Source organism: Solilutibacter silvestris (assembly GCF_002895945.1).
In the GTDB taxonomy this organism is placed as follows: domain Bacteria; phylum Pseudomonadota; class Gammaproteobacteria; order Xanthomonadales; family Xanthomonadaceae; genus Solilutibacter; species Solilutibacter silvestris.
Map to the genome: position 1 here is coordinate 77,501 of NZ_NPZB01000001.1, position 56,687 is coordinate 134,187.

Below are 56,687 nucleotides of genomic sequence, written 5' to 3' on the forward strand. Positions count from 1 at the left end.
ATGGACAGTTGCCACCGCCAGACGTCCGCACAAGTTTCCTGCGTACACCTTGTCATAGAACCGGTTGGGCCTCAGCGCCTTCCCCGTCTTGTCCCGTTCGCGTTTCGCTTCAGGGAGCCGACTACTATACAACGTTTTTCGCTACCGTCAACACCTTGCAGCGAACTTTTTTCTTTCGTTTCACTCCGAAACTTTCGCCGAAGTGAGCCGCATATCTTAGCTCGTTTTTCGCTACCGTCAACAACCTGCAGCGAAAATCTTGTTTCCTTCACTGCCAGCGTTTCCGCTGGAGTGAGCCGCCCATGATAGCGCGATTTCCGTGTCCGTCAACTGCTTTCTTCGTTTCCGAAGGCCGCTGCGTCTGGCCGGGCTGCGAATAATACCGAACGTGAATGGGGAGTCAAGCGTTTCCGGAAACATTTTTTCTTGACGCCTCCCCGGCAACCGGCAAGATGCACGGAATCCCCTCATTTCCGTGGTCAGAATCGATGCGCCAGTTCCGCCTTGCCCTGCTCGTCTCCCTGTCCCTGCTGGCTTCCGGCTGCGCCAATTCGGTGCAATCCACCGCCTGGGTGGAGCTGCAGGGCCACCGTTATGACGTGGAATTGGCCAAAACCGAGGATCAACGTGAACGCGGGCTGATGTTCCGCGACAGCATGACCGGGGACCACGGGATGCTGTTTATCCATGACCGCCAGGAACCTCAAGCCTATTGGATGAAAAACACCAAGATTCCGCTGGATATCCTCTATTTCGACAATGGCCTGAAGCTGGTGGCGCAGCAGCGCAATGTGCCGCCGTGCACCCTGGGCGACCAGTGCCCGCCCTATCCGAGCAATGTCCCGGCGCGCTACGTGCTGGAGCTGAACGCCGGCCAGGCCGACGCGATGAACCTGAAGGATGGCGCCGTGCTGGCGGTCAAGCCGGGCGCGATCGGCCAATAAGCGCCATCGCGAGCGCCGCAGGATCGGGGGATCAGATCTCGGTCATCTCGAAATCATCCTTGGTGACGCCGCAATCCGGGCACGTCCAGGTGTCCGGGATGTCTTCCCAGCGGGTGCCGGCGGCGAGGCCTTCTTCCGGCAATCCCAGCGCCTCGTCGTAGATGAAGCCGCAGACCACGCACATCCAGGTGCGGAAGGGGGTATCGGCGGCAACGGCAAGTTCGGACATGTCAGGCTGGATGCGGGAAGATGCGCCATTGTCCCATGCAGGCCAGCCATCATCCACGTGCCCCCTTCCTTGTCCCGACACAACGCCATGCCCGCACGCGGCCTGTACCTGATCACGCCGGAGGACGGCGACACGCTGCGGCTGGTCCAACGCGTGCGCGCGCTGCTGCAGTTCGCGGCGTTGCTGCAATACCGCGACAAGCTGGCCGATCCGGGATCGCGATTGGAACGCGCGCAGGCATTGCAGGCGTTGTGCGCCGAATTCCACGTGCCGTTGATCATCAATGACGATGTCGAGCTTGCGGCGGCGGTGACTGCAGCGGGCGTGCATTTGGGTGAAGACGATGGCGCGATCGCCACGGCGCGCGTTCGGCTCGGCAGCGACGCGATCATCGGCGCGAGTTGCTATGACAGTATCGAGTTGGCGCGCACCGCAGCGGCACAAGGCGCCGACTACATCGCATTCGGCGCGCTGTTTCCCTCATCCACCAAACCGCATGCACGCAAGGCGACACCGCAATTGTTCGCCGCAGCCGCGCCGCTGGGCGTGCCGCGAGTGGCGATCGGCGGCATCACCCCGGACAATGTGCGCATGGCTGTCGCAGCCGGCGCCGATCTGGTCGCGGTGATCAGCGGCGTGTTCGACGCGACTGACCCTGTTTCCGCAGCGCGCGCCTGCGCAGCTGCTTTTGACTGATCAATACGAGAGACCCATGGACACTTCCCGTTCGCACGACCTGTTCACCCGCGCCCAGGCGCTGATGCCCGGCGGGGTGAACTCGCCGGTGCGCGCGTTCAAGTCGGTGGGCGGCGAACCGTTCTTCACTCAGCGCGCCGATGGTGCTTATCTGTTTGACGTCGATGGCAACCGCTATATCGACTACGTCGGTTCGTGGGGCCCGATGATCGTCGGCCACAACCATCCGCAGGTGCTGGATGCGGTGATTGCCACGGCGCGCGATGGCTTGTCGTTCGGCACGCCGAATCCGCTGGAAGTGACGATGGCGGAGACGATCACGCGGCTGATCCCGAGCTGCGAGATGGTGCGGATGGTGAATTCCGGTACCGAAGCGACGCTGTCAGCGATCCGCCTGGCACGCGGCGCAACCGGGCGCGCGCGCATCGTCAAGTTCGAGGGCTGCTACCACGGCCACGGCGATTCCTTCCTGGTGAAGGCCGGCAGCGGCGCGCTGACCTTCGGCGTGCCGACCTCGCCGGGCGTGCCCAAGGCGCTGGCCGATCTCACCCTGACGCTGCCCTACAACGACATCGAGGCTGCGGAGAAACTGTTCGACGAACACGGCGACGACATCGCCGCGCTGATCATCGAGCCGGTGGTCGGCAATGCCAATTGCCTGCCGCCGCGCGCCGGTTTCCTGCAACAGTTGCGCGAGTTGTGCACGCAACACGGCGCGCTGCTGATCTTCGACGAAGTGATGACCGGCTTCCGCGTGGCACTGGGCGGCGCGCAGGCGCGCTACGGGGTGGCGCCCGATCTTTCCACCTTCGGCAAGGTGATCGGCGGTGGCATGCCGGTGGGCGCTTACGGCGGTCGCCGCGAGTTGATGCAGCAGATCGCACCGGCCGGCCCGATCTACCAGGCCGGCACGCTCAGCGGCAATCCGGTGGCGATGGCGGCGGGCCTGGCGATGCTCGATCTGGTGCAGGCACCGGGCTTTTACGACGCGCTGGAAGCGAAGACCAACGCCTTGTGCGACGGTCTGGAAGCAGCGGCGCGCGATGCCGGCGTGGCGTTCTCGACGCAACGTGTCGGTGGCATGTTCGGGCTGTTCTTCAGCGCGGAGAAAGTTGATACCTATGCACAGGCCGTGGCCTGCGACAGCGCGCGCTTCAATCGTTTCTTCCACGCGATGCTGGAACGCGGCGTGTTCCTGGCGCCATCGGCGTTCGAGGCCGGCTTCATGTCATCGGCGCATGCGCAGGCGGAAATCGATGCCACGGTCGCCGCTGCGCGCGAGGCCTTTGCGGAGATCGCCGCGGGATGATTGCACCAACCTGCGTCCTGTTCGATCTCGATCACACACTGACGGACTACGACCACGAGCGGCGCGTGCAGGTGCTGGCGCAGCGCATTGGTTTTTCGCCGGCAAGCGTCCATGCCGAGCTGTTCACCTCGGGGCTGGAACGCGAATCCGATCTTGGCCGCTTCGATCCACGGGAACATGCACGCGCGATCTCGCGTCGGCTCGGCGTCACGGTGACGCTGGACGATTGCATCGTCGCACGGGCGGCAGCGATGACACCCGATCCCGAGATGATCGCGCTGGTGCAGGAACTGTCCGGACGCGCGACGCTCGCCATCCTCACCAACAACGGATTGCTGGTGCGCGATCACTTCGCGGCGATCTGCCCGGAATTCGCCGGATTCTTTGGCGACCGCGTGTTCTGTTCGGCGCAGCTGAAACTCGCCAAACCCGATCCCGCGATCTTCCTCGCCTGCGCGGAACGTTTGGGAATCGCGCCGGAGTGCATTCTTTTCACCGATGACAAGGCCGCGAACGTCGATGGCGCGCGGGCCGCGGGCTTGCAGGGGCAGCACTTCCGCGATGCGGCGACGTTACGTGCCGCGCTGGTGGAGAACGGAGTGCTGCCCGCATAACGCGGCTGATCAGGCCGTAACGAACGCCTGCAAGGCACGCTCGAGCCGCGCCAAACCTTCGGCAACATCAGCATCACCGATGTTGAGCGCGGGCACGAAACGCAACACATCGGGACCGGCCTGCAGCAGCAGCAAGCCTTGTGCGGCGGCGAGATCGAGAATGTCTCCGGCCTTGCCTGCGTATTGCGGTTTCAGCACTGCGCCGAGCATCAGGCCGCGTCCGCGCACTTCGGAGAACACATCGAGTTTGGCGTTGGTCGCGGCAAGGCCATCGCGGATCGCCTGTGACTGGCGCGCGACATTGGCTTCGATCCGTGGCGACGACAACTCGCGCAAGGCCACGCGCGCGACCGCTGCCGACAGCGGATTGCCGCCGAAGGTGGTGCCGTGCGATCCGTATTGCAGCGTATCTGCCGCGCGCTCGCCGACCAGCAGCGCGCCGATGGGAATGCCGCCGCCGAGCGCCTTGGCCAGGGTGACGACATCGGGCACCACGCCATCCTGACGATGCGCGAACAGCGTGCCGGTGCGACCCATGCCGGCCTGGATTTCATCCAGCACCAGCAACGCGCCGTGGCGATCGCAGAGTTCGCGCACGCCGCGTAGGTAGCCATCGGCGGCCGGCATCACCCCGCCCTCGCCCTGCACCGGTTCGATCATCACCGCGCAGACATCGCCTGATGCCATCGCGGCGTCGAGCTGGGCGAGATCGTTGAAATCGACGTAACGGAAGCCACCCGGCAGTGGCTCGTAGCCTTCCTGGTATTTCGGTTGCGCGGTCGCGGTAACCGTGGCCAGCGTGCGACCGTGGAAACTGCCGCGACAGGTGACGATCACGCGTCGTTCCGGCGGCCGGCCCTGCGCCGCGGCGTGGCGACGCGCCAGCTTGATCGCGGCTTCGTTGGCTTCGGCGCCGGAATTGCAGAAGAACACCCGCTTGGCGAAACGCGAGGCTGCGACCAGTTCTTCGGCGAGACGCAGTGGCGGTTCGCTATGGAACACGTTGCTGGTATGCCAGAGCTTATGCGCCTGCGTGGTCAAGGCTTCAATCAGCGCCGGATGGGCGTGGCCGAGCCCGCACACGGCGATGCCGGCGGAGAAATCGATGTATTCGCGACCGTCGCTGTCCCACACGCGCGAACCCCGCCCGCGTTCCAGCACCATCCCGCGCTGGCGGTACACCGGCACGTAGTAATCGCGGCCGAGGGCGAGGAGATCCTGGGTATTGGTCATGTCTGTGTTCCGGATGAAGCAGATTCCTCGGCGCTGCCTCGGAATGACGAAAGAGGATTACCAGGTGCCGGCATTGGGCATCGATGCCCACGGTTCGGCGGGCGGAAGGTGGCCGTCCTGCAACAGTTCCACCGAAATCAGGTCGGGCGAGCGCACGAAGGCCATGTGGCCGTCGCGCGGGGGGCGGTGGATGGTGTAGCCCAGCGCCATCAGCCGCGCGCAGGTGGCATAGATGTCGTCGACGCGAAACGCGAGGTGGCCGAAATTGCGCGCGCTGCCGTAGTCCTCGGTGTTGCCGTTGGCATCGGGCCAGTTGTAGGTCAGTTCGATCTCGGCGTTCGGGGTTTCATCGGCGGCGAGGAAGACCAGTGTGTAGCGGCCTTTCTCGTTTTCCATGCGTCGCGTTTCGCGCAGGCCGATGCCTTCGCAGAAAAAACGCAGCGTGGCGTCGAGATCGCGTACGCGGATCATGGTGTGGAGGTATTTCATCGCTCAGGCATCCGGTTCGATCAGGGGTCGAGGAACAGATCGGGCAGCAGCGGCTTCGAGGGATCGACCGCGTACTGGCTGAAATCGGTGACGCCGGCTTCGCGCAGCACTTCTTCGTCGATGAAGAAGCGGCCATTGCTGGATTTGGCATCGCGCAACAACACCGCATGCACGGCGTCGGCGACGATCTCGGGTTTGCGGCAACGGTCAAGGTCGATGCCGGGGATCATGTTGAGTGCGTCGGTCGCTACGATTGTCTTCGGCCACAGCGCGTTCACCGCCACGCCCTGACGGCCAAACTCGCCGGCCAGTCCCAGGGTGACGAAGCTCATGCCCATCTTCGCCAGGGTGTAGGCGGTGTGCCCGGCCCACCACTTCGGTTCCAATGAAGGCGGCGGCGCCAGGGTGAGGATGTGCGGGTTCGGCGACTTCAGCAGTTCCGGCAGGCAGGCCTGCGCGCACAGGAAGCTGCCGCGCGAGTTGACGCCGGTCATCAGGTCGTAGCGCTTCATCGGCGTGTCGAGCACGCCCGCCAGCCAGATCGCGCTGGCATTGTTGACGAGGGTGTCGAGTCCGCCGAAGGCATCGACGGTGGCGGCGACCGCCGCCTTGACCTGGTCCTCTTCGCGGATGTCGCACTGGATCGCCAGCGCCTGGCCACCGGCGGCGCGCACTTCCTCGGCGACGCTGTGGATGGTGCCCGGCAGTTTCGGATTGGCGACACTGGACTTGGCGACGATGGCGATGTTGGCGCCGTCACGCGCGGCGCGCAGGGCGATGGCACGGCCGATGCCACGCGAGGCGCCGGTGATGAACAGGGTCTTGCCGCGCAGTGTGGCCATGGGTCGATGACTTCCAGAGAGATCGAACCGGAAGTCTAAGGCACATCGGTTACCAGGCGTGTCGGTCAGGTGTGGTCGCGCAGCACTTCGACGAAACGCCGCGGCGCGCCATCGAAGCCGCCGTTCGACATGAACACCACGTGGTCTCCGGCGTGCACGCGCTTGCGCAGTTCGGCGATCAGGGCATCGGCATCGGGTACGGCGATCGCCTCGCCGCGCAGCGCGCCGATCACTTTCACCGCGTCCCACGGCAGTTCGGGCCGCGCGAGGAAGACCACCGCGTCGGCGCCTTCCAGCGATGGCGCCAGTGCATCGGCGTGTGCGCCCAACCGCATCGAGTTGCTGCGCGGCTCCATCGCCACCACGATCCGCGCGTTGCCGACACGTGCGCGCAAGCCGGCCAGGGTGGTCATGATCGCAGTCGGGTGATGGGCGAAATCGTCGTAGACGGTGACGTCGCCGACGTCGCCGACCACTTCCAGTCGACGTTTGACGCTGCGGAAATTTGCCAGCGCCGGAATCACCGAGGCGACGTCGACACCCACCGCATGGCAGGCCGCCAGCGCCGCGAGTCCGTTCATCACGTTGTGGCGACCAAGCATCGGCCAGCGCACCGTTCCGACCACGGCGTCCTTGTGGATGACGTCGAACGCGCTGCCGTCGTTCTCGACCAAGCGCGCCGACCAATCGTAGCCGTCGCCGATGCCGAAAGTCTCGACCGGCGTCCAGCAGCCCATCTCCAGCACGCGCTTGAGGTTCTTGTCTTCGCCGTTGACGATCAGGCGGCCGTTGCCCGGCACCGTGCGTACAAGGTGGTGGAACTGGCGCTCGATCGCGGCAAGGTCGGGAAAGATGTCGGCGTGGTCGTATTCGAGGTTGTTGAGGATCGCGACCTGCGGCCGGTAGTGGACGAACTTGCTGCGCTTGTCGAAGAACGCGGTGTCGTATTCGTCGGCCTCGACCACGAATTCCTTGCCCGCGCCAATGCGCGCCGACACGCCGAAATCCTCGGCGACGCCGCCGATCAGGAAGCCCGGCGCGCGGCCGGCGGCTTCCAGCAGGAACGTGGCGATGGTGGTGGTGGTGGTCTTGCCGTGCGTTCCGGCAACCGCGATCGTGGTGCGCCCGGGCAGCACGTGGTCACGCAGCCATTCCGCGCCCGAGGTGTAGGGCAACGCGTGATCCAGCACATGCTCGACCGCGGGGTTGCCGCGCGACAGCGCATTGCCGATGACGATGGCATCGCAGTCGGGCGAGATGTTGTCCGCCGCGCAGCCTTGGCTGAGCTGGATGCCAAGTTTTTCCAGCTGGGTGGACATCGGCGGATACACCGCCTGATCGCTGCCTTCGACGGCGTGGCCGAGTTCGCGCGCGAGTGCGGCAACGCCGCCCATGAAGGTTCCGGCGATGCCGAGGATGTGCAGTTTCATGTTGCCTTCGGGATGACGATATTTCTCAACCAACCGCTTGACCGGCACCGAGCGATTCGATGATGCGGGCGAACACCTCGTTGAGGCTGCCGACGCCATCGACCGCACGCAGGATGTCGTGCTGACGGTAGTGATCGATCACCGGCGCGGTCTGGTCGGAATACACCTTGAGGCGCGTGCGCACCGATTCCGGGGTGTCGTCGGCGCGACCTTCGGCCTTGGCACGGCCGGCGATGCGTTCCACCAGCAATTCCGACGGCACTTCCAGCAGCACGGCGACATCGGCGGGTTGGCCGATCTTCGCCAGCAATGTGTCGAGTGCCTGCGCCTGCGCGCGGTTGCGCGGATAGCCGTCGAGGATGAAACCATTCGCGGTATCGGGGCGCGAGAAACGATCTTCCAGCATGCCGAGCAGGATGGCATCGCTGACCAGTTCGCCGCGCGCCATCACCACCGAAGCCTCCAGGCCCAGTTTGCTGCCGGCCGCCACCTCTGCCCGCAGCAGGTCGCCGGTGGAAATATGTGGCACCTGCAAGTGTTCCTTCAGGCGCACGGCCTGCGTGCCCTTGCCGGAGCCGGGAGGGCCAAGGAGAACCAGTCGCATGCTCACTCCATGTAAATACGGTTGTTCCCGGACGCTGGACTCCATCCGGACTCCGTGCCAGCTTAGCGCATCCCGCCCCAAATCCCAGCCAGGATCCCCCGCATGGCCCGCCCCAGTCCGTCCCAAGGCACCCTGCTCTACGCCCAATCCGGTGGCGTGACCGCAGTGATCAACACCACCGCTGCCGGCGTCATCAGCGAAGCACGCAGCCGCAAGGTCAAGGTGCTGGCCGCGCACAACGGCATCCTTGGCGCCTTGAACGACGATTTGTTCGATACCTCCGCGCTCACGCCAACACAACTGCGGATGCTGGCCCACACCCCGGGCGGCGCCTTCGGCAGTTGCCGGGTCAAGCTGAAATCGCTGGAAGAGGATCGCGCCCGCTACGAACAGTTGCTGGAGACGTTCCGCCGCCATGACGTGCGTTGGTTCCTCTACAACGGCGGCAACGATTCCGCCGATACCGCATTGAAGGTGTCGCAACTGGCGCAGGAATTCGATTACCCGCTGACCTGCATCGGCGTGCCCAAGACCGTCGATAATGATCTTGCCGTCACCGACTGCTGCCCCGGTTTCGGTTCCGCGGCGAAATACACCGCGGTGTCGGTGCGCGAATGCGCGCTCGACGTCGCCGCGATGGCCAAGACTTCGACCAAGGTCTTCGTGTACGAGGCGATGGGTCGCCACGCCGGCTGGCTGGCCGCAGCGGCGGGTCTCGCCGGGCGCACGGAAGATGAAGCGCCGCACATCATCCTGTTCCCGGAACGCGCCTACGACGAAGCCGCGTTCCTCGCGCGGGTGCAGGCGGTGGTCGATCGCGTCGGCTGGTGCGTGGTGGTGGCGAGCGAAGGCATCCGCGATGCCGAGAGCCGTTTCGTCGCCGACGCCGGGGCCTCCAAGGACGCCTTTGGGCATACCCAACTTGGCGGTGTCGCCGCGTATCTTGCCGGTCGCGTGCAGCAACAGCTCGGCATGAAGGTGCACTGGACACTGCCCGATTACCTGCAACGCTCGGCGCGCCACATCGCCTCGCAAACCGATTTCGAACAGGCGCGTGCGGTTGGACGCAAGGCAGTGCAATACGCATTGAAGGGCTTGAACGCGACGATGCCGGTGATCCGCCGCTTGTCCGATTCGCCGTATCGCTGGAAGATCGTGCCGGCGCCGTTGAGCGAGATCGCCAACGCCGAGAAGAAGATGCCGGCGGACTTCATCCGCGACGATGGTTACGGCATCACCGCGGAAGCGCGTCGCTACCTGCAACCGCTGATCCGCGGCGAAGCTTATCCGCCGTATGCGCGTGACGGGATGCCCAAATACCTGGATTTGCATATTTGACAGCTTGACGGCGCCCCTACCGACTCGGCTAGAGTCGGTGCGTTCTTCGGGGGGAAGAGGTCGATGTTGGGGATTCGGATCATTGCCTGCGCGTGCGTATTCGCGTGCGTGAATGCTGCTGCGCAAAGCGCATTTCCGGTGCAGGCCGCCGCCAATGCCAGCGGCGATGCTGCGATACGGATTCCATCGACAACCGCGCCACCTGCCGATGCAGCAGCAAATGCGCCACAGTCGCCCGTACCAACCAAGACGCCCGCGACACCTCCAGAACCAGTGGGCGCACCAGCGCCATCAGCGGCCCTGACATCGGTACCCGCAGAAAAGGCCGCACCGGCACCCTCAGGAGAATTCCTGGCAGCGGGATTGGCGATCCCCCTGGCCTCCGACAAGGAATGGTCTTCCGCAGTCCTCAAACCCGGGGATGCCGTCACCATGCATGTCAGCGAAGACGTGATGCTGGATGGACGCATCGTCATCCCTTCCGGAACCCCGGCCAGCGGTGAGGTCATCGATTCGCAATCCGGCGGCGCTGGCGGTGCACCCGGCAAGTTGTCGGTGTCCGCGCGCTCCATCCAATTGGGAGAGCGGGTGATTGCACTGCGCTCGCGACTGTCTGCCGGCAACGGTGTCGGCAAGGATCGTAGCAATGTCTCCATGGCGGTCAGCCTCGCCGTCGGCGTCTTCGGCTTGTTCGTCAATGGCGGCAGCGTCACGATTCCTGCCGGCACGCCGATGTCGGCGAAGCTCGCGCAGGACACGCCATTCGCATCCACCGATTCGCCCGTCACATCTCAACCGTAGAGGAAATTCACGAATGAAACGCACTCTCGCCGCACTGGCCGTCGCCCTCGTCTGCTCGCTCATCACGCTGCCGGTCATGGCACAGGGAGCCATCGCCATGCCGATGCAACAGGCAACAACGACCGACCAGGCAATGCCGGTGCAACAAGCACCGACGACCGCACTGCCGGCAGCCGCGCAAGTACCGACAGCAACACCTGCCCCGGCAACCGCGCAAGCACCGACAGCAACACCTGCCCCGGCAACCGCGCAAGCACCGATAGCAACACCTGCCCCGGCTGTCGCCAGCACTGAACCGCAAGGCCTCGTCGGCCCCGCTCCGGCGGACAAGGCCCAGATCGTGTTCTTCCGTCCTTCCGGGATGGGAGCGGCCATCAGTTTCAAGGTGCGCGAAGGCGAGCAGGAATTGGGCAAGTTGGGCAACCGCGACTATTTCATTGTCACTGTGGCACCGGGCAAACATTCCTACGTCGTACATTCCGAAGCAAAGGACACACTCAACATGGAAGCCGATGCCGGCGAGACCTATTACGTTCGGGGCTCCATGTCGATGGGCTTCATGGTCGGACATCCGCACCTTGCACAGTCCGACAAGGCGACATTCGACGGAATATCATCCAAGCTGAGCAAGACCAACTGATTCATTCGCAACACGGTGCGCATGCTGGCAGACTTCCGGCATGCGCACCCTGCAACTCAAGGTCAAGCCGAACGCCCGCACGCAGTCGCTGGTACAAGGCGATAACGGCGTGTGGCTGGCGCAACTGAAATCACTGCCAGTGGACGGCAAGGCCAATGCCGAGTTGATCGCGCTGCTGGCCGATCATTTCGATTGCCGCAAGGCCGACATCACCATCAAGGCCGGCGCAAGTGGACGGATGAAACTGGTGACGATCAGGGATTGATCGTCACTTGCACGCCTTGCCCTCGACATTGGTGGCGATGGCGTACTGCGGCAACTGGTCGGCACCGTGACTCTTCAGCGTGTCCTCCTTGCCACCGATGTAGACACGGGCACTCCCCTGGGCATCGAGCTTGGGCGGCACCGCCGTTGACGACGGCTTGCGCCAGATCCGCACCACCGCGACCTGCGTCGGGCATTCGGCGCTGTGCACTTCGATCTGGTCATTGAAGATCCAGCCGCCGGCCTTGGTCGGTTTCGCTTCGCCGGCATCGCGCAGGCGCACGCGGGGGTGGCAGGCCGGATTGGTGTTCACCACTTCCGACAGATAGGGCGATGCCGCCTTGCCGGTGAACTGGCCTTCGATGCGCGCGCAGGCTTCGGGGATGGTGCGCAAGGTGTGGCGCACGCCGATGGCCTGCGGCTTGCCGGGATCGCGGCGGATTTCCGGCGTTTCCGCGGCATGGAGGGTGAAACTGGCGACGCACAGCGCCGCGAAAACGATGAGATGGCGCATGACGATTTTCCATGGCTGCGTTGCGGTGATGGCAATCAGGCTGCCATGGACCACCTGAACGTTTTATTGCGCCACAACAAAGCCGGTCGCCGCGCTGTGCGATAGTCGATGCAGCTGCCGTTCATCTACCTACGTCATACCCACCCAACCTACGGGAGGCTTCATGCTGGAGCAGTACGGTCTTGTCCTGGCGCTGATCTGCGCCCTGATCGCCATCGGCTACGGACTCGTGTCCGCCGGCTGGATCAACCGGCAACCCGCCGGCAACGAACGCATGCAGGAAATCGCCCACGCCATCCAGGTCGGCGCGCGCGCCTATCTCAATCGTCAATACACCACCATCGCCATTGCCGGCGCGCTGCTGTTCTTCGTCATCGGCATGGCCTTGCATTGGCCGACCGCCTTCGGCTTCCTGATCGGCGCGGTGCTGTCGGGCGCGGCTGGCTACATTGGCATGAACATCTCGGTGCGCGCCAACGTGCGCACCGCGGAAGCCGCGAGATCCGGCATGGGGCCGGCGATGAACGTCGCCTTCCGCGGCGGTGCGATCACCGGCATGCTGGTGGTCGGACTCGGCCTGCTCGGCGTCGCCGGTTACTACTACGTGCTCACGCACATGGGCTATTCGCAGGAAGCCACGCTGCACGCGCTGATCGGCCTCGCCTTCGGCTCGTCGCTGATCTCGATCTTCGCGCGCCTCGGTGGCGGCATCTTTACCAAGGGCGCGGACGTCGGCGCCGATCTGGTCGGCAAGGTCGAAGCCGGCATCCCCGAGGATGATCCGCGCAACCCGGCGGTGATCGCCGACAACGTCGGCGACAACGTCGGCGACTGCGCAGGCATGGCCGCCGACCTGTTCGAGACCTACGCGGTCACCGTGATCGCGACGATGTTGCTGGGTGGCCTGATGGCGGCATCGCCGGGCGCCGATTTCGCCGGCAAGAACGCCGTGCTGTATCCGCTGGTGCTGGGCGGCGTCTCGATCATCGCATCGATCATCGGCACCTTCTTCGTCAAGGTCAGCGGCGACAAGCCCAACATCATGGGCGCGCTGTATCGCGGCGTGATCGTTTCGGCGGTGCTTGCGGCGCTCGCGTTCTACCCGATCACCAAGGCGTTGATGGGCGATACCGCCCACGGCGCGACGAACCTCTACATGTGCGCGCTGATCGGCCTGTTGCTGACCGGCGTGATCGTGTGGATCACCGAGTACTACACCGGCACGCAGTACAAGCCGGTGCAGCACGTGGCGCAGGCATCGACGACCGGACACGGCACCAACATCATCGCCGGCCTCGGCGTATCGATGAAGTCGACCGCGCTGCCGGTGATCGCGGTCTGCCTGGCGATCTGGCTGTCGTACAAGCACGGCGGTCTCTACGGCATCGCCATCGCCGCGACCTCGATGCTGTCGATGGCAGGGATGATCGTCGCGCTCGACGCCTACGGCCCGATCACCGACAACGCCGGTGGCATCGCCGAAATGGCGGAACTGCCGCCGGAAGTGCGCAACATCACCGATCCGCTCGACGCCGTCGGCAACACCACCAAGGCGGTGACCAAGGGTTACGCGATCGGTTCGGCCGCACTAGCCGCGCTGGTGCTGTTCGCCGATTACACCCACAACCTGCAGACGGTGCACCCGGGGATGACGTTCGCGTTCGATCTCTCCGATCACCGGGTGATCATCGGCCTGCTGATCGGCGGCCTGATTCCCTATCTGTTCGGCGCGATGGCGATGGAAGCGGTCGGCCGCGCCGCCGGTGCGGTGGTGGAGGAAGTGCGCCGCCAGTTCCGCGACATCAAGGGCATCATGACCGGCGAGGCCAAGCCGGACTACAGCAAGGCCGTCGACATGCTGACCAAGTCGGCGATCAAGGAGATGATCGTGCCGTCGTTGCTGCCGGTGGTGGTGCCGATCGTGGTCGGCATGCTGCTGGGGCCGGAAGCGCTGGGTGGATTGCTGATCGGCACCATCGTCACCGGCATCTTCGTCGCGATCTCGATGACCACCGGCGGCGGCGCCTGGGACAACGCCAAGAAGTACATCGAGGATGGACACTTCGGCGGCAAGGGTTCCGAAGCGCACAAGGCCGCGATCACCGGCGACACCGTCGGTGATCCCTACAAGGACACCGCCGGCCCGGCCGTCAATCCGCTGATCAAGATCATCAACATCGTCGCGTTGTTGCTGGTGCCGTTGCTGCCGGTCTCCGGCGGAACGCATGCGGCATCCTCCGGCTCGACTGCGATGACCGCGCCCTCCACTGATGCGGTCACCGTCTCCACCGGCCAGCCGGGTGAAGTCGCGGCCAATGTTGCGGCGGGCGGTGCGGCGGCGGCAATGGATCCGGCGCGCGATGCCGTGCTGTATTTCGACAGCGGATCGGCGGTTCTCACTGGCGAAGGCGATCAGGCCCTGACCGCGCTGGCACAGACCATGAAGGCGCACGCCGAAGTGCAGGCGACCATCAGCGGCTTCCACGATGCCAGTGGCAGCGCGGCAAAGAACGCCGAACTGGCCAAGCAACGTGCCGAAGCCGTGCGTGATGCACTGGTGGCGGATGGCGTGGACAGCGCGCGGGTGACCCTGGACAAGCCGGTGCAGACCGAAGGCGGTGGCGATCCGCGTGAAGCGCGGCGGGTGGAAGTGCACGTGCGCTGAGGAATTTCACGCACATCGATGCAATGACAGACCCCGGGCAACCGGGGTCTTCTTGTCGCACGGATCACTCAGCCCTGTTCGTCTAAGCGGGTTTGTGGATCAAGCAGCGTGGCGACCAACAGACCTGTCGCACCACCCAGCAATTGCGCCAGCACGAATCCACCGATGTCGTCGGGACGAATCCCGGCGAACGTCTGCGTGAGCGATCGCGCGATGGTGACCGCGGGATTCGCGAAGGATGTGCTGGCGGTGAACCAGTACGCCGCGAAGATGTAACTCGCCACCAATGCCGGCACCGCGGCCGGACGCCGCCTGATCCCGAGCAGGATGGTCAGGACCAGTCCGAAGGTCGCGACCGCTTCGCTCAACCATTGCGCTGCGCCAGTACGCACATGGGTTCCGGGCTGGATCAGCGCAAGACCGAACATCGCGTGCGCCAGCATCACGCCAATGATCGCTGCAACGATCTGGACGGCGATGTAGGCCACGGCCTCCATGGTCGAGATTTCGCCACGCATGCACATGAGCAAGGTGACCACGGGATTGAAGTGCGCGCCGGAAATGGGCCCCAGCACGACGATCAATACGTACAGGATTCCTGCGGTGGCACCTGCGTTCGCCAGCAATGCGATCGCCGCGTTTCCTTGCGACAGATTGACTGCCATGACCCCCGAACCGACCACGGTGGCCAGCAGCAACATCGTGCCGATGAACTCGGCCAACAACTTGCGACGCAACGTGATCACAACGTCGCCAGCAAGGCTTTGACGCGCGCCGAGATTTCATCGCGCACGGCGCGATAATCGGCATCGTCCATGTGCTTGGGATCCGGCAACGCCCAATCCTCGCGGCGTTTGGCCGGAACCCACGGACAGTTGTCGCCACAACCCATCGTCACCACGGCATCGAATTCGCCATCGATCTCGTCCAGCGATTTCGATGCGTGCCGGGACAAGTCGTAACCGATCTCGCCCATGAAGCGAATCGCCTTGGGATTGATCACGCCCGATGGCTTGGAGCCGGCACTGAGCGCCTCGACGCCATCGCCACCGTGGATGCGAGCGAACGCCTCCGCCATCTGGCTGCGATTGGAGTTCTCGACGCAGACGAACAGGACACGTTTCATGGGATCAGACTCATATCAAGTCAAGGCCAAGGATCAGCAGCAGCCGGACTGCGGCGCGCAACAGGACGTGGCCTGTTCCGGGCGCGGCTTCATCGATGACACATCGGGGCTGCAGACTGCGCCATCGGTCGCGCATGGGGCGTCGCCGGCGTGGTAGGTGGTGGCTTCGCCGAAGGTATGGAACGTCTCCCAGCGCGTGCCTTGCGGATCTTCCGTCCACAGCTTGTCCGACTGCGCGTAGCAGCAGATCGTGGCCTCTTCCGGTACACCGGTGCCGCCCGCGGCATCGAGACGCCGGCCGATCGTTGCCAAGGCCTCGGCGCTGTCGACCTGGAAGCCCAGGTGGTCGATGCCCTGCGCCCCGCCAGTGGTGGAGATTGCGAAATTCACCTGCGGATCCTCCAGCATCCACTTCGCGTAATCGGGCTTGAGCACGGCGGGCGGCGTCGCGAACAACTCGGAATAAAAGCGGATGCTGGCGGCAAGGTCGGCAACGTTGAGGTGCACATGAAAACGATTCACTTGGAAGCTCCTTTCCTGCTGGGTTTGCAAACAGACACGGGGCCGCATGCGCCGGAGCCGGCACAGCATTTTTCGGTGAGAAAGGCGATCAACGCGTTCATCTGCTTGTAGTCGGCGCTGACGCGGATCACCCGGCCTTCGCGCTGGTCATTCACGAGGCCAGCGGCGCGCAACACGTTGAGATGTGCGGTCAGGGTGGCGGCGGGCGTGTCCAGCCGTTCCCGCAACTCGCCGACGGCCAGCCCATCCGGCCCGGCCTGGACCAGCGCGCGGAATGCGGCCAGCCGTGTTTCATGGCTCAGGGCGTTGAGGGCGGAAACGGCGCTGGCGTTCTTCATATTTCCATTATTCTGGAAATATGGAAATTATGCAACTCCCCCGCGCGGCTAGCCCCAGCCGAACGAATCCATCGACAGCGTGCCGTGGGTCATTCCGCCTTCGATCAATGAAGCGACATCTGCATCATCACTGGCGCCCAACGCCACCAGCAGCGGCAGGAAATGTTCCTCCGTCGGATGCGCTCGCGTGGCATGCGGCGCACGCCGCCGATAGTCGAGCAGCCCTTCGACGTCGCGTTGCGCAACTGCGGCGCCCACCCACTCGACGAATGCCTGCGCGTATTCCGGATCGGAAAGGTGCTGGCGCAATTCGTACAAGTTGTGGGTGAGACTGCCGGAACCGATCACCAGCACGCCCTGTTCGCGCAACGGCGCCAGCGCGCGCCCAAGCCGCAACGCGCCTTCAGTATCGAGGTCATGCGGCATCGATACCTGAACCACCGGGATGTCGCCCTGCGGACGCAGATGCCGCAGTGGCACCCAGGCGCCGTGATCGAGTCCGCGATGATCATTCGCCGCGACCGCGAAACCGGCATCCTTGAGCAAGCGCGACACCTCCTGCGCAAGCTGCGGATCACCCGCAACGGGATAGTGCAGCTGGTACAACGGCGCCGGAAATCCACCGAAATCATGTATGGTTTCCAGCGTCGTCGCAGCGGTCACCTGCACGCCGCGTGTCTGCCAATGCGGCGACACCACCACGATCGCGCGCACCCCATCCAATGTTTCGCCAAGACGCGCAAGTTTCGGTCCGAGCAGGCCCGGTTCCAACGCGAACATTGGTGAACCGTGGGAAATGAACAATGCAGGCGTGCGTGACATGGCGAATCCAGCGTGATCAGTTTGCAACTGTGAAGCGGCGGCCGGCGTGCGCGGATTTTTCCAACTCGTCGACGACCGCGACGGCGAAATCCTCCGCGCTGATGGAATCGCCGATGGGGTTGTCGCTGCCCAGGCGATAGCGACCGCTGCGCTCGCCGGGCGCGATCATCGGCGCGGGCGACAGGAACGTCCATGCCAGCCCCTTGGACGCACGATACGCATCGAGCACGTCGGACAACGTCGCCGCCTCCTTGTAATAGATTGCCGGGAACCCGGGCGTGTCCTTGAGCTGCACGCCGTCCACTTCCAGTGAACCGGCGCCGCCAACCACAAGCATTCGACCGTTCGGTTGCGCGGCGATGAGGTCGCGATGCGCCTGCAGGTACGAATCATGCGAACCGCCAGTGCGATCCGGTGGCACGGCAATGACGGTGGCGTCGGAACCGTTGACTGCACCGACGATCACGGGTGTGTCAGCGAGTTCCGCAGCCTGCGCCTTCGTTGCGCCAGCGACAGCTGTTCCCGCGCGGCTGATGGCGGTCACCGTGTGACCACGGCGAGCGGCTTCGGCGACGACCCGCGAACCGATCATGCCGGTGGCGCCAATGACGGTGATGTTCATGTGTTTTCTCCTGTCGAAAGGGATGGATACATCATTTGCTCTTGCGCGAACGCAGGGCATCGATGCTGTACGCACCGGCGCCATTGGCGAACAGCACCAGGAAGCCGCCGGCCATGGCGATGTTCTTCCAGAAATTGATCGCCTGCATCTGGTCGGCGAAGTTGTGGTGGAAGACCAGCGCCGAGATCACCGAGAACCCGGCCAGCGCCAGCGCGACCCAGCGGGTGAAGAGGCCGCCGAGGATGGCGAGGCCACCGCCGAGTTCGGTCAGGATGACCAGCGGCAGCAACGCGCCCGGCAGACCTGCCGATTCCATGTAGTGCTGGGTCCCGGCGTAGGCGGCGATCTTGCCGACACCGGAGATGATGAAGATCAGCGACAGGCCGACGCGGCCGAGCAGAGTGGCGAAATTGTTCACGCTGTGGGACTCCCGAAGTGGATTGCATGGAAACCAGCGGACAGGCCGCTGGACTTGAGGCCACTGTATTGGTCATAGCGACCGGAATAAACATCGTTTCAATTGACAGATTGGATCGAATATCGGAACAATCCTGCGATGGACAAGATTCGGGAAATGGCCAGCTTCATCGCCGTGGTCGACGCCGGCAGCTTCGTCGGTGCCGCTGACGCCACCGGCTTGTCCAAGGCGGCGATTTCCCGCCACGTCGCAGAACTGGAACAACGCCTCGGCGTGCGCCTGCTCAATCGCACCACGCGCCGCCTGTCGCTGACCGATGACGGCCAGCGCTTCCATGCCCGCGCCAAGGAGCTGCTGGCCACGCTCGACGAATTCGAATCCGAGATCACCTCGCACACCGGCGATCCCAGCGGCCTTCTGCGCATCAACGCACCACTCACTTTCGGCGTGCTGCACCTGGCGCCGCTCTGGGGCCGTTTTTCCGCGCTGTATCCCAAGGTCGCGCTTGACGTCAACTTGAACGACCGCGTCGTCGACCTGATCGAGGACGGCTTCGACCTCGCGATCCGCATCACCAACATGCCGAGCTCGCAGCTGGTGAGTCGCAAGCTGGCATCGACGCGGATCGTCTTGTGCGCATCGCCCGGCTATCTGCGGACGCATGGCACGCCGACGCGGCCCAGCGAGCTGGCACGACATCGCGTGATCGGCTATTCCTACTGGTCGGGGCGCGACGAATGGAGTTTCACCGCGCCGGACGGCGGCAGCGTGCGCGTCACCACCACGCCATGGCTGCGCACCAACAACGGCGACACCTGTCGCGCGGCGGCGCTGGAGGGCCAGGGCATCATCCTGCAACCCGATTTCATCGTTGGCGGTGACCTGCATCGTGGCGACCTGGTCGAACTGATGCCGGACTACCATTCGATCGAAACGGGCATCCATGTGGTCTACCCGACGCGCAAGCATTTGCCGATGAAGATGCGGCGGCTGATCGACTTCCTGGTCGATGCCTTCCAGGACCCGATCTGGAACCGCTGTTGACACCACATCATCGTTCCCTGTGTGGAACGATGCGGGTCGATTCCGGGCGCTGGCCGTGTCATCGTCCCTGGCCTAAGCTCAACCGATCTTCCGCCATCGGCCGCCACGACCATGTCCGCACCGGTTTCCGTTCCTCCCGATCACGCCAGCGGCCCCGTGCTGGAACTCAGTACCGCACGCAGCGGCATCGTCGGCAATGACCTGACAGTCAAGCGCGCGCTGCCCGGCAAGCCGCGACGCATGGTCGGCGCATGGTGCTTCCTCGACCACGCCGGCCCGATGGAATACGCCGCCGATCACGGCCTGACCGTCGGTCCGCATCCGCACATCGGATTGCAGACCTTCACCTGGATGATCGATGGCGAAGTGATGCACCACGACAGCCTCGGCAATCGCCAGATGATCCGCCCCGGGCAAGTGAACCTGATGACCGCCGGACGCGGCATCAGCCACGCCGAAGTGTCGCCGGGTGGTGAGGCTGGACGCATCCATGCCGCGCAGTTGTGGATCGCGTTGCCGGATGAAGAACGTCATCGCGAACCGGCGTTCCAGCATTGTCCGGAACTGCCACGCATCAAGCAGGACGGTTTCACGATCACCGTGCTGGTCGGAAATGCGTTCGGGAAAACCGCGACACCCAAGGTCTACACGCCGCTGGTCGGATTTGATCTCGCCACCCATGCTGCCGCACGCACCACGCTGCCACTCGATCCGTCCTTCGAACATGCGGTGATGCCACTGGAAGGCAGCGCGACCATCGATGGCCAGGAAGTGCACGACGGCGAACTGTTGTATCTCGGCACCGGTCGCAGCGAGATCGACATCGCCACACGCGCGGCGGGTCGCCTGCTGGTGATCGGCGGCACGCCATTCGGCAAGGACGTGCTGCTGTGGTGGAATTTCGTCGGCCGCACCGAGGCAGACATGATCGAAGCCACCGACGACTGGAACGCCGGGCGTCGTTTCGGCACCGTCACCGACAGCGGGCTGGAACCGTTGAAAGCGCCGCCGTTGTCCGGATTGCATCTGCGATGACCCGCATCCTCGCCCTCTCCGGCAGCCTGCGCCAAGGCTCGTTCAACACTGCGCTGGCGCGCGCTGCACAGGCACAGGCACCCGAAGGCGTGACGGTGGACGTGGCGACATTGCACGGCATTCCCCTGTACGACGCCGATGTCGAACACGCACAGGGCATTCCCGAGGCGGTGCAGGCGTTGCGCGCGCAGATCCTCGCGCACGACGGCCTGCTGATGGTGACGCCCGAATACAACAATGGCGTGCCCGGCGTGTTCAAGAACGGTATCGACTGGTTGTCGCGCACCGGCCCCGGATTGTTCGAGGGATTGAATGTCGCGCTGATGGGTGCATCGCCGAGCGGATTCGGCACCATCCTCTCCCAGAACCATTGGTTGCCGGTGCTGCGCACATTGAAGACGCAGTTCTGGAGCGAAGGCAGGATGACGGTATCGCGCGTCAATACCTTGATGGATGCCGATGGCGAGTTGTCCGATCCCGCGACACTCAAGCTGCTGGCGGATTTCGTGGCCGGGTTTGCACGGTCCCTGACAAAGCCCTAACGGAATCCGAACACGCCTTCACGCGACTTCGCATACGGTGCGGGGCGTTTTCGGTCAGAATTTCCTGAATGGGACATTTCGGAAAAACACCCGTGCTCATCGCGGGCGCCGGATTCAGCGGACTCGCGCTGGCCGCGCAACTGCTGGAACACGGCGAACACGTCGTGCTGATCGGGCGTGCGGAACATTTCGCGCGTGGCACGGCATATGGCGATGCCTGGCGCGAACACCTGCTCAACGTGCCGGCGGATCGCATGGGCCTGCGCGCCGGTGCGCCGGCTGCATTTGCCGACTGGCTGGGACTGCGCGATGACGCGCGCCGACAGTTCCGGCCACGCCTGGAATTCGGTGACTATCTCGCGCAGGAACTCGATGCGTTGCGTGCACGGCATGGCGATCGCCTGCGCTGCATCCCCGCGAACATCACCGCGATCACACGCACAGCGAATCCGGGCTGGCAGGTCGCACTCGACTCCGGCGAGACGGTGGCGAGCGATCGCCTTGTCCTCGCGCTCGGCGCTGCAGCCACGCCGGATACGCAATCGAACAGCGCGATCATCCGCCAGCCATGGGCGCGCGGCGCGCTATCGACCATCGCTGCCGATTCCAGCGTGCTGATCCTCGGCACCGGCTTGACCATGATCGACATGGTGCTGGCGTTGCAGGTGCAGGGCCATCGTGGACCGATCACCGCACTATCGCGACGCGGGCGCCTGCCGCTGCTGCACCCGCAACCACCCCTGCCGCCGACACCGCCGCCGACCGCTTTGCTTGGCGCGCTGGAACGCGGCGACGTGCGCACGGCGCTCCGACAGTTCCGTGTTGCTGTCGATGGAGGTTCATCGCCGGCATCGCTGGCCGATGGCCTGCGTCCGCTGATCCCTCAGCTGTGGCGCGGATGGCCGCTGTCTGCACGCCGACGCTTCCTGCGTCATCTGCGCCCGTGGTGGGACAGCGTGCGCCATCGCGTGGCGCGCGAGGTGTTTTCGACATTGAAACGTTTGCAGGGAGATGGACGATTGCGCATCCGCGCCGGCCACCTGATCGATCACGCCGCGGGTCATGCGCACATCCGCTGGCGTGGCGAACGTGACATTGCAAAGATCCCTGCGGATTTCGTCATCGACGCGACCGGCTGGGACGGCGAGCGCAGCCGTTATGCCGCGCATCCGGCGCTGGCGGCGTTGATCGCCGATGGCATCGTCCGCATCGACCCGCTCGGCCTTGGCCTCGATTGCGACAGCGATGGCCGCATTCCCGGCGTGGACGGCCTTCACCTGATCGGTTTCCTGCGTCGCGGCGAATGCTGGGAGAGCACCGCCGTGCCGGAATTGCGCGCGCAGGCCGCTGCACTTGCCGAGCGGCTCGCGGCATACTGATCGCCAACATCCCGTTCACCGCGATCCGGCCACGATTGCCGGATCGCCCCGGCCACAGGCATCGCCATGAATTCCGTCCCCTGGCAGGTCAATCTGCAGAATTCGCTCGGCACCTATCTGCCCAACCTGCTTGGCGGCATCGCCCTGCTGCTGGTCGGCTGGTTCATCGCCCTGGTGCTGTCAGCGCTCACCCGTCGTGGACTGATGGCACTGCAGGTCAACGACAAGCTCAACGCCAACACCCATTCGCGCATCGACTTCGAGCGCATCGCTGCGCGCCTGGTGTTCTGGTTCGTGCTGCTGTTGGCGATCCTCGGCATGTTCAGCGTGCTCGACCTGCAAGGCATCTCCGGCCCGCTCAGCCTGTTGGCCAGCACGGTGATGGCCTACGTGCCGCGCCTGCTGCTCGCGATCGGGCTGGCCGCGCTGGCGTGGCTGGTGGCGACGGTGATCCGTTCGCTGGTGAATCGCGCGCTCGGCGCCACCAAGCTCGACGAAACCTTGTCCGAAAGCGCCGGGATGGAACCGGTGTCCGCGACCATGGGCAATGTCGCCTACTGGTTGGTGTTGCTGCTGTTCCTGCCGGCGATCGTCGGCGTGCTGCAGATCGAAGGCCTGATGGCGCCGCTGGAAGGCATGACGCAGACGATGCTGGGCATGCTGCCGAATGTGTTTGCCGCGGTGGTGCTCGGCGTGCTTGGCTGGATCTTCGCCAAGGTGGTGCGCGGACTCGTCTCCAACTTGCTGTCCGCCACCGGCGTCGACCGCATGAGCGCCAGCAACGACACCACGCGCGATGTGCGCCTGTCGCAACTCGGCGGCACGCTGGCCTTCATCCTGGTGATCGTGCCGACGCTGGTCACCGCGCTCGATGCACTGAAAATCCAGTCGATCTCGCTGCCGCTCACCAACATGCTCACCATCATGATGGCCGCGGTGCCGAACGTGCTGGCCGCGGCGGCGATCCTGTTGCTGGCGTGGTTCATCGGCCGCTTCGCCTCGGGACTGGTGACGCGCCTGCTCGCCAATCTCGGGCTGGATCGTTTGCCGGCGCGACTGGGCTTCGGCCAGGCCTTCGGCGACCATGCCCATCTCGGCGATGACGGCCTCGGCGATGATGATGGCGGGGAAGCGGCATCCTCATCCACACCTGCCAATGCGCGCTGGTCGCTGTCCGATGTGGCCGGTCACGTCGCGCTGTTCTTCATCATGCTGTTCGCGACGGTGGAGGCCGCCGACATGCTCGGCTTCGCCGGCGTCCGCGACCTGCTGGAAACCTTCATCGCCTTCGGCAGCGACATCCTGCTCGGACTGGTGATCTTCGTGGTCGGCTACTGGCTGGCCAACGTCGCCGCGACCGCGGTCCAGCGCGCCAATCCCGAACATGGCACCCTCCTGTCACGGATCACCCGCGTGGCCATCCTCGGACTGGTGATCGCGATGGGCCTGCGTGCGATGGGCATCGCCGACGACATCGTCAATCTCGCCTTTGCGCTGGTGCTGGGTGCGGTCGCGCTCGGAGTCTCGATTGCCTTCGCAATTTCGTTCGGCATCGGTGGCCGCGATGCCGCCGGCCGCATCGCCAATCGCTGGGCCGACCAGATCCTCGGTCGCCGCAAGGATCGCGATCGAGAAGAGTGATCCATCGCATGCTCGTCATCAAGAATATCGAGGCACTACCGGAATGGCTGGGGCATGAATTGGCCACCAGCGATTGGATCACCATTGAACAATCGCGCATCCAAGCGTTTGCTGACGCCACCGACGACCGGCAATGGATCCATGTCGATCCCGAGCGGGCACGGCGCGAATCTCCCTTCGCAACGACGATTGCGCACGGATACCTGACGTTGTCGATGCTGCCGGCGATGATCGATTTCAGCTTCCGCATCGACGGCATCGCGATGACGGTGAACTACGGGCTCGACCGCGTGCGTTTCATGGCGCCACTGCCTGCCGGCAGCAGGATTCGCGCCCGGTTCGCGCTCGACCGGCTGACGGAATTTCCTGGAGGGACGCAAGCGCACATTATCGCAACCATCGAGATGGAAGGCAGCGACAAGCCTGTTTGCATCGCTCATCAGCTTGTCCGCTACTACCGATGAAGGACAGCGGAAAGCCGATCGCACCTCTGTCGCCGGTCTTGCGCGCAGTTGTCGAGCGATTGCGGGAAAACGACGATGTACTATGCCGAAGCATCTACGAAAATATCCGCGGAACGATTTCCGACTACAGCCTTTCCACCGACACCGGACTTTCCGACGACCTGCTCTCGACATTGACCTGGCATGCCCGGGTCTGGCACGAAGCCCTCCTTGATGCACAGCTGCCCTCCGAGGAATTGCTGGCCAAGGCCGAACTGTCCGCACGCCGTCGCGTGCACCAAGGCATCGCCCTCGATTCCTTTTTGCGCGCCTTCCGGATCGGCTCCAGCACCTTGTGGCAAAACCTGATTGAGGCCGCGAAGGGCGATGTCGTCCTGGAAAAAGAGCTTCTGCTCAACGTCTCGCCCTATCTCCTCCACCACTTCGACATCATTTCGCACCGGGTGGCCCAAGCCTACATGGACGAACTGTTCCAACAGGCCAGCTGGCGCGACCGGGTGCGTGGTGAACTGTGGAGCGTGATCTCCGCGCGGCGCGACGACGTGGAAGCATTTTCGCGCTATTGCGGCCTGCTCAACATGGACGCGATGACGCTGCACATCGCGATGGTGTTCGCCGTGCGCGGCGCCAGCGAAGACACCCGCCTCAATACTTATGCTTTTCGGAAAATCTTGTCCATGGCGGGGATGGATCACGAGAACTCCATGTACATGCGCTATCGCGACCATCTCGTGATGTGGGTGCCCGCGGGACGTGGCGAGCCGCTGGTCGACGGCGACCGTCGTGTCGGCACCCATGCGCACCATATCGTCGAGCGCGTCGAGAAGATGGAACGCGTGGGCGTCGGCCTGCCAGGCAAGGGACCCGCAGGCTGGTGGACTTCGCTTGAGCAGGCGTTCAGGGCGATCGAACACGGCGGCGAAAGCGGCACTCGCGTCACCCGCTATTCGCAGATACTGCTGGACGAAGCCATCGCGCACTCAAGCAGCGTGCAACGATTCCTCGATGCCATCTTGGAGCGACTGGCGGTGGAACCGCACTTGCTGGAAACATTGCAGGCTTATTTCCAGTGTCGGCAGCATCGCAAATCAACCGCCAGCGCACTCAACGTGCATCCGAACACCCTGGATCACCGCCTGCAACGCATCGAATTGCTGCTGGGCGGCAGCTTCGACGACATGACTTGGCTGGCGACCCTGTCGGCCGTGCTGCGGCGGCGGCGCGGCGACCCCGCCTGACACCTGCCGCCAACGGTGCTTCTGTTGCGGCGCAGTGTGAATAGTCACAACACTTCAAGCAACGCTCCCAATGGGCGGATGCCCCCGGTGAATCTAGGCTGATGGCTCGCTCCAGGCGCAGCCTCAACATGGGGGAACATCATGGCTCACCGCAACATCCATCAAACCAACCCGGCACTCGGATCGATGCATGAGCAGGCAAGAACAGCGTTGTCGCTGTCGATCCTGCTGGCCCTCTCCTCCCTGCCGGTATTGCCTGCCTACGCCCAGGATGCAGCCGCTCGGCAACCCACGCAGCAACTCACGCCGCAATCTGCACAGGGGGACGCCAAGGCCGGGTCTGACGATTCCAAGAACCTCGGCAAGATCGTGGTCACCAGCGCAACCAAGCGCGGGCCGAGGAACGTGCAGGACGTGCCGTTCGCGGTAACCTCACTGGGCAAGGCCCAGCTCGATGAGCTGAATTTCCAAAATCTGTCAAGCCTGAGCTACACCATGCCGAACGTGCAGCTGGACGACGTCGGCACCATGCCCGGTTACGCCAACTTCTCGATTCGCGGGCTTGGCATCAACAGCTCGATTCCGTCGATCGATCCGACCGTGGGCATCTTCGTCGACGGCGTCTACATGGGTATCAGCGCCGGCATGGTGTTCGACAACTTCGACCTGCAGAACGTCGAAATCCTGCGCGGCCCGCAAGGCGTGTTGTTCGGTCGCAACGTGACAGGCGGCGCCGTCCTGATCAACACTCGCAAGCCCACCGATCAATTCCATTTCGATGCGCGCCTGGGCGTGGAAACCGGACTCAAGACAACCCTGGACGCGACGGTACGCGGCCCGCTGGCCAAGGGACTCCTGGACGGCAAACTGGCGGTCTACGACAGCCACGACAATGGCTGGTTCACCAACAAGTTTGACAACAGGAAGATGGGCGGAGGCGACGTCCGCCTCGTGCGCGGCGCGCTGTTGTTCACTCCCACTGAAGCGTTCGATACCACGTTGCGCGTCGAACGCGGTGTCGACAACGGCAATGGTCCGGCCATCCAGAACCCGGCATTGTTTTCGTCGGATACTTTCGATTTCTCGAACAATGCAAAGACGTTCTACGACAGCAGCTGGAACCAGGTGTTCACCGATTCCAACCTGAAGGTGCCTTTCGGCCACGGCGTCATCACCAACGTCTTCGGCTGGCGCCAGTACAAGTCGCACTCGCTGGTTGATATCGATGGCACCCCCAATTCGGCGTTCCATGCCAGGACGCGCGTCGACCAGGCCCAGTGGAGCGACGAATTGCGCTATGCGGGCACGTTCGGCAAGGTGGACGTCACCGCAGGCTATTTCTGGTTCAAGCAGCACGTCCTCTATCAGGAGGAGCGCGTCCTCGACGTCACCCCGCCCTACGACGCCAATCCGCCAAATGCGATCTTGGTGGGTGGCGGTGATGGCGATTTCAGGAGCTGGGGTGCGTTCCTCGCCGCCGACTGGCACGTGAGTGACGCTTTCATCCTGAACTTCGGCGCGCGTTATTCAAACGAAACCAAGGACGCGGATGTTTCCCGCATCCGCCCGGGCGGCGGGAGCATCGACGCGCAGACGCTCAACCCGGATTTCCCCGGACTCTCCAAGACGTGGACGGACGTGTCACCCAAGGTCGGTTTCCAGTGGAAGCCGGGCGCACATACCCATCTCTACGGATTCTGGACCAAGGGCTTCCGCAGCGGTGGTTACAATTTCCGTCATACGGTACTGACGATTCCGGTCATGGCGTTCGACGCGGAAGAGCAGCGCACGACGGAATTGGGGTTGAAGCAGGAAATCCCGGCCTTGGACGGCTTCGTCAACGTGGCCCTGTTCCGGAACAAGATCAAGAACATCCAGCGCGAGAGCAATGATCCAAGCGCCGGCACCGGCGTGCAGCAGATCATCCGTAACGTCGGCGACGTCACCGTGCAGGGAGTCGAGGCCGAAGCGCAGATCAAGCTGGGCGCGGGCTTCAGTCTTGCCGGCCAAGTCGGCTATACCCACAACAAGTACGACAAGCTGCTGACCGACATCAGTGGCGATGGCATCGTCGATGCGAAGGACTATGCGCTGAAGCTGCCGCGTGCCGCGCCATGGACCTATGGCCTGTCCTTGCTGCACGACCTGCGGATCGGCTCGGGCAAGCTTTCCAGCCGGATCAGCTACAATCACCGCGACGCCGAGTATTACAGTGACAACAATGTCGGCGTGCTCAACAAGAGCAACCAGCTGGACGTCAACTTCACCTACACGCCGAACCGCAACTGGGCTTTTTCGCTGTACGGAAGGAACCTGCTCAACCAGGTCACCTGGGGTACCGACACCAAGCTGCCGGACATCCCGGCGTTCGGCGGGGATGGCCCTGCCGGGCCGCGACCGATTCCGGCTCAGCGCAATCTCAATCGTGGCCGGGTGATCGGTGCGGATGTACGCTACACGTTCTGATGAACGACCACGCAGACAACGCCTACGCGTTCCCGCTGCTGATCCGGCACCTGTGGAACGCGCCGCTGGTGCGATCTCCCGACCAGGAGATCATCTACCGCGACATGAACCGCTTCACCTATCGCGAACTGCGGCAACGCGTCGGCCGTCTTGCGAATGTGCTGAGATCGGTTGGAGTCGGCTTCGGCGACACCGTCGCAATCATGGACTGGGACAGCCACCGCTATCTCGAAAGCTTCTACGCGGTGCCGATGATGGGTGCAACGCTGCAGATGGTGAACATCCGGCTCTCGCCGGACCAGATCCTCTACACGCTGAACCATGCCGCGCCGGGAACGCTGATCGTCAATTCCGAGTTCCTCGGCATCCTCGATGAAATCCGCGACAGGCTGACATCGATCAAGCGCTTCATCTGGATCAGCGACGAGGGGGCGTCGATGCCGGAATGGCCGGGATTCGAAGGCGAGTACGAATCCCTGCTCGCTTGGGAATCGCCGAACTTCGCGTTCCATGACTTCGACGAGAACACGCGCGCAACCACATTCTACACCACAGGCACTACCGGCGATCCCAAAGGTGTCTTCTTCAGTCATCGCCAACTGGTATTGCATACCCTCGCAACCATGGCTGCGTTTTGCAGTGGCGCCGACGGCCAGCGTATCCATCGCGGCGATGTGTACATGCCGATCACCCCGATGTTCCATGTGCATGCATGGGGTCTTCCCTATGTCGCGTTGCAGCTCGGCGTGAAGCAGGTGTATCCGGGTCGCTACATGCCGGAGGCCCTGCTGGCTTTGATCGAAAAGGAAGGCGTCACCTTCTCGCATTGCGTCCCCACCCTCTTGCAGATGCTGCTGACGTCTCCGAAATCGGCGGATGTCGATCTGCGCGGATGGAAGGTCGTTATCGGCGGATCGGCATTGCCTGTCGGTCTTGCCCGGCAGGCCTGCGAACGCGGGGTCGACGTGTTCGGCGGCTACGGCATGTCGGAAACCTGTCCGGTGCTGTCGATCGCGCAACTTGATCCGCACCTCGATCTCTCCGATAAGGAACACGAGCTCGCCTGGCGCTGCAAGGCGGGCGCACCCATCCCGTTGGTCGAACTGCGCACGGTGGACGCGGACATGCAAGATGTTCCCGCGGACGGCCAGACGACGGGCGAAGTCGTGGTGCGTTCGCCATGGTTGACTCAGGGCTATACCGGCAATCCCGCGGCATCTGAAAAATTATGGGAAGGCGCCTACCTCCATACGCAGGACGTCGGCTATTTCGACAATGGCTACCTCAAGATCACGGATCGCATCAAGGACGTGATCAAGTCGGGCGGCGAATGGGTGTCGTCGCTACAGATCGAGGACCTGCTCTCACAGCACCCGGCCGTCGCCGAAGTCGCAGTGATCGGTGTGCGTGACGAGAAATGGGGGGAGCGCCCGCTTGCGGTGGTCGTTCCCAAGGCCGGACAGGCGTTGGCCGAGAGCGATCTCAAGGCACATCTGCTGCACTTCGTTGAACAGGGCATTATTTCGAAATACGCAGTCCCGGCCCATATCCTGGTCGCCAGCGCCATCGAAAAAACCAGCGTCGGCAAACTCGACAAGAAGGCATTGCGTGCGCGATATGCGGGAGCCCCTCCTTCCAGCTAGAATGACGCATCGCACAAAAAGGGAAGCGCCAATGGGCCTCGACCTCGTCAGCACCGGCAAGAACCCGCCGGACGAAATCAACGTCATCATCGAAATCCCCAAGGACGCCGAGCCGGTCAAGTACGAGGTCGACAAGGCCAGCGGCGCGATCTTCGTCGATCGCATCCTGTCGACGTCGATGCGCTATCCGTGCAATTACGGCTACGTGCCGCACACTGTCTGCGGTGATGGCGATCCCGCCGACGTGCTGGTGATCCTGCCGCTGCCGCTGGTGCCGGGCTCGGTGATCCGCTGCATCCCGGTCGGCGTGTTGAAAATGACCGACGAGGCCGGCAGCGACGAGAAGATCATCGCGATCCCGCTGCCGAAGATTTTCGGCGGCTACGCGCATATCAGCGACATCGAGCAGGTGTCGCGGCACTGGCTGGAACGCATCGGCCACTTCTTCGAGCACTACAAGGATCTCGAGAAGGGCAAGTGGGTGAAGTTGGAAGGCTGGGGTAATGCCGCCGAGGCGAAGCAGGTGATCGTCGACGCGATGAAGCGTTACGAAGACAGCGCGGACAAGCCGAATTTCTGAGGTTCCTGCGAATCAACGAAGAGGGCGCCCAGCGGCGCCCTCTTCGTTTGCGCGGATTGTGCGATTACTTCTTCGCTGGCACCACCGGCTGGTTGCTGCCGGCCTGATACGGATACTTCGCGAACACCGCGCTGATCGTCTTGTCGATGTTGGCCGCGCGCTCCTGCACGTTCATGCGCTGGACCGTGGCGATGGCATCGCCGGTCCACACCATGCGGTTCTGCCGCGCATCCACCAGATCGATGCTGAGCGTGCCTTCCTGGTAGCGGCTGACCTCCATCTGGTCGTACCACACCGGCACCGCGACATAGGCTCGGCGGCGATAGCTGTAAAGGAACTGGACATCGCTCATCGGCGTGCTGTACACGGCAGTGCGATCGCGCACCACGCCCTGGAAGTTCACCTTCAGGTCGGGTGACTTCTCGCTATAGGTGTAACCACGCGCTGTCATCTCGCGACGCACGTCCTCCTTGATGCGATCGGTGATCCAGCTGGAATAGCCGGACTGTTCCATCGCCAACGGAGTGTAGTAACTCCAGGTGCGATAGCGACCGAAATCGGCGGATGGATCCTGGTCGGTCTTGACGTAAGGGCCACTGGCGCAAGCCGCCAGCAATAGCGTTGCGGCAAGCAGGGCGGTCTTGGTGATGTGCTTGAACATGGCGGTCGCTCCTTCTGCATCCATGGGCGCAGTGTAGAACGAGCGTCGCGCGATGTGCAGGTCAACGCATGCCAGTTGCCGGGCGTTCACTGGAACAGCCCGGAAACCGCGGCAGGCATCGCCATGCCTTATTCGGCGCGATAGACCTGCGCGCCTTGCGCGAGGAACTCCTTCGATTTCTCCGCCATCCCTTCCTCCAGCGCCTTCGCTTCGTCGACGCCATGCTCGGCGGCGTAATCGCGCACGTCCTGGGTGATCTTCATCGAACAGAAATGCGGCCCGCACATCGAGCAGAAGTGCGCCAGCTTGTGCGCGTCCTTGGGCAATGTTTCGTCGTGGAATTCCTTGGCCTTTTCCGGATCGAGCCCGAGGTTGAACTGATCGTCCCAGCGGAATTCGAAACGCGCCTTGGACAGCGCGTTGTCGCGCACCTGCGCACCGGGATGGCCCTTGGCGAGATCGGCGGCATGCGCGGCGATCTTGTAGGCCATGATGCCGTCGCGCACGTCTTGGCGGTTGGGCAGGCCGAGATGCTCCTTCGGCGTCACGTAGCAGAGCATCGCGGTGCCGAACCAGCCGATCATCGCCGCACCGATCGCCGAGGTGATGTGATCGTAGCCCGGTGCGATATCGGTCGTCAGCGGGCCGAGCGTGTAGAACGGCGCTTCGCCGCACTCGCGCAACTGCTTGTCCATGTTTTCCTTGATCAACTGCATCGGCACGTGGCCGGGGCCTTCGATCATGGTCTGGACGTCGTGCTTCCACGCGATCTGCGTCAGTTCACCCAGCGCTTCGAGTTCACCGAACTGCGCGGCGTCATTGGCATCGGCGATACAGCCGGGACGCAGTCCATCGCCCAGTGAGAAGGCGACGTCGTAGGCCTTCATGATCTCGCAGATGTCCTCGAAGTGCGTGTAGAGGAAATTCTCCTTGTGATGCGCGAGGCACCACTTCGCCATGATCGAACCGCCGCGCGAAACGATGCCGGTGACGCGCTTGGCCGTCAGCGGCACATGGCGCAACAACACACCGGCGTGGATGGTGAAGTAATCGACGCCCTGCTCGGCCTGTTCGATCAACGTGTCGCGGAAAATTTCCCACGTCAGCTCCTCGGCGCGACCATCGACCTTTTCCAGCGCCTGGTAGATCGGCACCGTGCCGATCGGCACCGGCGAATTGCGGATGATCCACTCGCGCGTTTCGTGGATGTGCTTGCCGGTGCTGAGATCCATCACCGTATCGCCGCCCCAACGGATCGCCCACACCAGTTTCTCGACTTCCTCGGCGATGCCGGACGACACCGCGCTGTTGCCGATGTTGGCGTTGATCTTGGTAAGGAAATTGCGGCCGATGATCATCGGCTCGCTTTCGGGGTGGTTGATGTTGTTGGGCAGGATGGCGCGACCGCGCGCGATTTCGTCGCGGACGAATTCCGGGGTGATGAATTTCTGAATCGATGCACCGAACGATTCGCCCGGATGCTGTTTCAGCAAATGCGCTTCACGCACCGCGTCCAGTCGCTGGTTTTCGCGGATCGCGACGAATTCCATTTCCGGGGTGATGATGCCGCGCCTGGCGTAGTGCATCTGCGACACATTCGCGCCGTCTTTGGCGCGTCGCGGCAAGGCGCGATCGGGGAAACGCACGATATCGAGTTTCGGATCATGTTCACGGGCGCGCCCGAATTCCGAACTCAGTGCAGACAACTGTTCGGTGTCGCCACGTTCCTCGATCCACTTCGCACGCAATGCCGGCAGGCCGACGGCGAGGTCGATGTCCGCCGCGGGATCGGTATAGGGACCGGAACAGTCGTAGACGGTGACCGGCGGATTGTCCTCGCCACCGAACAGGGTCGGTGTCTTCGTCAACAAGATCTCGCGCATCGGCACCCGTATGTCCGGGCGCGATCCTTCGACATGGATCTTGTGCGAACCGGGAATCGGGCGCGTGACCTCGGAAGAGAGCTGCTCGGCCTGGCGCAGGAGTTCGGTGGGAAGGGCATTCATCGGCAATCGTCCTGTGGCGCGGCCGCGAGGAATTCGCGGGCCATGAACGAAGCGAAGGCGCAGCGGGGATGGATCGGCACCGCTGCGAAGCTTCCCTACGCCGGTCTAAACCGGATCAGGTTCGAAGGGTGTTTCTCAACCGCCAGCCGACGGTACCCCCGCTTCAGGGCGAATTAGACCACAACGCCCGGGATCGAGCGTTCAGACCCCGTCGAACAACGCCCGATCGCGCACCGCACCCTTGTCGGCACTGGTGGCGAGCAAGGCATAGGCCTTCAACGCCGTGCTGACCTTGCGTGTCCGCGGCTGCACCGGCTTCCATCCCCGCGCGTCCTGTTGCGCACGACGCGATGTCAGTTCCTCATCCGTCACCAGCAGTTCGATCGAACGCTGCGGAATGTCGATGCGGATGTGGTCGCCATCGCGGACCAGTCCGATCGCACCGCCCGCCGCCGCTTCCGGCGAGGCATGACCAATCGACAGGCCCGAGGTGCCGCCGGAGAAGCGCCCGTCGGTGAGCAGCGCGCATTGCTTGCCCAGGCCTTTCGATTTCAGGTACGAGGTCGGATACAACATCTCCTGCATGCCCGGCCCGCCCTTCGGGCCTTCGTAGCGGATCACCACGATGTCGCCGGGCTGCACTTCATCGGCGAGGATGCCGGTCACTGCCGCATCCTGGCTTTCGTAGACGCGCGCACTGCCTTCGAAGACATGGATCGATTCGTCGACACCCGCCGTTTTCACCACGCAGCCATCGGGCGCGATATTGCCGTGGAGCACCGCCAGCCCGCCCTCCTGCGAATACGCATGTGCGACATCACGGATGCAGCCTTCGCTGCGATCAGCGTCCAGCGTCGGCCAGCGCGTGGCCTGGCTGAAGGCGATCTGCGTCGGGATGCCGGCGGGGCCGGCCTTGTAGAACGTGGCGACGCTTTCATCGCCATTCTGGGTGATGTCCCATTGCGAAATCGCATCACCCAGCGATTTCGCGTGCACGGTGGGGACATCGGTGTGCAGCAATCCGCCGCGCGCCAGTTCGCCAAGAATCGCCATGATGCCGCCGGCGCGATGCACGTCTTCGATGTGGTACTTCTGCGTGTTCGGCGCAACCTTGCACAACTGCGGCACGCGCTTGGACAGGCGATCGATGTCGCGCATGGTGAAGTCGACCTCGCCTTCCTGCGCCGCCGCCAGCAGGTGGAGGATGGTATTGGTCGATCCGCCCATCGCGATGTCCAGCGTCATCGCGTTCTCGAAGGCAGCGAACGTGGCGATGCCGCGCGGCAATGCACCGGGATCCTCGGCGCCGTACCAGCGATGACACAGCTCGACCGCGGTGCGCCCGGCGCGCAGGAACAGCTGTTCGCGATCGGCATGGGTGGCGACTACGGTGCCATTGCCGGGCAATGCGAGCCCCAATGCTTCCATCAAGCAGTTCATCGAATTGGCGGTGAACATGCCGCTGCACGATCCACAGGTCGGGCAGGCGCTGCGTTCCACTGCCGCGACCTCTTCGTCGGAGGCATTGGGATCGGCGGCCATCACCATCGCGTCGATCAGGTCGAGCTTGTGGTCGGACAACTTGGTCTTGCCCGCTTCCATCGGCCCCCCCGACACGAACACCGTCGGAACGTTGAGACGCAACGCCGCCATCAACATGCCGGGGGTGATCTTGTCGCAATTGGAAATGCACACCAGCGCGTCGGCGCAATGCGCGTTGACCATGTACTCGACCGAGTCGGCGATGATTTCGCGCGACGGCAACGAATAGAGCATGCCGTCATGGCCCATGGCGATGCCGTCGTCGACGGCGATGGTGTCGAATTCACGCCCGATGCCGCCGACGCGTTCGATCTCGCGCGCAACGAGTTGCCCAAGATCCTTCAGATGAACGTGACCCGGCACGAACTGGGTGAACGAGTTGGCGATCGCGACGATCGGCTTGCCGAAATCGCCGTCCTTCAGGCCAGTGGCGCGCCACAACGCGCGCGCGCCGGCCATGTTGCGGCCGTGGGTGGAGGTGCGTGAACGATAGTCGGGCATGGTCGCTGAATGTGTTGATGATCCGAAAGATCCAGTAAACCCCTTATTTCGATGGGTTTCCATGGTTTCAATTGCAACGATGCCTGATAAGAAATCGGCATAACGCGCCCTGTTGACAAGCACATGCGCGACGTGCTTCTCTCACTGCATGCTGCATTGCCACATGCCCGTTGCCAGCGAAACCACCCCCGCCCTTCCGGCGGTTCTCCTCGTACTCGTCCTTATTACCTCACCCAACGGTGCGGGACGAACAGGCATGTAGGCAGCACATCACGCCAGATTCGAAAACCCCGCATCGCAGGATGCGGGGTTTTTTGCTTCTGGGCCCTCGATTTCAAACGAAACCAACCGCACTCCCAAACGGAACCAAGCCATGACCAACACCAACAAACCGCGCATCGCCATCGTCGGCTACGGCAGCCAGGGCCGCGCGCACGCGCTCAATCTTCGCGATTCCGGCTTCGACGTCACCATTGGCCTGCGACCCGGTGGCCCCACCGAAGTGAAAGCCAAGGCCGACGGTTTCGAAGTGAAGACGCCGGCGGACGCGGTGAAAGACGCCGAAATCGTCGCCGTGCTCACGCCCGACATGGTGCAACCGCAGCTCTACGGCGAAGTGATCGAACCGAATATCGCCAAGGGCGCCTGCCTGCTGTTCGCGCACGGTTTCAACGTGCATTACGGCCAGATCACCCCGCGCGAGGATCTCGACGTGGTGCTGGTCGCGCCGAAGGGCCCGGGCGCGCTGGTGCGTCGCGAATACGAAATCGGCCGCGGCGTGCCGTCGGTGTATGCGGTGCACCAGGACAAGAGCGGCACCGCCGAACAGTTCGCGCTGACCTATTGCGCCGGCATCGGTGGCGCGCGCCAGAACGCGATCAAGACGACGTTCAAGGAAGAAACCGAAACCGATCTGTTCGGCGAACAGGCCGTGTTGTGCGGTGGCGCCACCAAGCTGGTGCAGGCCGGTTGGGAAACGCTGGTCGAAGCCGGCTATCAGCCGGAAGTCGCCTATTACGAATGCCTGCACGAACTGAAGCTGATCGTCGATCTGTTCTACGAAGGCGGCATCACCCGCATGCACGAGTTCATCAGCGAGACCGCGCAGTACGGTGCGCTCACCCGCGGTCCGTATGTGGTGGATGACAACACCCGCGCGCAGATGAAGAAGGTGTTGACGGAAATCCAGGACGGCACCTTTGCGCGCCAGTGGATCGCCGAATACGCCGCCGGCAACGCAAACTACAAGGCGTTGAAGCAGGCCGACCTCGATCACCCGATCGAAGCCGTCGGCAAGAAGCTGCGCGCCAACATGAAGTGGCTGGCGTCGGCACCGGCAACGCCGGCCGCAGCGCCGGAAAAACAGAGCGAGGCGGCCTAATGAACGGTGCCCGCTGGCTGGCGCAAGCCCTGGTCGCGGAAGGTGTGGACACGTTGTTCGGGTATCCCGGCGGCGCGATCATGCCCTTCTACGACGCCCTCCACGGCACACCGGAACTGAAACACGTTCTGGTCCGCCATGAGCAGGGTGCGGCGTTCGCCGCGAACGGGTATGCGCGTGCCAGTGGGCGCGTTGGCGTTTGTGTCGCGACGTCGGGGCCGGGGGCATCCAACCTGGTCACCGGTATCGCCGACGCGATGCTGGATTCGGTGCCGATGGTGGTGATCACCGGGCAAGTGGCGACCACATTGATGGGCACCGATGCCTTCCAGGAACTCGACGTGTTCGGGATGACGTTGCCGATGGTGAAGCACAGCTTCATCGTGCGCCGCGTCGATGACCTGCCGCGGATCGTCGGGGAAGCGTTCCGTCTCGCACTTAGCGGCCGTCCCGGCCCGGTGCTGATCGACCTGCCCAAGGACGTGCAATTGGGTGATGCCACGCAGTTGCCGAAGCATGCGCCGTTGCCGATCGATAGCGAAGAAACGCCGCGCGATGCTTCGTTGCACGAAGCGCTGGCGTTGATCTCGCAGGCCGATCGCCCGGTGCTGTACGGCGGCGGCGGAATCGCGCTGGGCGCTGCGTTGCCGGCGTTCCGCACCTTCGTCGATGCCACGCAGATCCCGACGGTGCTGACGCTGAAGGGACTGGGTGCGCTGCCGACGCAGCATCCGCTCAATCTCGGCATGCTCGGCATGCACGGCAGTCGCGCCGCCAACATGGCGGTGCAGGAATGCGACGTGCTGATCGTGGTCGGTGCGCGTTTCGATGATCGCGCCACCGGCAAGCTCGCCGAATTCGCCCCGAACGCGCGCGTCGTCCACATGGACATCGATGCCTGCGAGATCGGCAAGCTGCGCCATGCCGATGCCGGCGTGCGCGGCGACATCGTCACCACCCTGACCAAACTGACTCTGCCGTGCGCGGCGCAGTTGCACGGACGCCACGGCGCCGCACGACGCGCCTGGCGCGCGCAATGCCAGGAACGCGCGCGCATGCACGCCGCGCGCTACGACGCCCCGGGCGAGACCGTGTACGCGCCGGCGCTGCTGAAACAGTTGTCGGAACTGGCGCCCGATGCGGTGGTCGCCTGCGATGTCGGCCAGCACCAGATGTGGGTGGCGCAGCACTGGCGGCTCGATGATCCGCGCAAGCACCTGACTTCCGGCGCGCTCGGCGCGATGGGTTTCGGCCTGCCGGCGGCCATCGGCGCACAGATGCAGGACATGGATGCGCGCGTGGTCTGCGTCAGCGGCGACGGCTCGTTCCTGATGAACGTGCAGGAATTGGCGACGCTGCGTCGCTACGGCCTGCCGGTGAAGATCGTGCTGCTGGACAACCAGGCGCTGGGCATGGTGCGCCAGTGGCAGGAACTGTTCTTCGACAAGCGCTATTCCGAAATCGACCTGTCCGACAACCCGGATTTCGTCGCGGTCGCGCAGGCCTTCGGCATCGAGGCGATGCACGTTGAACGCGCCGCCGACGTCGACGCCGCATTGCAGGCGCTGCTGGACGCGAAAGGCCCGGCGCTGTTGCACGTCGCCATCGATACCGCCGCCAACGTGTGGCCGCTGGTGCCGCCCAACCGCAACAACGCCGAGATGCTCGATCCGCAACAAGACGATGACGCGATCGCATCGCAGGCCCAACCGGAGAAGTCCCGTGCGCTACCAGCTTGATCTCACCCTGCGGCAAGCCGAAGGTGCACTCGTGCGCGTGCTCGGCACCACCGAACGCCGCGGATTTTCCCCGTTGAGCGTCGATGGCGAAACGCAGTCCGACGGCGATCGCTGGCATCTGCGAATGACGGTGGAAGGCGAACGCGCGCCGGAATCATTGCAACAACAATTGTCGAAACTCTACGACTGCCTGGCCGTGGAGGTGTCGCCATGTCGTTGAACGAAGCGCGGGCCGCGCCGCAAGCGCGTGAAGCCGAACCCGCACCGGCACGCGAAACGCCACAACAGATTTGGTTCGACGGCCGCTTCGTCGACGCCGGCAGCGATCGCGCACCGCTGACCACGCACGCGATGCATTACGGCAGCGGCGTGTTCGAAGGCATCCGCGCCTATGCGACCACCGATGGCGGCAGCGCGGTGTTCCGCCTCCCCGAGCATCTCGAACGCATGCGCAAGGGTTGCGAACTGCTCGGCATTCCCTTTGATGTCGAGGAAGCGACCGCAGCGACGCTGGCCGTCCTCCGCCGCAACGGTCATCGCGATGCCTATGTACGTCCGCTGGCGTGGTGCGGCACTGGCTCGATCGGCCTCGATGTCGCGCCGCTCGACAAACACCTGATGGTCGCGACCTTCCCCACCAATGTGCATCTGTCCGGCGCCAAGGTGAAGCTCGGCACGTCGTCGTGGCGGCGCAATCCCGCCACGTCGCTGCCTCCGCTGAAACTGTGCGGCGCCTACGTCAACTCGATCCTGGCCAAGCACGAAGCCAAGCAACGTGGCTTCAACGAAGCCCTGTTCGTCGATGACCAGGGCCGCGTGGTCGAGTGCACCGGCGCCAACGTCTTCATGGTCCGCGATGGCGGCATCACCGCGGTCGAGCATCGCGATGCGCTGGCCGGCATCACCCGCGACACCGTGATCGCGCTGACCGGCGCCGAATCGCGCGCGGTGCGCCACGACGAACTGCTGGACGCCGACGAAGTCTTCGTGGTCGGCACTGCGGCGGAAGTCACCCCGGTCGACGAATTCGACGATCGCAGCTACGCCGCCAACCACGTCGGGCAGGAAATCGCACAACTGTATTGGCGCGTGGTGCGCGGCGAAGAAGCGCGTTACACCCGCTGGCTGACCCGCGTCTGAGCGATGGACAGCGACGTATCTACCGCACTGCCCGTGACCGCCGCCGATGTGCTGGCGGCGCAGGCGCGGTTGCGTCGCCATCTCGATCCCACGCCGCTGCATTACGCCGAACGCTTCGGTTGCTGGCTGAAGTTGGAGAACCTGCAACGCACCGGCTCGTACAAGGTGCGTGGCGCGATGAACGCGTTGCTGGCCGCGCGCGAACGTGGCGACAACCGCCCGACCATCGCGGCCTCCGCCGGCAACCACGCGCAAGGGTTGGCCTGGGCCGCGTATCGGCTCGGCATGCAGGCGATCACGGTGATGCCGCGCAATGCACCGCAGACCAAGATCGCCGGCGTCGCACATTGGGGCGCAGCCGTGCGCCTGCACGGCGACAGTTACGACGAGGCCAAGGCCTTCGCCGCCGAACTCGCCGCGCAACACGACTATCGCCTGCTGTCCGCCTTCGACGATCCCGACGTGATCGCCGGGCAAGGCACGGTGGGGCTGGAACTGGCGTCACTGATGCCGGACGTGGTGCTGGTGCCGATCGGTGGCGGTGGTCTCGCGGCCGGCGTGGCATTGGCACTGAAGTGCCTGTCCGGGAGCCAAGGCTCCCGGAGGCAAGACGTGAAGATCGTCGGCGCGCAAGTCGAACACGTGGATTCGATGGCGCGCGCGTTGCGCGGTGATGCCGCCATGCGCGAACCCGCGGCCACGCTGGCCGATGGCACGCGCGTGAAGGTCCCCGGCACCTTGACGCAACAGATCCTGCGCGAACTGCTCGACGACGTGGTGATCGTGCGCGAAGCCGAACTGCGCGAAACCCTGGTGCGCCTGGCGCTGGAAGAACACGTGATCGCCGAAGGCGCGGGCGCGCTGGCGCTGGCCGCGGGCCGCCGCATCGCCGGAAAACGCAAATGCGCGGTGGTGTCCGGTGGCAACGTCGATGCCGGCGTACTGGCGCAGTTGCTGTGCGACGTGCGACCGAGTCCGCCGCGCAAGCCGCGACGCCGCGTGCAGGAGCCTCGCCCTTCGGTCCCGGCACCGGTGTTGGATGCACTGACCACGGCCACCCCTCGGCAAGCACGACTTAGACCGGCTGCCGCAACAGCGAGCTCTCATCAAGCTAACGCCGATGCGACAGCCATCCCACGCACCACCGCTTTCCCCTCCGCATTTGCATGCACGCCTACCGAGGAATGCTTGACGTGAACGATTCTTCCCCCAGCGACGTAGCCGCCATCACGCCCGCCAACATCCGCATCTTCGATACCACCCTGCGCGACGGCGAGCAGTCGCCCGGCTTCACCATGAACGCCGAACAGAAGATCCTGTTCGCGCACACGCTGTCCGATCTTGGCGTCGACATCATCGAAGCCGGTTTCCCCAACAGCTCGCCCGCCGATTTCAACGCGGTGCGCACCATCGCCCGCGAGGTGCGCGGCAGCAGCATTGCCGCTCTCGCGCGCTGTCATCCCGCCGACATCGAGGCCTGCGCCAGCGCGTTGCAGCAGGCGGCGTCACCGTGCATCCACACCTTCATCTCCACCAGCCCGCTACATCGCCAGCACAAGCTCGGCATGAGCCGCGAACAGGTGATCGAACACGTCATCATGGGCGTGTCATTGGCACGCAAGCATGTCGACAACGTCGAATTCTCCGCCGAGGATGCCTCGCGCACCGAGCGCGAATTCCTGGTCGAGGTGTTCAACGCTGCGGTCGAAGCCGGAGCGCGCACGCTCAATGTGCCCGATACCGTCGGCTACGGCACGCCCGAGGAAATGCGCGCGCTGTTCGAATACCTGCGCGCCAACGTGAAGGGCGCCGAGAACGTGGTGTTCAGCACGCATTGCCATAACGACCTCGGCCTCGCCGTCGCCAACTCCCTCGCCGCGATCGAAGGTGGCGCGCGCCAGGTCGAATGCACCATCAACGGCATCGGCGAACGCGCCGGCAACGCCGCGCTGGAAGAGCTGGTGATGGCGCTGAAGGTACGTAGCGGCTGGTACAACGCCACCACCCGTATCCAGACGCCACGCCTGCTGTCGGCCTCGCGCCTGCTGTCGCGCATCACCGGCATCCAGGTCCAGCGCAACAAGGCGATAGTCGGCGCCAACGCCTTCGCGCACGAATCCGGCATCCACCAGCACGGCATGTTGAAGAACCGCGACACCTACGAAATCATGCATCCGCAGGATGTCGGCTGGGAGGAATCGCAGCTGGTGCTGGGTCGTCACAGCGGTCGCGCCGCCGTCGCCGATCGCCTGCGCAAGCTCGGTTACGTGCTGGATGATGCCGAACTCGACCGCCTGATCGCCGAAGCGAAATCGCTGACGCAGACCCAGCACGCGATCAGCGACCGCGACCTGCAACGACTGGTCGAAGGCGAACAGTTCGGCCCCGGCTGGCGCATTTCCGCGTTGAGCCTGACCGATTACGGCAAGCGCACCCGCGCCCACGTCGACCTCTCCGATCCCGACAATCGCCATGTCATCCACAGCGCCGAAGGCGACGGCCCGGTCGCGGCATTGTTCGCCACACTGGCGCAAGCCACCGGTGTCGAATTCGTGCTGGAAAGCTACGAAGTGCACAGCATGGGTGTCGGCGCGGATGCACGCGGCGAAGCCAACCTGAGCGTGCGCATCGACGACGAACCGATGGTTGGCCAAGGCACCAGCCGCGACGTGCTGGAAGCGAGCGCGATCGCCTGGCTCGACATCGCCAATCGCGTATTGCGTGGACGCACGGCGATGCCGCGTGTCGCCGCCAGCGCATGACTTCCGATTTCCATTCCTCCCCTATCGAATGAATACCTCCATGCCCCGGACACTGCTCGACAAATTGTGGGATGCGCACCTGGTCTCGCCAAAAAACGATGACCAGAGCGATGGCGCGCCCGCCACGCTCTACATCGATCTGCACCTGATCCATGAAGTCACTTCGCCGCAGGCGTTTTCCGAACTCGACGCGCGCGGACTGAAACTGCATCGCCCGGAACGCACCAAGGCGACGCTCGATCATTCCACGCCGACGCTCCCCGCCAACGCAGACGGCCAGCTCCCCTACATCAGCGACGCCGCGCGCACGCAGGTGCAGACCCTGCGCGAGAACTGCAGGCGTTTCGGCGTCGAGCTGTTCGATTTCGACAGCGCGCACCGCGGCATCGTCCACGTGATCGGCCCCGAACTTGGCCTGACGCAACCGGGCATGACGATCGTCTGCGGCGACAGCCACACCGCCACCCACGGTGCATTCGGCGCGCTGGCCTTCGGCATCGGCACCAGCGAAGTCGGCCACGTCATGGCGACGCAATGCCTGCTGCAACGCAAGCCGAAGACGCTGGCGATCACCATCGACGGCGAGCTCGCGCCCGGTGTCAGCGCGAAAGACCTGATCCTGCACGTGATCGGCGTGATCGGCGTCAACGGCGGCACCGGCCACGTGATCGAATACCGCGGCGACGCCATCCGCGCGCTTTCGATGGACGAACGCATGACCGTCTGCAACATGTCGATCGAAGCCGGCGCCCGCGCGGGACTGATCGCGCCGGACGACACTACGTTCGAGTTCCTGCGCGGATTGCCGCGCGTGCCGCAAGGCGAGAATTTCGACGCCGCCGTCGCGCAATGGCGCACGTTCCACAGCGATAACGGCGCGACGTTCGATCGTGAAGTCCGCATCGATGCCGGCGACATCCGCCCGACCATCACCTGGGGCACGCACCCGGGACAGGTCGTCGCGCTCGACGCCCACGTTCCGACCGATGCCGACGACGACAGCGACAAGGCGCGTCGTTACATGGGCTGGGAAGCCGGCGCTGCGGTGAGCGGCCGCGCGGTGGACGTGGTGTTCATCGGCAGTTGCACCAACTCGCGCTTGAGCGATCTGCGCGCAGCAGCCGATGTGTTGCGCGGCCGCCACGTGCATCCGCGCGTACGCATGCTGGTGGTGCCGGGATCGGAACAGGTGAAGAAGGATGCCGAAGCCGAAGGCATTGATGTGATCGTCCGCGCTGCCGGCGGCGAATGGCGCGAGCCCGGTTGCTCGATGTGCATCGCGATGAACGGCGATCTCGTTGGTCCGGGGCAACTCGCCGTGTCCACCAGCAACCGCAATTTCGAGGGACGGCAGGGCAAGGGCGCACGCACCGTGCTGGCATCGCCGGCGACCGCAGCCGCCTGCGCCATCACCGGCGAAATCACCGATCCGCGCGCGTTCTTCAACAACAATGCCCTGACCATGGAGGCCGCATGATGGCCGCGTTCACCACTCTTGTCTCGCGCACCGTCGTGCTGCGCCAGCGCAACATCGACACCGACCAGATCATTCCTGCGCGCTTCCTCACCACCACCGAACGCAAGGGGCTGGGCAAGCACGCCTTCAACGACTGGCGCGCGCTACCCGATGGTTCGCCAGATCCAGCGTTTCCGTTCAACCAGTTCGCCAATGCCAGCGCACGCATCCTCGTCGCCGGCCGCAACTTCGGCTGCGGCTCCTCGCGCGAACACGCGCCGTGGGCGCTCACCGATCTCGGCCTGCGCGCGGTGATCAGCAGCGAGATCGCCGACATCTTCCGTAGCAATGCACTGAAGAATGGGCTGTTGCCGATCGTGCTGGACGACGCGGTGGTCGATGAACTGCTCGACAACCCCGGCATCGAACTCGCCATCGATGTCGCCGCGCGCAGCGTCACCCTGCCCGATGGCCGCAACTTCACCTTCCCGCTCGACACCTTCGCGCAAACCTGCCTGCTCGAAGGCGTGGACCAGCTCGGTTATCTGCTGAAGCAACTGCCTGCGATCGAACGTTTCGAGGCCGCACGCGATTCCAATCCACAACGCCATGCAACCTTGGAGGCCGCCCATGCGCGCTGACATCCTGGTCCTGCCCGGTGACGGCATCGGTCCGGAAGTGACCGCCGCTGCGGTCACCGTCCTGCGCACGATTGCCGAACGTCGCGGTCATGAATTCACCTTCACCGAACGCCTGATCGGTGGCGCCGCGATCGACGCCACCGGCGAACCGCTGCCCGCCGACACGCTCGCTGCCGCGAAGAAAGCCGATGCGGTGTTGCTCGGTGCCGTCGGTGGCCCGAAGTGGTCCGATCCGCAGGCGAAAGTGCGCCCGGAACAGGGATTGCTCGCCATCCGCAAGGCGCTCGGCCTGTTCGCCAACCTGCGTCCGGTGCAACCGCATCCCGTCGCGTTCTCGGCATCGCCGATCAAGCCGCACCTGCTGCAAGGCGTCGACCTGATCGTGGTGCGCGAACTCACCGGTGGCATCTACTTCGGCGAGAAAACCCGCACGGCCGACAGCGCCAGCGACCTGTGCACCTACAGCGTCGGCGAAATCGAGCGCGTGATCCGTCACGCCTGTCACCTCGCCATGACGCGCAGCCGCCGCGTCACTTCGGTCGACAAGGCCAACGTGCTGGAAACCTCGCGACTGTGGCGCGAAGTGGCGAGCCGTATCGTCCGCGATGAATTCCCCGAAATCGAACTCGAGAATCAACTGGTCGATTCGATGGCGATGCATCTGCTGGCGCGACCGCGCGAGTACGACGTCATCGTCACCGAGAACATGTTCGGTGACATCCTCACCGATGAAGCGTCGATGCTCGCCGGTTCGCTCGGCCTGCTGCCCTCGGCATCGCTGGGCGAAGGTCGCGTTGGACTGTACGAGCCGATCCACGGTTCCGCACCCGACATCGCCGGCAAGGGCATCGCCAATCCCTATGCGGCCATCCTCAGCGTGGCGCTGCTGTTGCGGCATTCGCTGGGGCTGGACGACGAAGCGAACTGCATCGAGCAGGCGGTGGCGTCGGCGCTTGCTGCCGGAAATCTCACCGCCGATCTTGCAGGTGGAACGTCGGCGATCGGTACGCAAGCCGCAACGCGCGCGGTGATCGATCATTTCCCGCTGCCCTGCCAGGTCGCGGAACTGCGTGATTGATGGCGCGGCGGTTTCATCCGAGATTTCATTTGACACCGCACAATCCACCCGTTATCACTGATCCCATGCACGCGATGTTCGCCATGACGATTACCACCACCCGCACGACCACCGATACCCGGTGGCGGATGCGGTTGGGCGTCGTGGACTGAACATCCATCACCCTCCCGCATCCGGTCCGGATGCGGGGCGACCCGATCCGATCGCTGCGGGCTCATCAGGAGTTCCGCATGTCCCTGTACGCGCACAAATTCGGCGGCAGCAGCGTGGCGAATGCCGCACGCCTCCGCGAAGTCGCGTCATTGCTGCAGCGGTCGGACGAACCACGCATCGCGGTGGTGTCGGCGATGCAGGGCGTCACCGACGCGCTGACCACGCTGGCCACCGCCGCGCTCGACACCAAACCGTGGCGCGGCGACTGGACCAGGTTGCGCGAACAACATCTGCGCGTGGCGCGCGAACTCGCTGTCGATGACGCCGTGCAGGCGTGGCTGGAGCGCGAATTCCAGGCGCTGCATGAAACCTTGTCCGCGCCTTCGCCGCGACCGGAATGGCTGGCGACGGTGCAGGGATTGGGCGAAGTGTGGTCATCGCGACTGCTGCAGGCGGCGTTGGGCGATGAAGCCGCCGATTGGGCGCGACTCGATGCCCGCGAGGTACTCGTCGTGCATCCCGGCGAACTCGGTGTCGGCGTCGATTGGGACGCGAGTCGCCGCCAACTCGCGGCATGGCGCCAGGCGCATCGCGAGTCTAACGTGGTGATCACCGGCTTCGTCGCCCGTGATGGCGACGGCGCGATCACCACGCTCGGCCGCAACGGCAGCGATTATTCGTCGGCTATTTTCGCGGTGTTGTTCGATGCCGCGGAACTCACCATCTGGACCGATGTCGATGGCGTGCTCAGTGCCGATCCACGGCTGGTGCCCGACGCGGTGTGCCTGGAATCGATGTCCTACGCCGAAGCCTGCGAACTCGCCTATTTCGGCGCCAAGGTGCTGCATCCGCAGACGATGGCGCCGGCGATGCAGGCGGGCTTGCCGATCCGTATCCGCAACACGCTCAATCCCGCTGCACCCGGCACGCGCATCACGGAAACCTCGGAGCCTGCAGCCTCGCCGGTGAAAGGGCTGACGCTGGTGCCCGACATGGCCGTGCTCGAACTCGCCGGTGCGGGACTGATCGGCGTGCCCGGCACCGCCGAACGCATGTTCGCCGCGCTGCATGCCGAAGGCGTGTCGGTGACGATGATTTCCCAGGGATCGTCCGAACATTCGATCTGCTGCGTGCTGCGCGCCGATCAGGCCGAACGTGCACGCACCGCGGTACGTGTCGCGTTCCGGGACGCCATCAGCAACGGGCAGGCCGAAGGCGTGCGCGTCACCACCGGCATCGCCGTGCTTGCCGCAGTCGGCGACGGCATGGTCGGCACGCCGGGCGTGTCGGCGCGATTGTTCGCGGGCTTGGCGCAGGCGCGGGTGAACATCCGCGCGATCGCGCAGGGCGCCAGCGAACGCAACATCTCGGTCGCCATCGCCGCGGAAGACGCCACGCGTGGTTTGCGCGCCGCGCATTCGGCGTTCTGGTTGTCGCCGCAAACGCTATCCGTGGGCGTCATCGGCCCGGGCAATGTCGGACGCGCGCTGCTGGCGCAACTCGCCGAAGCGTCATCGCGTTACAACGGTGCGGATCGCGCCGGTCTCGACCTGCGTTTGCGCGCGGTCGCCAACAGCAGCCGCATGCAACTCGCATCCCGCGCACTCGATCCCGTCGATGCCACCGCATTGCTGGAGGATGGCGAGATGCTCGACCTCGATCGCTTCGCCGCGCATGTTCGCGCCAGCCATCTGCCTCACGCGATGATCGTCGATTGCAGCGGCAGCGACACCGTCGCCGCGCATTACGCCGACTGGCTCGCCGCCGGCATCCATGTCGTCACACCCAACAAGCACGCCGGCAGCGGGCCGCTCGAGCGCTGGCATGCGATCCGCGCAGCCACGCGTCACGGCGGCCATTTCCGTTACGAAGCGACGGTCGGTGCCGGATTGCCGGTGATCCAGACCTTGCGCAGCCAGCTCGATACCGGCGACACCCTCACCGAAATCGATGGCGTGCTGTCCGGCACGCTGGCGTGGCTGTTCAACAAGTTCGACGGCAGCGTGTCGTTCTCGCAGTTGGTGGCGGAAGCGCGCGCACTCGGCTACACCGAGCCCGATCCGCGCGACGATCTCTCCGGGATCGATGTTGCGCGCAAGCTGGTGATCCTCGCGCGCGAAGCGGGTCGCGAATTGTCATTGGAGGATGTCGTGATCGAAAGCCTGGTTCCAGCGTCCCTGAAAGATGTCGATCGCGGCACCTTCCTCTCACGTCTGCACGAACTCGATGCGCCGATGCAGGCACGGCTCGATGCGGCAAAACGCGAAGGTCGCAGCCTGCGCTACCTCGCGCAACTCGACCGCGATGGCCGCGCCCGCGTCGGCCTGGTTGCGCCCGAAGACGGCCACGCCAGCCTGCATGGCCGCCTCACCGACAACCTGATCCAGTTCCACACCCGTCGTTACGCCGACAACCCGCTGGTGGTGCAAGGTCCCGGCGCCGGACCCGAGGTGACGGCCGCCGGCGTGTTCGGCGATATCCTCGCCATTGCACAAGCCTTGGGAGCGCGTCCGTGACGCCAGCCACGCACCACGCCAGCGCCTTCGCGCCCGCCAGCATCGGCAACATCGGTGTCGGCTTCGACCTGCTCGGCCACACCATCGAAGGCCCGGGTGATCGCGCGCAGGTCACGCGCATCGACGAACCCGTCGTGCGTATCGCCGCGATCGAAGGTGATGTCGATGGCGTGTCATCACTGCCGCTCGAAGCGGAAAAGAACACCGCCGGCCGCGCCTTGATCGAGCTGCGCGAACGCCACGGCATCGCCCATGGTTTCGAACTGCGACTGCACAAGGGCATCGCACTCGGATCGGGTCTCGGCGGATCGGCGGCGTCGTGCGTGGCAGCACTGGTCGCGGCGAACGCGGTGATCGATCAACCGCTGTCGCGCAACGCGCTGTATCCGCTGGCCTTGCTCGGCGAAGCGATCGCCAGCGGCAGCATCCACGGCGACAACGTCGCACCGATGCTGTTCGGCGGCGTGGTGCTGGCGACACCGACGCGCGCGATCCAGCTCTCCGCGCCGGAGTTGTTCTGTGCCGCCGTGCACCCGCATTTCGTGCTGGAAACGCGACTGGCGCGCGCGGCACTGTCGGCACCCTACGCCATCGGCGAATTCGTCAAGCAGAGCGAGCATCTCGCGCTGTTCCTCACCGGCCTCGCGCGCGGTGATCGCGCCTTGATCGCGGAAGGTTTGAACGATGTGCTGGTGGAACCGCGGCGTGCGGCATTGATCCCCGGTTTTGCCGAAGTGAAAGCGGCGGCACTCGCGCATGGCGCGCTGGGTGCGAGCATTTCCGGCGCCGGACCGACCGTGTTCGGCTGGTTCGGCTCTCACGCACAGGCATCGGTGGCCGCGCAGGCGATGCAGGCCGCGTTCGCACGCGTCGGACTCGACAGCGATGCGCTGCTTTCACCGATCAATGGCCCGCGTGCCGAACTCGTCGCATGAAGTTCGTCAGCACGCGCGGCGGCGTCGCGCCGACATCGCTGGACGTCGCGCTCGCTGCCGGCCTCGCGCCTGATGGCGGCTTGTACGTGCCGGAACGCATCCCGCAGCTCGCGCTCGATCACGCCGGTGCCACGCTCGCGGACACCGCAGCTTTGGTCCTCGCACCGTGGTTCGAGGAATCCCACCTACGGTCCCGACTGCCGCGACTGTGCGCCGACGCCTTCGATTTCCCGGCGCCGCTGCGCGCGCTGTCATCGCCCAACGATCACCTGCTCGAACTGTTCCACGGCCCCACCGCCGCCTTCAAGGATTACGCCGCGCGCTTCCTCGCCGGCTGTCTGTCGGGCCTGCGCGCTCCGGCAGCGTCCGCGCCAACAACAATTCTCGTTGCCACTTCCGGCGATACCGGCGCCGCCGTCGGCGCGGCCTTCCATCGCCGCGATGGCTTCAATGTCACCATCCTCTATCCCGATGGCCGCGTCTCGCCGCGACAGGCACACGGCCTCGGCTGTTTCGGCGACAACGTCCGCGCCTACCGCATCGACGGCAGCTTCGACGATTGCCAACGCATGGTGAAGCACGCGCTCGGCGATACGGATTTGCGCGCACGCGTCGCCCTCGGTTCCGCCAACAGCATCAGCCTCGGCCGCCTGCTGCCGCAGACCGCGTACTACGCCCACACCGCGCTGGAATTCCGCGATCGCCACGACGCCCCGCTCAATTTCGTCATTCCCACCGGCAACCTCGGCAACGCGCTGGCCTGCTGGCTGGCCAAGCGCATGGGCCTGCCGATCGGCGATATCGTCTTGGCCAGCAATGCCAACGACGTGCTGCCGCGCTATTTCAGTGGTGACGAGTACGCCCCGCGCGCGACCATCGCCACGCTCGCCAACGCGATGGACGTCGGCGCACCGAGCAATTTCGAACGCCTGCGCTGGTGGCATCGCGACGATGTCGAATTGCGTGCGGCGATGCGCGCCTCCAGTGTCGATGACGCCGCCATCAGCGACACCATCCGTCACGCGTCTGCACGCCATGGCGTGGTGCCCTGCCCGCACACCGCCACCGCATTGAAGGTGTTGGAGGAGTTGCGCGCCACCGGCGACCGGCGTCACTGGGCCGCTGTCGCCACCGCCCATCCGGCCAAGTTCGACACCATCGTCGAGCCCTTGATCGGCCATGCCATCGAACCGCCGCCTGCCCTGGCCGCCTGGCTGGCGCGACCGGCGACCTCCGCCCCGCTCGCCAACGCCGACGATGCCCTCGGGACGGTGCTGTCGGGTGGGTGACGCGAGCGCCCTGGTCCACCCGAGTAAGATTGAATCCATGGAAGACGCGCCCGTACGGTCTGCAGGCCGCCACAAGGATCCCGCCAAGCGCGAGGCGATCCTGACCGCGGCCAAGGCGCTGTTCCTCGACCGCGGCTTCGCCCAAGCCAACATGCAGGAATTGGCCGATCGCGCCGGCGTCTCCAAACTCACCCTTTACAGCCATTTCGGCGACAAGACCGCGCTGTTCGTGGCCGCCATCCGCGACCACTACGACCATCATCTGCCCGCCTCGCTCTTCAAGGAGTGGGACGATGGCGACCTCCGCGGCAGCCTGCTCACCTTTGCCCGCACCTACCACGCCTACCTGCTGCTGCCGGCCTCGATCTCCGGGCGACGCCTGCTGCGCGCACCCGGCGTCCCCGCCGAGCTCAGCCTGGAAGTGTGGAACGCCGGACCAGTGCGGATCGATGCGTTTCTCACCCGCAGTCTGGCCCGGCTCGGCGCTCGTGGCCTGCTGCACATCGAAGACCCACCGCTCGCTGCCATCCATCTGCTCTCGATGATCCGTGGCGACCTGTTCGCCCAGCTGGGCTACGGCGTGCAGCGCCATGTTCCCGGTACGGAGACCGAGGCCTACCTGGCCAGCGCCGTCGATCTGTTCCTGCGTGGATATGCCGGCGCGCGCATTCCCCCTGAATGATCGCCCCTGCCTGCCGGAAGTTTGGTGACTTCCGGCACTTAGGGGAACCGACGATGGCTGTGATGCTGCAACCGTCATCCAAGACCCCTTCAGGGCGTTGACGCTAAACTTGTCGTCCCTACGCCGCAGACCGCCCAGCATGTCGATCGATTACGCCAAAACCCGGGAAACCATGGTCGAACAACAGGTTCGCCCGTGGGAAGTGCTCGACCCGCGCGTGCTCGACACCCTGCTGACCGTCCCGCGTGAACAGTTCGTGCCCGAAGCCGTGCGCGCCCTGGCCTATACCGACATGGAACTGCCGCTGGGCAACGGCGAATCGATGCTGAAGCCGGTGGTCGAAGGCCGCGCCCTGCAGGCGTTGCTGCCACAGGCCAACGAATCGGTGCTGGAAATCGGCACTGGCAGCGGCTATCTCAGCGCCTGCCTCGCCAAGCTGGCGCGCGAAGTGACGAGTCTGGAGATCGATCCGGCGCTGGCCGATCGCGCCCGTGCCGCACTGGCCGCGCAGGGCATCACCAATGCCACCGTCGAGACCGTCGATGCCTATGCCTGGACCAGCAGTCATCGCTTTGACGTGATTTGTGTCACTGGTGCCGTTGCCGCCATCCCCGCACACTTCCGCGACTGGTTGGCACCCGGCGGCCGCATGTTCATCGTCCACGGCGACGCGCCGGCGATGCAGGCTGTCCGCATTCATGCCGATGGTCGCGTCGACTCGCTGTTCGAGACCGACCTGCACTACTTGAAAGGCGGGGCAGCTCTGCCTCGCTTCACCCTTTGATCGTTTCGAGAGACGCCCATGCATCGCCGCTCCCTCAGCCTCGCCCTCGCTCTTGCCTTGGCGCCCCTGGCCGCCCATAGCGAGGACTTGCTGCAGACCTACCGCATCGCCCGCACCGCCGACCCACAGCTGCAGGCCGCCGAAGCCGGCATGCGCTCGTCCAAGGAAGGTGCCGTCCAGGCGCGCTCCTACCTGCTGCCGCAGGTCAACGGTTCGGCTTCGGGCAGCGCCAGCCGCACATCGTCGCCCGGTGGCGGTTACTACAACGATCCGATCACCGGTGCGCCGATCAAACTCGGGGGCAGCACCACCACGGCACGCAGCGCGAATGTCGGCGTGAGTGCCACCCAGTGGTTGTTCAATCGCGGAGCGATCAACAGCTTCCAGGCCGCCAAGGCCCAAGGCAAGTCCGGCGAATACCAGTACGAAGCCGCCAGCGACGCCCTGATCACCCGCACTTCGCAGACCTATTTCAATGCATTGGTGGCGATGGAAACGCTGGCTGCCGCCGAAGCTTCGGAAACGGCGCTGAAGAAGCAGTTCGATTTCGCCAGCAAGCGCCTCGAAGTCGGCCTCGCACCGATTACCGACGTCCACGAAGCGCGTGCCCAGTACGATGCCGCGCGCGCCAACACCATCGTCCAGCGCAACGTGCTGGAAGACAGCTATCAGGCATTGGCCGAAATCACCGGCAAGCAGATCCGTTCGCTGATGGCATTGCCGGATGATTTCCGCCCGTCGATCCCGCCGGAAGGCGACGTCGATGCCTGGGTCAAGCGCGCCGTCGACACCAACCCGGCATTGCAGGCACAGCGCTACGCCGTGCAGGCCGCCGAAGACAACATCTCCGTCAACCGCGCCGGCTATCTGCCGACCCTCAGCGCCAACGGCAGCTTCGGTGCCAGCCGTAGCTGGTCGAACAACTCCTTCTCCGGCAGCAACAACGCCACTGGCTGGAGCCACGGCCCCAGCGTCGGCCTGACCTTGAGCGTGCCGATCTTCAACGGTGGCCGCACCTCGTCGCAGGTGCGACAGGCGCTCGCCGAGCGCGATGGTGCGCAGGACCAGTACGAACAGCAGCGCCGTTCGGTGGAACGCACCACCCGCAACGCCTACCAGTCACTGGTTGCTGGCGTCAGCGCGGTGGAAGCGCGTCGTCTCGCGCTGGTCGCCGCGCAGAGCGCCTACGACGCCTCGCAGGTCGGACTGGAAGTCGGCACACGCACCGTGATCGACGTGCTGATCAACGAACAGAACCTGTTCAATGCGCGCCAGGCCTATTCGCAGGCCAAATACAGCTTCCTGCAATCGCAGCTGGCGCTGAAGCAGGCCGCGGGTACGCTCGACGTTGCCGACGTGGAAACGGTGAATCGCCTGCTCACGGTGCCGGCAGGCCAAGTGCCGACGGTCAAGGATTCCGCAGCGGCGACGCCGGATGCGCAGTCCGACACCAGCAGGCCGGCCACGAGCAAGAAGTCCAAGCGCAAGTCGCGCCACTGAGGTGACTCATCAGAGCCTGTTTGCCTTCCGCAAGCAGGTTCAATCCGGCAGGCTGTCGACGATCGCCTGCCACGTGCGCTCCAGCGCACCGCGACCATCGACCACCAGCGCGCGCCCGGCCTCGCCCATCTGCACGCGCATATCGTCCGCTCCCAGCAATTCCACCAGTCGTTCGCCCAGCATCTCCGGTCCGTCGACGATCTTCATCGCGCCGGCTGTCGAGAGCTGCCGCGCGATATCGGTGAAATTGTGCAGATGCGGTCCACTGAGGATCGGCACGCCGACCGCTGCCGGTTCCAGCAGGTTGTGCCCACCGATCGGTTGCAGGCTGCCACCGACGAAGGCGGCATCGGCGCAGGCGTAGAAGCGCCCGAGTTCGCCCAGCGTATCGACCACGAACACCGCATCGTCTTGCGCCGGCCATGGGTGGTACGCACGCGAATGGGTGCGGAAACCGAAACTGCGCGCCTGTTCGTATGCCGCCTTGAAGCGCTCGGGGTGGCGCGGCGCCCACAACATCAGCGCATCGGGATAGGCCAGCCGCAACGCGCGGTGCGCCGCAAGCACTGCGGTTTCCTCGTCGGGATGGGTGCTGGCGGCGATCCACACCGGACGCGCGCCGGCCTGTGCGCGGAACGCGGCGACAAAGCCGTCGAGGCCACCCAGTTCGGCGACATCGTATTTGAGGTTGCCGGTTTCCACCGTCGCTTCGGCACGCGCACCAAGCCGCAGGTAGCGCTTGGCATCGGCGTGCCCCTGCGCGCACACGCGGCGCACCGTGCGCAAGGCGCGACGGATCAGCGGCGCCAGCACCTGGTAACCGCGCAACGAGCGTTCCGACAGGCGCGCATTGACGATTGACACCGGAATGCCGGCATCGTGGCAGGCGAACAGCAGGTTTGGCCACAACTCGGTTTCCATCAGCAGCGCACACGCCGGACGGAACTGCGCGAGGAAGCGCCGCATCGCGCCGGGCAGGTCGTAGGGCAGATAGACGTGGCGCACGCGATCGCCCCACAGCGCCCGCACGCGCTCGGAACCGGTCGGGGTGATGGTGGTGATGACCAGCGGCACCTGCGGCCGCCGATCCAGCAGGGCATCGACCAGCGGCGCGGCCGCGCTCACCTCTCCCACCGACACGGCATGCAGCCAGATGGTGGAACGCCCTTCCGGCGCAGCCCCGGGGTAATAGCCGTAGCGTTCGCTCCAGCGCTGGAAATAGCCACGCTGGCGGAACCCGCGCCAGACGAGGTGATAAATGGTGATGGGGAGCAGGAGGTAGAGCACCGCCGAGTAAGCGCTGCGCAACATCCGCTCGACGGCATCGGATCGCATGGCGACAAGTCTAGGGCCTTCGGCGTCATCGTTGGCTAGACTTCACCCATGGTTGCTCCAACATCTCCCCGATTCCATCTGAAGGACCTTCCGGCCCAGCTCGGCGTTGCCTGCCTGCGCGGTCTCGCGCGCTTGCCGTGGGGACTGCAGCGCGCGGTCGGTCGCGGGCTTGGCTGGCTGTTGATGTGGCTGCTGCCCGCGCGCCGCCGCGCCGCCCGTACCAATATCGAATTGTGTTTTCCGGAACTGGATGAGCAGGCCCGTGCCACGTTGCTGCGCGAAAGTTTCCGCGACCTCGGCATCGGCGTGTTCGAATTCGCGCGAGCATGGTGGGGCAATGTCGATGCGATGCGCGCCACCGTCACCATCGAGGGCGTGGAGAAGTTGCGAGCGTTGCAGGCGCAGGGGCGCGGCATCCTGCTGGTCTCCGGCCACTTCATGACACTGGAACTGTGCGGACGATTGATGTGCGATCACGTGCCGCTGGCGGGGATGTATCGCCGCTATCGCAGCCCGGCAATGGAGGATGCGGTGATGCAGGGGCGCCTTCGTTACGCCAGCGCGATGTATCCCAATGACGATATCCGCGGCGCGATCCGTCACCTGAAGAAAGGCGGCGTGCTGTGGTACGCGCCCGACCAGGACATGCGCGGCAAGGACACCGTGTATGCGCCGTTCTTCGGCATCCCGGCATCGACCATCAACGCGACACATCAACTCGCGCGCTTGACTGGCTGCGCGGTGGTGCCGTTCTTCCATCGGCGCGTCGGCGATCGTTACGTGTTGCGCGTCGGCGATCCGCTCGATCCCTTCCCCAGCGACGACACCGTGACGGATGCGACTGCAGTGAACGCGGCGATCGAGGCGATGGTGCGTGAAGCGCCGACGCAATATCTGTGGATCCATCGCCGCTTCAAGCGCCAGCCGGACGGGGCGTCGTTGTACGCGCGCTAGGAGCATCGCACGCGCTGGCTGGCGTGGGCGGCAGACCCAATGCACGGGACGCCGTGAATCCGTCCATGGAGGCTCGACTCGGCATCCATGCCTCGTATGCCCGCGCATCGGGCAGACCGCCCACTTGCCGCGCGCGTGTTGTTGCTTCATCGAAGCGACGAAACGCTACTCGCCCGGCAGCGCCTGCGCGGTGTGTCCCTATGGCCGACCATTCCGCCGCATGGATGCGGCGGCTGAGCCTCCATGGACGGATTTACGGCGTGCCGGCAATAGGGACACCCAAGCGGGCGCACGCCGGGCGCGAGAAAGCAGATCCCTCACTGCGTTCGGGATGACAGCGCTCAGCCAGTGCGTGCTTAGCGCCGCTGCGCTTCCATCACCTTGGCGTATTTCAGGAATGCATAGAACGCCTGCGTGCGCGCCGCGAAGAAGCCGGCCCAGCCATTGAGGAAATAGCGCTTGCCGACATACAACTTGAGGAACGCCAGCGATGGATACACCAGCAGGCGCAGTCCGATGAATGACTTGCGTTTGCCGCGCGTGTGTTCGAGCAGGCCGCTGGAATAGCGATTGATCTTCTCGACGCGGGTGGCGAGATCGGGTTCGCCGTAATGGCGGAACAGTACCGGCAGATCGATCACGCGACCGCGTACTTCGGGTGCCGCATGCACCGGCACCGCGTTCATTCCACCCATCGATTTGCGGAACAGCCGCAACTGGCGATTGCCGCGTGTACAACGATGGGGCCAGCGCCAGAACAACCACTCCTGTCGCTCGAGGCGATAGCCATCGGCGCGTGGCGCTTCCAGTTCACGAACGATTCCCTGCGCAGCACCGTCATCGAGGAACTCGTCGGCATCCAGCAGCAGGATCCAGTCGTGGCTGGCGAGATCGATCGCCGCCTGTTTCTGCGGACCGTAACCGGCGAATGGTTGCGCATGGATGCGGGCATTGCGTGCCTGCGCGATTTCCAGCGTGGCGTCATCCGATCCGGAATCGAGCACGACGATCTCGTCGCAGAACGCCAGGCTGTCGAGGCAGCGCGCCAGCGTGGCGGCGTTATTGAACGTGGTGACGACGCCGGACAGCGGCGCGTGCATCAGCCGCCTGTCTCGCGCGACAGCAGGCTGCCGGCGTAGA

Annotated in this window: 54 protein-coding genes, 2 pseudogenes and 1 riboswitch (1 of these 57 cut by a window edge); of the genes and pseudogenes, 36 read left to right on the forward strand and 20 right to left on the reverse strand. The window is 64.5% G+C overall.

Annotated features, from left to right (window positions below; translation table 11 throughout):
* Positions 1-488 precede the first annotated feature (488 nt).
* Positions 489-944, forward strand: a complete 456-nt coding sequence (locus tag Lysil_RS00380; protein WP_103073619.1) for a DUF192 domain-containing protein — start codon at positions 489-491, stop codon at positions 942-944.
* Between the two features lie 31 nt (positions 945-975).
* On the opposite strand, the gene Lysil_RS00385 is transcribed toward Lysil_RS00380, so the two are convergent.
* Positions 976-1,173, reverse strand: coding sequence for a rubredoxin (locus tag Lysil_RS00385; RefSeq protein WP_103073620.1), 198 nt, complete (start codon positions 1,171-1,173; stop codon positions 976-978).
* A gap of 87 nt (positions 1,174-1,260) precedes the next feature.
* Between Lysil_RS00385 and thiE the strand changes: the two genes are divergently transcribed.
* Genes thiE through Lysil_RS00400 form a run of 3 tightly spaced genes read left to right on the forward strand, consistent with a single transcriptional unit; the run spans position 1,261 to position 3,792 of the window.
* Positions 1,261-1,869 (forward strand): thiamine phosphate synthase, encoded by a 609-nt coding sequence (thiE, locus tag Lysil_RS00390; protein ID WP_103073621.1) that lies wholly within the window; start codon positions 1,261-1,263, stop codon positions 1,867-1,869.
* A 16-nt stretch (positions 1,870-1,885) separates the two neighbouring features.
* Positions 1,886-3,178, forward strand: coding sequence for a glutamate-1-semialdehyde 2,1-aminomutase (gene hemL / locus Lysil_RS00395; RefSeq protein WP_103073622.1), 1,293 nt, complete (start codon positions 1,886-1,888; stop codon positions 3,176-3,178).
* Positions 3,175-3,792 carry an HAD family hydrolase gene (locus Lysil_RS00400; RefSeq protein ID WP_103073623.1) on the forward strand — a complete coding sequence of 206 codons (618 nt, stop codon included), beginning with the start codon at positions 3,175-3,177 and terminating at the stop codon, positions 3,790-3,792. The genes hemL and Lysil_RS00400 overlap by 4 nt, the downstream gene beginning before the upstream one ends.
* Positions 3,793-3,801: 9 nt before the next feature.
* Here Lysil_RS00400 and Lysil_RS00405 read toward each other — a convergent pair whose 3' ends face one another.
* The 5 genes from Lysil_RS00405 to Lysil_RS00425 all read right to left on the reverse strand — a co-directional run bounded on the left by Lysil_RS00405 (position 3,802) and on the right by Lysil_RS00425 (position 8,390).
* Positions 3,802-5,025 (reverse strand): acetylornithine/succinyldiaminopimelate transaminase, encoded by a 1,224-nt coding sequence (locus tag Lysil_RS00405; protein WP_103073624.1) that lies wholly within the window; start codon positions 5,023-5,025, stop codon positions 3,802-3,804.
* A gap of 57 nt (positions 5,026-5,082) precedes the next feature.
* On the reverse strand, positions 5,083-5,514 hold the full coding sequence (locus Lysil_RS00410) for a VOC family protein (RefSeq protein ID WP_103073625.1): 432 nt from the start codon (positions 5,512-5,514) through the stop codon (positions 5,083-5,085).
* A 20-nt stretch (positions 5,515-5,534) separates the two neighbouring features.
* The gene (locus Lysil_RS00415; protein WP_103073626.1) at positions 5,535-6,356 is read right to left on the reverse strand and encodes an SDR family oxidoreductase; all 822 of its coding nucleotides are present in this window, start codon (positions 6,354-6,356) and stop codon (positions 5,535-5,537) included.
* Between the two features lie 65 nt (positions 6,357-6,421).
* Complete coding sequence (mpl, locus tag Lysil_RS00420; RefSeq protein WP_103074889.1) at positions 6,422-7,786, reverse strand: UDP-N-acetylmuramate:L-alanyl-gamma-D-glutamyl-meso-diaminopimelate ligase; 1,365 nt, start codon at positions 7,784-7,786, stop codon at positions 6,422-6,424.
* A gap of 25 nt (positions 7,787-7,811) precedes the next feature.
* On the reverse strand, positions 7,812-8,390 hold the full coding sequence (locus tag Lysil_RS00425; protein WP_103073627.1) for an adenylate kinase: 579 nt from the start codon (positions 8,388-8,390) through the stop codon (positions 7,812-7,814).
* A 102-nt stretch (positions 8,391-8,492) separates the two neighbouring features.
* On the opposite strand from Lysil_RS00425, the gene Lysil_RS00430 reads away from it, so the two are divergent.
* The 4 genes from Lysil_RS00430 to Lysil_RS00445 all read left to right on the forward strand — a co-directional run bounded on the left by Lysil_RS00430 (position 8,493) and on the right by Lysil_RS00445 (position 11,434).
* A complete protein-coding gene (locus Lysil_RS00430; RefSeq protein ID WP_103073628.1) occupies positions 8,493-9,728 on the forward strand; it encodes a 6-phosphofructokinase in 1,236 nt (411 codons plus the stop codon).
* Positions 9,729-10,091: 363 nt separating this feature from the next.
* A complete protein-coding gene (locus tag Lysil_RS00435) occupies positions 10,092-10,529 on the forward strand; it encodes a hypothetical protein (protein WP_103073629.1) in 438 nt (145 codons plus the stop codon).
* A 13-nt stretch (positions 10,530-10,542) separates the two neighbouring features.
* Positions 10,543-11,169: a DUF2846 domain-containing protein gene (locus tag Lysil_RS13100; RefSeq protein ID WP_129588324.1), complete on the forward strand. Its 627-nt coding sequence runs from the start codon at positions 10,543-10,545 to the stop codon at positions 11,167-11,169.
* Positions 11,170-11,209: 40 nt separating this feature from the next.
* Positions 11,210-11,434 (forward strand): DUF167 domain-containing protein, encoded by a 225-nt coding sequence (locus Lysil_RS00445; RefSeq protein ID WP_103073631.1) that lies wholly within the window; start codon positions 11,210-11,212, stop codon positions 11,432-11,434.
* A gap of 3 nt (positions 11,435-11,437) precedes the next feature.
* Here Lysil_RS00445 and Lysil_RS00450 read toward each other — a convergent pair whose 3' ends face one another.
* Complete coding sequence (locus tag Lysil_RS00450) at positions 11,438-11,947, reverse strand: hypothetical protein (protein WP_240599987.1); 510 nt, start codon at positions 11,945-11,947, stop codon at positions 11,438-11,440.
* A gap of 163 nt (positions 11,948-12,110) precedes the next feature.
* Between Lysil_RS00450 and Lysil_RS00455 the strand changes: the two are divergent.
* Positions 12,111-14,153 (forward strand): annotated as a pseudogene (locus Lysil_RS00455) (sodium-translocating pyrophosphatase); the annotation flags it as partial.
* A gap of 138 nt (positions 14,154-14,291) precedes the next feature.
* Complete coding sequence (locus tag Lysil_RS13460; RefSeq protein WP_240600239.1) at positions 14,292-14,612, forward strand: OmpA family protein; 321 nt, start codon at positions 14,292-14,294, stop codon at positions 14,610-14,612.
* A gap of 68 nt (positions 14,613-14,680) precedes the next feature.
* Here Lysil_RS13460 and Lysil_RS00460 read toward each other — a convergent pair whose 3' ends face one another.
* Genes Lysil_RS00460 through Lysil_RS00490 form a run of 7 tightly spaced genes read right to left on the reverse strand, consistent with a single transcriptional unit; the run spans position 14,681 to position 18,460 of the window.
* Complete coding sequence (locus Lysil_RS00460; RefSeq protein ID WP_103073633.1) at positions 14,681-15,358, reverse strand: aquaporin; 678 nt, start codon at positions 15,356-15,358, stop codon at positions 14,681-14,683.
* Positions 15,355-15,738 (reverse strand): arsenate reductase ArsC, encoded by a 384-nt coding sequence (locus tag Lysil_RS00465; RefSeq protein ID WP_103073634.1) that lies wholly within the window; start codon positions 15,736-15,738, stop codon positions 15,355-15,357. The genes Lysil_RS00460 and Lysil_RS00465 overlap by 4 nt, the downstream gene beginning before the upstream one ends.
* 33 nt (positions 15,739-15,771) lie before the next feature.
* Positions 15,772-16,260, reverse strand: a complete 489-nt coding sequence (locus Lysil_RS00470; protein ID WP_103073635.1) for an ArsI/CadI family heavy metal resistance metalloenzyme — start codon at positions 16,258-16,260, stop codon at positions 15,772-15,774.
* On the reverse strand, positions 16,257-16,598 hold the full coding sequence (locus Lysil_RS00475; protein WP_103073636.1) for an ArsR/SmtB family transcription factor: 342 nt from the start codon (positions 16,596-16,598) through the stop codon (positions 16,257-16,259). Before Lysil_RS00475 ends, Lysil_RS00470 begins: the two co-directional genes overlap by 4 nt.
* 48 nt (positions 16,599-16,646) lie before the next feature.
* Positions 16,647-17,420 (reverse strand): dioxygenase family protein, encoded by a 774-nt coding sequence (locus Lysil_RS00480; RefSeq protein ID WP_103073637.1) that lies wholly within the window; start codon positions 17,418-17,420, stop codon positions 16,647-16,649.
* Positions 17,421-17,436: 16 nt separating this feature from the next.
* On the reverse strand, positions 17,437-18,042 hold the full coding sequence (locus Lysil_RS00485; RefSeq protein WP_103073638.1) for an NAD(P)-dependent oxidoreductase: 606 nt from the start codon (positions 18,040-18,042) through the stop codon (positions 17,437-17,439).
* A gap of 31 nt (positions 18,043-18,073) precedes the next feature.
* Entirely contained in the window at positions 18,074-18,460 is a 387-nt protein-coding gene (locus tag Lysil_RS00490) for a DoxX family protein (RefSeq protein WP_103073639.1), read from the reverse strand.
* Between the two features lie 138 nt (positions 18,461-18,598).
* Here Lysil_RS00490 and Lysil_RS00495 point away from each other — a divergent pair, with 138 nt between their 5' ends.
* The 10 genes from Lysil_RS00495 (at position 18,599) to ppa (ending at position 30,492) form a co-directional block, all read left to right on the forward strand.
* Complete coding sequence (locus Lysil_RS00495; RefSeq protein ID WP_103073640.1) at positions 18,599-19,504, forward strand: LysR family transcriptional regulator; 906 nt, start codon at positions 18,599-18,601, stop codon at positions 19,502-19,504.
* A 111-nt stretch (positions 19,505-19,615) separates the two neighbouring features.
* On the forward strand, positions 19,616-20,539 hold the full coding sequence (locus Lysil_RS00500; RefSeq protein WP_103073641.1) for a pirin family protein: 924 nt from the start codon (positions 19,616-19,618) through the stop codon (positions 20,537-20,539).
* Positions 20,536-21,081, forward strand: a complete 546-nt coding sequence (locus Lysil_RS00505; RefSeq protein WP_103073642.1) for an NADPH-dependent FMN reductase — start codon at positions 20,536-20,538, stop codon at positions 21,079-21,081. Before Lysil_RS00500 ends, Lysil_RS00505 begins: the two co-directional genes overlap by 4 nt.
* Positions 21,082-21,149: 68 nt before the next feature.
* A complete protein-coding gene (locus tag Lysil_RS00510; RefSeq protein WP_103073643.1) occupies positions 21,150-22,460 on the forward strand; it encodes an FAD/NAD(P)-binding protein in 1,311 nt (436 codons plus the stop codon).
* 66 nt (positions 22,461-22,526) lie between these two features.
* Positions 22,527-24,101, forward strand: coding sequence for a mechanosensitive ion channel (locus Lysil_RS00515; protein ID WP_103073644.1), 1,575 nt, complete (start codon positions 22,527-22,529; stop codon positions 24,099-24,101).
* Between the two features lie 8 nt (positions 24,102-24,109).
* A complete protein-coding gene (locus tag Lysil_RS00520; RefSeq protein WP_103074891.1) occupies positions 24,110-24,565 on the forward strand; it encodes a MaoC family dehydratase in 456 nt (151 codons plus the stop codon).
* Entirely contained in the window at positions 24,562-25,803 is a 1,242-nt protein-coding gene (locus tag Lysil_RS00525; protein ID WP_103073645.1) for a PucR family transcriptional regulator, read from the forward strand. Before Lysil_RS00520 ends, Lysil_RS00525 begins: the two co-directional genes overlap by 4 nt.
* 141 nt (positions 25,804-25,944) lie before the next feature.
* A complete protein-coding gene (locus tag Lysil_RS00530) occupies positions 25,945-28,269 on the forward strand; it encodes a TonB-dependent receptor (protein ID WP_103073646.1) in 2,325 nt (774 codons plus the stop codon).
* Positions 28,269-29,912, forward strand: a complete 1,644-nt coding sequence (locus Lysil_RS00535; RefSeq protein ID WP_103073647.1) for a fatty acid--CoA ligase — start codon at positions 28,269-28,271, stop codon at positions 29,910-29,912. Before Lysil_RS00530 ends, Lysil_RS00535 begins: the two co-directional genes overlap by 1 nt.
* Before the next feature lie 31 nt (positions 29,913-29,943).
* Positions 29,944-30,492, forward strand: a complete 549-nt coding sequence (gene ppa / locus Lysil_RS00540) for an inorganic diphosphatase (RefSeq protein WP_103073648.1) — start codon at positions 29,944-29,946, stop codon at positions 30,490-30,492.
* A 64-nt stretch (positions 30,493-30,556) separates the two neighbouring features.
* On the opposite strand, the gene Lysil_RS00545 is transcribed toward ppa, so the two are convergent.
* The 3 genes from Lysil_RS00545 to ilvD form a co-directional block, all read right to left on the reverse strand.
* Positions 30,557-31,153 carry a DUF4136 domain-containing protein gene (locus Lysil_RS00545; protein WP_103074892.1) on the reverse strand — a complete coding sequence of 199 codons (597 nt, stop codon included), beginning with the start codon at positions 31,151-31,153 and terminating at the stop codon, positions 30,557-30,559.
* Between the two features lie 128 nt (positions 31,154-31,281).
* The gene (gene thiC / locus Lysil_RS00550) at positions 31,282-33,159 is read right to left on the reverse strand and encodes a phosphomethylpyrimidine synthase ThiC (protein ID WP_103073649.1); all 1,878 of its coding nucleotides are present in this window, start codon (positions 33,157-33,159) and stop codon (positions 31,282-31,284) included.
* Between the two features lie 74 nt (positions 33,160-33,233).
* A riboswitch (TPP riboswitch) is annotated at positions 33,234-33,329 on the reverse strand.
* 31 nt (positions 33,330-33,360) lie between these two features.
* Complete coding sequence (gene ilvD, locus Lysil_RS00555; RefSeq protein ID WP_103073650.1) at positions 33,361-35,202, reverse strand: dihydroxy-acid dehydratase; 1,842 nt, start codon at positions 35,200-35,202, stop codon at positions 33,361-33,363.
* 373 nt (positions 35,203-35,575) lie between these two features.
* On the opposite strand from ilvD, the gene ilvC reads away from it, so the two are divergent.
* From ilvC to Lysil_RS00630, 15 genes and pseudogenes are all read left to right on the forward strand, one after another.
* Entirely contained in the window at positions 35,576-36,583 is a 1,008-nt protein-coding gene (gene ilvC / locus Lysil_RS00560; RefSeq protein WP_103073651.1) for a ketol-acid reductoisomerase, read from the forward strand.
* Entirely contained in the window at positions 36,583-38,322 is a 1,740-nt protein-coding gene (gene ilvG, locus Lysil_RS00565) for an acetolactate synthase 2 catalytic subunit (RefSeq protein WP_103073652.1), read from the forward strand. The genes ilvC and ilvG overlap by 1 nt, the downstream gene beginning before the upstream one ends.
* The gene (locus Lysil_RS00570; protein WP_103073653.1) at positions 38,306-38,542 is read left to right on the forward strand and encodes an ACT domain-containing protein; all 237 of its coding nucleotides are present in this window, start codon (positions 38,306-38,308) and stop codon (positions 38,540-38,542) included. Before ilvG ends, Lysil_RS00570 begins: the two co-directional genes overlap by 17 nt.
* A complete protein-coding gene (locus tag Lysil_RS00575; protein ID WP_103073654.1) occupies positions 38,533-39,462 on the forward strand; it encodes an aminotransferase class IV in 930 nt (309 codons plus the stop codon). Before Lysil_RS00570 ends, Lysil_RS00575 begins: the two co-directional genes overlap by 10 nt.
* Before the next feature lie 27 nt (positions 39,463-39,489).
* A pseudogene (locus tag Lysil_RS00580) lies at positions 39,490-40,471 on the forward strand (threonine dehydratase); the annotation flags it as partial.
* A 184-nt stretch (positions 40,472-40,655) separates the two neighbouring features.
* Entirely contained in the window at positions 40,656-42,224 is a 1,569-nt protein-coding gene (locus Lysil_RS00585) for a 2-isopropylmalate synthase (RefSeq protein ID WP_276308133.1), read from the forward strand.
* A 40-nt stretch (positions 42,225-42,264) separates the two neighbouring features.
* Complete coding sequence (leuC, locus tag Lysil_RS00590) at positions 42,265-43,701, forward strand: 3-isopropylmalate dehydratase large subunit (protein ID WP_103074893.1); 1,437 nt, start codon at positions 42,265-42,267, stop codon at positions 43,699-43,701.
* Positions 43,701-44,321 carry a 3-isopropylmalate dehydratase small subunit gene (gene leuD / locus Lysil_RS00595; protein WP_103074894.1) on the forward strand — a complete coding sequence of 207 codons (621 nt, stop codon included), beginning with the start codon at positions 43,701-43,703 and terminating at the stop codon, positions 44,319-44,321. Before leuC ends, leuD begins: the two co-directional genes overlap by 1 nt.
* Positions 44,311-45,399, forward strand: coding sequence for a 3-isopropylmalate dehydrogenase (gene leuB / locus Lysil_RS00600; RefSeq protein ID WP_103073657.1), 1,089 nt, complete (start codon positions 44,311-44,313; stop codon positions 45,397-45,399). The genes leuD and leuB overlap by 11 nt, the downstream gene beginning before the upstream one ends.
* Before the next feature lie 230 nt (positions 45,400-45,629).
* Entirely contained in the window at positions 45,630-48,068 is a 2,439-nt protein-coding gene (gene thrA / locus Lysil_RS00605) for a bifunctional aspartate kinase/homoserine dehydrogenase I (protein ID WP_103073658.1), read from the forward strand.
* Complete coding sequence (locus Lysil_RS00610; protein ID WP_103073659.1) at positions 48,065-49,003, forward strand: homoserine kinase; 939 nt, start codon at positions 48,065-48,067, stop codon at positions 49,001-49,003. Before thrA ends, Lysil_RS00610 begins: the two co-directional genes overlap by 4 nt.
* Positions 49,000-50,292: a threonine synthase gene (thrC, locus tag Lysil_RS00615; RefSeq protein WP_103073660.1), complete on the forward strand. Its 1,293-nt coding sequence runs from the start codon at positions 49,000-49,002 to the stop codon at positions 50,290-50,292. Before Lysil_RS00610 ends, thrC begins: the two co-directional genes overlap by 4 nt.
* 37 nt (positions 50,293-50,329) lie before the next feature.
* Positions 50,330-50,974: a TetR/AcrR family transcriptional regulator gene (locus Lysil_RS00620; protein WP_165782328.1), complete on the forward strand. Its 645-nt coding sequence runs from the start codon at positions 50,330-50,332 to the stop codon at positions 50,972-50,974.
* A gap of 139 nt (positions 50,975-51,113) precedes the next feature.
* Positions 51,114-51,758: a protein-L-isoaspartate O-methyltransferase family protein gene (locus tag Lysil_RS00625; protein ID WP_103073662.1), complete on the forward strand. Its 645-nt coding sequence runs from the start codon at positions 51,114-51,116 to the stop codon at positions 51,756-51,758.
* A gap of 18 nt (positions 51,759-51,776) precedes the next feature.
* Positions 51,777-53,258 carry a TolC family outer membrane protein gene (locus Lysil_RS00630; protein WP_103073663.1) on the forward strand — a complete coding sequence of 494 codons (1,482 nt, stop codon included), beginning with the start codon at positions 51,777-51,779 and terminating at the stop codon, positions 53,256-53,258.
* Between the two features lie 39 nt (positions 53,259-53,297).
* On the opposite strand, the gene waaA is transcribed toward Lysil_RS00630, so the two are convergent.
* On the reverse strand, positions 53,298-54,593 hold the full coding sequence (gene waaA / locus Lysil_RS00635; RefSeq protein WP_103073664.1) for a lipid IV(A) 3-deoxy-D-manno-octulosonic acid transferase: 1,296 nt from the start codon (positions 54,591-54,593) through the stop codon (positions 53,298-53,300).
* A 48-nt stretch (positions 54,594-54,641) separates the two neighbouring features.
* Between waaA and lpxL the strand changes: the two genes are divergently transcribed.
* On the forward strand, positions 54,642-55,547 hold the full coding sequence (gene lpxL / locus Lysil_RS00640) for an LpxL/LpxP family Kdo(2)-lipid IV(A) lauroyl/palmitoleoyl acyltransferase (RefSeq protein WP_103073665.1): 906 nt from the start codon (positions 54,642-54,644) through the stop codon (positions 55,545-55,547).
* 356 nt (positions 55,548-55,903) lie between these two features.
* Here the strand turns inward: lpxL and Lysil_RS00645 are convergent, their stop codons facing one another.
* Both Lysil_RS00645 and Lysil_RS00650 read right to left on the reverse strand, forming a co-directional pair.
* Entirely contained in the window at positions 55,904-56,647 is a 744-nt protein-coding gene (locus Lysil_RS00645; protein ID WP_103073666.1) for a glycosyltransferase family 2 protein, read from the reverse strand.
* Positions 56,647-56,687, reverse strand: partial view of an O-antigen ligase family protein gene (locus Lysil_RS00650; RefSeq protein WP_103073667.1) — the 3' portion only. It continues 1,273 nt past the right edge of the window; the window shows 41 of its 1,314 coding nt (coding positions 1,274-1,314); its start codon lies beyond the right edge, outside the window — the gene reads right to left on this strand; it ends in the stop codon at positions 56,647-56,649. The genes Lysil_RS00645 and Lysil_RS00650 overlap by 1 nt, the downstream gene beginning before the upstream one ends.

What these genes read in the sequence shown, in the direction of transcription:
- Lysil_RS00425 (WP_103073627.1), bottom strand. Translation starts at nt 8,390, where the DNA reads ATGCGACTGGTTCTCCTTGGCCCTCCCGGCTCCGGCAAGGGCACGCAG.
- ppa (WP_103073648.1), top strand. Translation starts at nt 29,944, where the DNA reads ATGGGCCTCGACCTCGTCAGCACCGGCAAGAACCCGCCGGACGAAATC.
- lpxL (WP_103073665.1), top strand. Translation starts at nt 54,642, where the DNA reads ATGGTTGCTCCAACATCTCCCCGATTCCATCTGAAGGACCTTCCGGCC.
- Lysil_RS00480 (WP_103073637.1), bottom strand. Translation starts at nt 17,420, where the DNA reads ATGTCACGCACGCCTGCATTGTTCATTTCCCACGGTTCACCAATGTTC.
- Lysil_RS00495 (WP_103073640.1), top strand. Translation starts at nt 18,599, where the DNA reads ATGGACAAGATTCGGGAAATGGCCAGCTTCATCGCCGTGGTCGACGCC.
- thiC (WP_103073649.1), bottom strand. Translation starts at nt 33,159, where the DNA reads ATGAATGCCCTTCCCACCGAACTCCTGCGCCAGGCCGAGCAGCTCTCT.
- mpl (WP_103074889.1), bottom strand. Translation starts at nt 7,786, where the DNA reads ATGAAACTGCACATCCTCGGCATCGCCGGAACCTTCATGGGCGGCGTT.
- ilvC (WP_103073651.1), top strand. Translation starts at nt 35,576, where the DNA reads ATGACCAACACCAACAAACCGCGCATCGCCATCGTCGGCTACGGCAGC.
- thiE (WP_103073621.1), top strand. Translation starts at nt 1,261, where the DNA reads ATGCCCGCACGCGGCCTGTACCTGATCACGCCGGAGGACGGCGACACG.
- leuD (WP_103074894.1), top strand. Translation starts at nt 43,701, where the DNA reads ATGGCCGCGTTCACCACTCTTGTCTCGCGCACCGTCGTGCTGCGCCAG.
- Lysil_RS13460 (WP_240600239.1), top strand. Translation starts at nt 14,292, where the DNA reads ATGGATCCGGCGCGCGATGCCGTGCTGTATTTCGACAGCGGATCGGCG.
- Lysil_RS00575 (WP_103073654.1), top strand. Translation starts at nt 38,533, where the DNA reads ATGTCGTTGAACGAAGCGCGGGCCGCGCCGCAAGCGCGTGAAGCCGAA.
- ilvG (WP_103073652.1), top strand. Translation starts at nt 36,583, where the DNA reads ATGAACGGTGCCCGCTGGCTGGCGCAAGCCCTGGTCGCGGAAGGTGTG.
- Lysil_RS00380 (WP_103073619.1), top strand. Translation starts at nt 489, where the DNA reads ATGCGCCAGTTCCGCCTTGCCCTGCTCGTCTCCCTGTCCCTGCTGGCT.
- leuB (WP_103073657.1), top strand. Translation starts at nt 44,311, where the DNA reads ATGCGCGCTGACATCCTGGTCCTGCCCGGTGACGGCATCGGTCCGGAA.
- Lysil_RS00475 (WP_103073636.1), bottom strand. Translation starts at nt 16,598, where the DNA reads ATGAAGAACGCCAGCGCCGTTTCCGCCCTCAACGCCCTGAGCCATGAA.
- Lysil_RS00405 (WP_103073624.1), bottom strand. Translation starts at nt 5,025, where the DNA reads ATGACCAATACCCAGGATCTCCTCGCCCTCGGCCGCGATTACTACGTG.
- Lysil_RS00625 (WP_103073662.1), top strand. Translation starts at nt 51,114, where the DNA reads ATGTCGATCGATTACGCCAAAACCCGGGAAACCATGGTCGAACAACAG.
- Lysil_RS00450 (WP_240599987.1), bottom strand. Translation starts at nt 11,947, where the DNA reads ATGCGCCATCTCATCGTTTTCGCGGCGCTGTGCGTCGCCAGTTTCACC.
- Lysil_RS00620 (WP_165782328.1), top strand. Translation starts at nt 50,330, where the DNA reads ATGGAAGACGCGCCCGTACGGTCTGCAGGCCGCCACAAGGATCCCGCC.
- thrC (WP_103073660.1), top strand. Translation starts at nt 49,000, where the DNA reads ATGAAGTTCGTCAGCACGCGCGGCGGCGTCGCGCCGACATCGCTGGAC.
- Lysil_RS00505 (WP_103073642.1), top strand. Translation starts at nt 20,536, where the DNA reads ATGACCCGCATCCTCGCCCTCTCCGGCAGCCTGCGCCAAGGCTCGTTC.
- Lysil_RS00515 (WP_103073644.1), top strand. Translation starts at nt 22,527, where the DNA reads ATGAATTCCGTCCCCTGGCAGGTCAATCTGCAGAATTCGCTCGGCACC.
- ilvD (WP_103073650.1), bottom strand. Translation starts at nt 35,202, where the DNA reads ATGCCCGACTATCGTTCACGCACCTCCACCCACGGCCGCAACATGGCC.
- Lysil_RS00510 (WP_103073643.1), top strand. Translation starts at nt 21,150, where the DNA reads ATGGGACATTTCGGAAAAACACCCGTGCTCATCGCGGGCGCCGGATTC.
- Lysil_RS00525 (WP_103073645.1), top strand. Translation starts at nt 24,562, where the DNA reads ATGAAGGACAGCGGAAAGCCGATCGCACCTCTGTCGCCGGTCTTGCGC.
- Lysil_RS00520 (WP_103074891.1), top strand. Translation starts at nt 24,110, where the DNA reads ATGCTCGTCATCAAGAATATCGAGGCACTACCGGAATGGCTGGGGCAT.
- Lysil_RS00545 (WP_103074892.1), bottom strand. Translation starts at nt 31,153, where the DNA reads ATGTTCAAGCACATCACCAAGACCGCCCTGCTTGCCGCAACGCTATTG.
- Lysil_RS00430 (WP_103073628.1), top strand. Translation starts at nt 8,493, where the DNA reads ATGGCCCGCCCCAGTCCGTCCCAAGGCACCCTGCTCTACGCCCAATCC.
- Lysil_RS00485 (WP_103073638.1), bottom strand. Translation starts at nt 18,042, where the DNA reads ATGAACATCACCGTCATTGGCGCCACCGGCATGATCGGTTCGCGGGTC.
- Lysil_RS00445 (WP_103073631.1), top strand. Translation starts at nt 11,210, where the DNA reads ATGCGCACCCTGCAACTCAAGGTCAAGCCGAACGCCCGCACGCAGTCG.
- Lysil_RS00630 (WP_103073663.1), top strand. Translation starts at nt 51,777, where the DNA reads ATGCATCGCCGCTCCCTCAGCCTCGCCCTCGCTCTTGCCTTGGCGCCC.
- Lysil_RS00415 (WP_103073626.1), bottom strand. Translation starts at nt 6,356, where the DNA reads ATGGCCACACTGCGCGGCAAGACCCTGTTCATCACCGGCGCCTCGCGT.
- waaA (WP_103073664.1), bottom strand. Translation starts at nt 54,593, where the DNA reads ATGCGATCCGATGCCGTCGAGCGGATGTTGCGCAGCGCTTACTCGGCG.
- Lysil_RS00530 (WP_103073646.1), top strand. Translation starts at nt 25,945, where the DNA reads ATGGCTCACCGCAACATCCATCAAACCAACCCGGCACTCGGATCGATG.
- Lysil_RS00535 (WP_103073647.1), top strand. Translation starts at nt 28,269, where the DNA reads ATGAACGACCACGCAGACAACGCCTACGCGTTCCCGCTGCTGATCCGG.
- Lysil_RS13100 (WP_129588324.1), top strand. Translation starts at nt 10,543, where the DNA reads ATGAAACGCACTCTCGCCGCACTGGCCGTCGCCCTCGTCTGCTCGCTC.
- hemL (WP_103073622.1), top strand. Translation starts at nt 1,886, where the DNA reads ATGGACACTTCCCGTTCGCACGACCTGTTCACCCGCGCCCAGGCGCTG.
- Lysil_RS00385 (WP_103073620.1), bottom strand. Translation starts at nt 1,173, where the DNA reads ATGTCCGAACTTGCCGTTGCCGCCGATACCCCCTTCCGCACCTGGATG.
- Lysil_RS00400 (WP_103073623.1), top strand. Translation starts at nt 3,175, where the DNA reads ATGATTGCACCAACCTGCGTCCTGTTCGATCTCGATCACACACTGACG.
- Lysil_RS00500 (WP_103073641.1), top strand. Translation starts at nt 19,616, where the DNA reads ATGTCCGCACCGGTTTCCGTTCCTCCCGATCACGCCAGCGGCCCCGTG.
- thrA (WP_103073658.1), top strand. Translation starts at nt 45,630, where the DNA reads ATGTCCCTGTACGCGCACAAATTCGGCGGCAGCAGCGTGGCGAATGCC.
- Lysil_RS00465 (WP_103073634.1), bottom strand. Translation starts at nt 15,738, where the DNA reads ATGAAACGTGTCCTGTTCGTCTGCGTCGAGAACTCCAATCGCAGCCAG.
- Lysil_RS00410 (WP_103073625.1), bottom strand. Translation starts at nt 5,514, where the DNA reads ATGAAATACCTCCACACCATGATCCGCGTACGCGATCTCGACGCCACG.
- Lysil_RS00645 (WP_103073666.1), bottom strand. Translation starts at nt 56,647, where the DNA reads ATGCACGCGCCGCTGTCCGGCGTCGTCACCACGTTCAATAACGCCGCC.
- leuC (WP_103074893.1), top strand. Translation starts at nt 42,265, where the DNA reads ATGCCCCGGACACTGCTCGACAAATTGTGGGATGCGCACCTGGTCTCG.